Raw genomic sequence first — 57,291 nt, forward strand, 5'->3', positions numbered from 1 at the left:
TCCCGAAAAAGAGGCAGATTTTTTTATGACGGACTTATTATTCAACTTAAAATCGTATTTTTGCAAAACATTTTGAAAGGGTAAAACAATGATAGAAAAGATAGAAGAACTACTGATCGAAGTAAACGGCTTCAATGCTACCTCTAAGGAAGAGATCGAAAACTTCCGAATCAAGTACAATGGTAAAAAAGGAGTTCTGAATGATTTTTTTGAAAAATTTAAAGAAGTTCCTAATGACCAGAAGAAAGAATTCGGGCAGAAGATCAATACTTTGAAGCAGGCGGTAGCTGTAAAACTGGAGGATTTGAAAAATGCTTCAGCGTCTTCTGTTATAGTGGAAAAAGAAGATCTTACAAGACCTGCTTTTCCATTGGATCTGGGTTCCAGACATCCGATCAATCTGGTTAAAAACAGGATTATTGAAATCTTCAAATCTATCGGTTTTGCAGTAGCAGACGGTCCTGAAATTGAAGATGACTGGCATAACTTTACAGCGCTTAATCTTCCGGAATATCACCCGGCAAGAGATATGCAGGATACGTTCTTCATTGAGCAGAATCCGGATATTCTTTTAAGAACGCATACTTCTTCCGTACAAACCCGTTATATGGAAGAAAACCAGCCTCCGATCAGAATTTTATCTCCGGGAAGAGTATTCAGAAATGAAGCAATTTCTTCACGTTCTCACTGTATTTTCCACCAGATTGAAGGATTGTATATTGATGAGAATGTAAGCTTTGCAGACCTGAAGCAAACCATTCAGTTTTTTACTACTGAGCTTTTCGGAAAGTCTAAAATCAGAATGAGACCGTCTTTCTTCCCGTTCACAGAGCCTAGTGCTGAAATTGATGTGTATTGGGGATTAAACTCTGAAACTGATTACAGAATTACGAAGGGAACAGGATGGCTGGAAATCATGGGATGCGGAATGGTAGATCCTGCCGTGCTGAAAAATGTAAATATCGATGCTGAGAAATATTCAGGGTATGCATTCGGAATGGGAATTGAAAGAATTACGATGCTTCTTTACCAGATGAGTGATATCAGAATGTTTTTTGAAAATGATATCAGAACACTTGAACAATTCAAAACACTATAAAAAATCAAACCTCCGGAGCTCCGGAGGTTTTTGTTTTTAATTACTGACCTAAGAAACAAAACGTAACTAAAAACTGATCTTATTGAAAAATTTACACGTGTCTGTTTCTTATGTCCATACTTAGGATGATCCCTCAGTATTGACATGCTGCAGCTCTTTGACTGCCTCTATAATTAAGACAATCAATGTTTAGAATATATTACATTACAAATAAAAAAGCCTGCAAAATTACAGGCTTTGTATTGAAACGAATGATTATTATTTGCTGAACTTTAAAGGATACTTCACATTTTTATAATCATCAATGCTGGCTTTCAGTGCTCCTACGGCAAGTTCCGCTTTCAGCAGCATAGGAATATGGTTAGCATCGTTGGAGACCCACATGGTAACTCCTTCTTTTTCCTTAAATACTCTTCCGCTTTTTACAGATGGGATAATTTTCAGACAATTGATAGTCCCGAACTTTGTCTTTAAGTTTTCTGTTCCAATCACTTTTAGCTGGAAAGGAAACATTTCATCATCAATCCATACGTTCATATTGATCACAGTTCCTACTTTCAGTTCATCCGGGCTTTTACTTCTCAAATAATAAAAGCATGAAAGCATATCCTGTACCCCTTTCACTGATTTTAAAACTTTAGACCCATTGGCCGGTGTCTTTTTATCTGTTAGAATCAAAGTGTTATTATCGTGATTGAAAGCGGTCTCAAAATGTTGGCGGTAGCTTCCCTCACGTACATTTCTTACATAAAAGCTTGGTAATCCTGTCTGGGTATTGATGAAGCTTTCATATAAATCTTCTACCTTGAAGAATGCTTTTACAGCACCGGTTGTCTGCCCTGTTCCTTTTACATAGAGATGAGGAACCCCTTTGTAGTAGGTCTTTTTTGTAGTAAGATTCGCAGTTCCTGCATTCAGGAAACCGTAGTGAATTCTAAGAGTAATAGACTCGCCGTCTGCGATGTTATCAATTTGGGCCGAGCCTAAAAAGAATAGTAATACTGCAAAAAAGGTTAATATTTTCTTCATAACAAGACATTTACAAAAACATTGCCAAATTTAAAATCTTAATTGATAGATATTTGACAAATCTCAGGTTTTTATTTAGAATCAATTAAATATGCTTCGCATTAAAATTAGTAAATTTGCAGTTACATGTATAATTAAATTATCTTAAAGATTATGATAACCACTGATATATTGATCATAGGTGCGGGACCTACAGGACTATTTGCAGTTTTTGAAGCTGGTTTATTAAAAATGAAGTGCCATATTATTGATGCACTTCCACAGCCGGGAGGGCAATTGGCGGAACTTTATCCCAAGAAACCTATCTTCGATATCCCAGGTTATCCTTCAGTAAATGCCGGAGAATTGGTAGATAATTTGATGGAGCAGATCAAGCAGTTTCAGCCTGGGTTTACTCTGGGAGAGACCGCTGTTTCTTATACAAAGATTGATGATGAGTGGTTTGAGGTGATTACCAACAAAGGTACTGTTCACAGATGTAAAGCTATTGCTATTGCAGGAGGACTGGGAACTTTTGAACCGAGAAAGCCTACTTTCGAAAATATCGCTGATTATGAAGAAAAAGGTCTTGAATATTTCGTTAAAGAACCTGAGCATTTCAGAAACAAAAAAGTAGTTATTGCCGGAGGAGGTGATTCTGCCCTTGACTGGAGTATCTTCCTTTCTAATGTAGCCAGCGAAGTAACTTTGATCCACAGAAGAAATGAGTTCAGGGGTGCTTTGGATTCTGTAGAGAAAGTTCAGGATCTTAAAAACCAGGGGAAAATCAAATTAATTACTCCTGCAGAAGTTACCGGTATTAAAGGCGACGGGAAAGTGGAAGCGATCACCGTAGAAGTGGAAGGCCAGGAAGCTTACGATATTGAAACAGATTATTTTATTCCTTTATTCGGATTGACACCAAAATTAGGAGAGATCGGGAACTGGGGATTAAATATCGAGAAAAATGCAATCGTTGTAAACAATGCTCTTGACTATCAGACCAATATTGATGGTATTTATGCTATTGGAGATATCAACACTTATCCTGGAAAGCTGAAGCTGATCCTTTGCGGTTTCCACGAGGCTACTTTAATGTGTCAGAGTGTTTATAACAGGCTGAATCCGGGTAAAAAATTCGTTTTAAAGTATACAACGGTAAGTGGAGTAGACGGATTCGACGGAAGCCGTAAAGAAGCTGAGAAGGCTGTTGTGAAAAAAATTGACTAATTTTGCAGAATTATGTCAGATATTAATATTAAAATCACCGACAGAGAAGGGGTAACCCACGATGTCGTAGCTCCTACGGATATGTCCATGAACCTGATGGAAATTATCCGTTCCTATGAATTGGCAGAAGAAGGTACTATTGGTGTATGCGGAGGAATGGCGATGTGTGCTTCGTGCCAGGTTTATGTAATCAATGATCCTGGTCTGGAACCAATGGGAGATGAAGAAGATGCCATGCTGGCTGAAGCTTTTCATGTGAAAGACAACAGCAGATTAGGATGCCAGCTGCATATTGTGGATGAAATGGAAGGACTTGAAGTGGAGATTGCTCCTTATCCTTAGAAAATATTTTTTAATCTTAATAAGAAACCCGTCCGAGTTTTTCGGACGGGTTTTGTTTTATTTTTATTTCTGAGAGCATATATACTCGTGTCTGATTAGAGTGTCTTCTTTAATGATTTCTAAGTAACTTTCACCTTCATTCTTTATAAAGTAATCTCCCGGTTCTATTTCATCTTTATAGGAAACCCACCATTGGCCGTTGTCATAACATTCACAAGGCTGAATGCTTTCAGGAATAGTTCCCTTTAATTTAAGAGATTTTATACCTTCAATACTTTCAACTCTAATTTTACATTTTTGCTTCTTAACTCTTTCCATCGCAGTCTTACAATCTTCCATAAAATAGGAAGAAAGAGCAGGAACAATAACGAATATAGTTACAAATACTGTGGCAACTCCGAGCATTTCTTTATTAACGTTGTAGTTATTCATGTGAAAGACTATAAAACTTTAAATTTCTTCCTTAGAAATCCATTTCCCAACCGTAGGAGCTTCGTAACTGTTCATTTTTTGTAACAGATCTTCAATATTGTTACTGATCAACAGCATATCTCTGTTCACCTGTTTTAAAAATCCCTTGTCTACCATGGTTTGAACCAACCTGATCAGATCATCGTAAAAGCCGTCAATATTCAGCACTCCGATGGGTTTTTTGTGAAGTCCCAGCTGCGCCCAGGTGATCATTTCGAAAAACTCTTCCAGTGTTCCATAGCCGCCCGGAAGAACGATAACACCATCACACAGTTCATTCATTTTGGTTTTTCTTTCATGCATGGTTTCTACGATAATCAGTTCGGTCAGATTTTTATGAGCAATTTCTTTGGATTGCAGGAAATAGGGAAGGACTCCAATTACCTTGCCTTTTTCGCTCAGCGCTCCATCAGCAATTGTTCCCATCAGGCCTACGTCTGCACCGCCGTAGATGAGCTGTATATCTTGTTTAGCCAGAGTTTGTCCAAGCAGGAATGCCTGTTCTTTATAAATGTCGTGCGAACCAAAACTTGAGCCGCAGAATACGGTGATACTTTTCATTGTTTTTAATTTTTTGAACCATTAAGGCTTTTAGGTGATTAAGAAGTGTTAAGGAAATATCTATTGCTATTTTTTAAGTGATAGGCTTCATTAATCCGCTTACGGATGTTCTTAACTATCCTTTACTTCTTAAATAACTCTTCATGGTTTAAGTTTAAATAAAATATCCAAAATCATAAGACCTTGGATATTCAATATAGTAATTTTAATGTTTTATTTCTGAGGAATATTGGCTAAAATATCTTTCAGGAAACTCCAGAATTTCTGAGCTGAAGGAATATTGGCTCTTTCATCAGGAGAGTGTGCCCCTCTGATAGTAGGTCCAAAGCTTACCATTTCCATCTCAGGGTAGTTTGCACCGATGATCCCACATTCAAGGCCTGCGTGGCAGGCTACTACATGAGGCTTCTCATTGAACTTTTCTGTGTAAAGTTTCTCCATCAGCTGTACAATTTCTGAACCTGGTTTTGGCTTCCATCCCGGGTATGAACCGCTGAACTCAACTTTCATCCCTGCCAGTTCTGCTACAGATTTTAATTGTTCTGCTACTGAATATTTTGAAGAGTCTACAGAAGATCTCGTAAGGTTTAAGATCTTAAGTTCTCCACCTTTCAGTTCTACTCTTGCCACATTGTTGGAAGCTTCCACAAGATCTTTCACATCCGGGCTCATTCTGTATACTCCATTGTGAAGCGCTTTTAAAGTAAGGATCACTTTTCTGGAATCTTCTTCAGAAATAGCCTTGTCAGAAGATGTAGAGCTCTCAATATTAATCTGAATTCCAGGTTCTACTGTTGCGAATTCTTCTAAAATATCTTTCTTAAGAACCGTTACATTTTCGATAAACTCCTGAGCATTTCTCACCGAAATAACGGCAACCCCTTCTCTTGGAATCGCATTTCTCAAGCCACCGCTGTCGATAGAAACCAGTTCAATGTTCTGGTTTTCCAATCCGCTGTAAAGAAGCCTGCCAAGAATAATATTGGCATTTCCGAACCCTTTGTGGATGTCCATTCCGGAGTGTCCTCCCTGAAGACCTTTTACTTCAATTCTTACAATTTGACCCTTTGAAGCTTCTGCAGTGTAAGTTTGAGTGATTGTTACATCAACACCACCGGCACATCCTATATCAATTTCATCATCTTCTTCAGTGTCAAGATTCAATAGAATATCACCTGTTAACTGCCCTGGTTTTAATCCCAAAGCACCTGTCATTCCTGTCTCTTCATCAATGGTGAAAAGCGCTTCCAATGCAGGGTGAGGAATATCTGAACTTTCAAGAATAGACATAATAGTTGCTACTCCCAAGCCATTATCAGCTCCTAAAGTTGTTCCTTTTGCTTTTACCCAATCACCGTCAATTTCCATTTTGATTCCTTCTGTTTCAAAATCGAAATTAACATCATTGTTTTTCTGGCAAACCATATCAAGGTGAGACTGAAGCACAACAGATTTACGGTTTTCCATTCCTGCAGTGGCAGGTTTTTTAATAATAACGTTTCCTACTTCATCTACCGTAGTTTCCAGTCCTAAACTCTCACCAAATCCTTTGATGAAAGCAATTACTTTTTCTTCTTTTTTCGAAGGTCTTGGAACAGCATTTAATCTGGAGAAGTTTTTCCAGATAATCTGCGGCTCTATATTAGATAATTCCATTGAAATTTATTTTTCTCAAATTTACAAAATAAAAAATGCTTCTGTGGGATACAGAAGCACTTTTGTATGATTTATAAGGGTAAAATTATAAACAGTAAATATGCTGATCTGCTTTTTTACCTTTTGCCTTTTTGCGATTTCGTCCTGTTAACATCCACACTCTCCATAAATAGGAGTCGTGAAAGTGGTGCCGTCTGGTTTCTCAATAGTCAAACTACCTTCAAACAGCAGCGCTTCTTCGCCTTTTATTTTTTTACCTTTTACAGAAATCTTATAATCATCATTTTCTATTTCTTTGGTAAGCAATTCATCTACTTCCATATCGCTTGATGAGATCAGATTCATGGCCAGTCTTTTACCGTCCAGCATCATATAAGCGGTCTTTCCGGCGTCATCTGCGTAGATGTATCTTTCATTTTCAAAATCAGTTTTGCTTACAGCAAAATAGCAGGAACATTCTTTGATTTCTTTTGGAAACGGAATTGTCCCCACCAGGATATTTCCGGAAGAAGGACCCGTGGAAGCAGAATCTTTAGTAATATGTAAAGAATCAGCAGGAGCAGAACCTGAAACAGTTTCTTTTTCCTTTTTACAGGCTACCAGCAGAAATGCAGAAAATAAAATGATTAAATATTTCATGTGTTTGTGGTTTTATAATTGGTTTATCCTCTTGCTCTTTCAAGAAGTGTCATCATTAGTAAAGAAAGGATTACCAGGCTTTCTTCCTCATCATCAATGTCTATCAGTCTGTCCAGCTGAAATCTTCTTCCAAAGAATGAAGGCATTTTTTTAAGCTTAAAATAAGCCTTACCATCAATACCTGTTACTGTATAGGATGGATTAAGGAAATAGCCGGTGAACATTCCGATGATAGGGATTTCTCCTACAAAGCTGTCCCAGAATCTTACCCATGCGCTGTCTTCCTGAATCTTAAACCTAGGCTGATCATGTGCATCAAGGATATCATAACTGGCTTTCCAGAGAGAACGCATCCCTTTTCTTGCCAGTCTGCCGTAGTTTTTGTTATCAATAAGATCATTCAGAGAATACGAAGCGTTGAAATCAATCCATTGATTTGCTTTGATCCTGAAAAGCTCTTTAGACTTGCTTTCATCATTAAAAACAATAACATCTTCTTTCAGCTTAAACATTTTCTGACGAACATACGCTACATAATTTCCGTTTTTGTCAGTAATGTTGAAGTCACTTGCTAAAGTAGTGATTTTGAATTTGAAATCCAGTGGATAATTAAGATTGTTAAGTACCATGTCAGTTTATTTTTTTCATATTTAATTTAAGCCGCAAATATAAAGGTTTTTTTAGAGTTCTCAGTCAGGAGAGAAATATAAAATATCATAATGGGACATTAGTCAGTGGGCAATGGTCAATTTTTGCTGTGCAAAGTCAATCGTTAATAGTCATTTTATATAAATTCAAAGGCAAAGCGGATTGACGATCATGATCCTCTATCAATTATCAACTTTAATCCTTATTTTTGTACTTATGGATTACCCTAGTAAAGTATTGGCAAAGGCGGTGGATGAGATTTCCGGACTGCCTGGAATTGGTAGAAAAACAGCTTTAAGATTAGCATTGCATTTGTTGAAGCAGCCCAGTTCCAGAGCCGTAAGTCTTGGCAACTCCCTGATCAATCTCGTTAACGAAATCAAATACTGCAAAGAATGTCATAATTTTTCAGATTTTGACGTTTGTGAAATATGCAGCAATGAAAAAAGAAATGGCGAACTGATCTGTATTGTTGAAGATGTGCGTGATGTAATTGCTATTGAAAATACAGGGAAATACGCCGGTAAATACTTGATCCTTGGCGGAAAGATTTCTCCAATGGAAGGAGTAGGACCAGGTCAGTTGAACATCCCGAGCATTGAAAAAAAGCTGAATGAAGGAAAGGTAAAGGAATTTATTTTTGCATTGAGTGCTACGATGGAAGGAGATACGACAGCTTATTATATTTATAAGAAATTTAAAAACTTCAATGTCAGTTTTTCAAGCATTGCAAGAGGAATTTCAGTAGGAGACGAACTGGAATATGCCGATGAAATTTCTTTAGGAAGATCTATTATCAACAGATTGCCATACAACGAGAAAGATTAATATGAAGCTGTCTGTCATTATTGTTAATTACAATGTCACCCAACTGCTCAGAAGGTGTCTCCTGTCACTTCAAAAATATATCCGGGAAGTAGAATATGAAATCATTGTCATTGATAATGCTTCTACAGACCCTTCATGGCAAGAGCTTATTACTGAGTTTCCAGATATACATTTTATCTCTTCTGAAACAAATGGCGGTTTTTCAAAAGCTAATAATCAGGCAATACAGACCGCAAAAGGAGAATATATTTTACTTTTAAATCCTGATACCGAGTTTGAAGGGTTTTATATGAAAGAATTGTTGGATTTTGCAGATGCACAGCCTTCTTTCGGATGTCTTGGAGTGAGGATGCATGATGCTGAAGGAAATTTTTTGCCTGAAAGTAAGCGCTCAGTTCCGGATATGTTCAATTCGTTTGAAAAACTGTTTACCAATTTTAAAAAGAACAATTCAAAATCCTATTACAGAAACGATATAGAGGAAAATAAGGTTGCGGAAGTTGATGTGGTCACAGGAGCCTTTTTATTGGCTAAAAAAGCAGTATATGAAGAAATAGGCGGGCTGGATGAAGCTTATTTTATGTATGGAGAAGATATAGATCTTTGCTATACTTTTTTAAGAAACGGATATAAAAACTTCTATTACGGAAAGGTTTCAATCCTGCATCATAAAGGAGAAAGCACGATTAAAGATGAAGTATATCTCAACAGATTTTATGGAGCGATGCAGATCTTTATTGATAAGTATTACAAGGAATCGAAACCTGTACAATATTCATTTTTGAAAGCAGGATTGAAGCTCCGGCATCAGATTGAAAAGATCAGGTTAAAATAAAAAAGCAACTCAATCCGAGTTGCTTTTTTATTTTATGTAAGATAATATTCTTCTTATTTTACCGGTGCAGGAGTCTGTGCCGGAGTCGTTGTAGAAGAAGCAGGAGCTGACTGTTTTGCAGGAGCTTCTTTCTTCGCTGGCTGTTGCTGTGCAGGAAGTGCCTGAGACGGCTTACCTGTAATAACAACGCTTAAAAGGATAAGAACGATGATAGTTCCGCCCAGAGTCCATGTTGCTTTTTCCATGAAATCATTGGTTCTCTGTACGCCGAACTGTGCAGATGATGCACCTCCGAATGTACTGGAAAGGCCTCCTCCTTTTGGATTTTGCGCCATAACGATAATTACCAATAAAACACTGGCAATCATAACAAGAACCATCAATAGTGTAAATATAGTATCCATTAATTCTGATATCTTTTTGAATGGGCAAATTTAATCTTTTTTTACTGAATGGCAAAAAAAGATGTCGCCAAATGTTGATAAAAATAAAAACGGCAACAATTGTTACCGTTTTTTTTATAAAAATAAGGTGTTTTTATTTGAAATCAGCATCCGTTGCCTTATTGATTTCATAAGACTTTACCGTCATGGTCATATCCATTCCCATCTGGCTTACAGAGATGGTGTAAGGCATTTTTACCCCTTCTACATCTTTGTAATTGGAGAATGTTGTTGGGATGGTCATTTCCTGACCCTTAGCTTTTACTTTTTTAGTTTCTCCGGTTTTTAATCCTGTTGCAACACTGTAGTAATACGTTGTATCTCCACCTTTAATTGCATAAGAATCTTCGCCTCCGATTTTCTCAATTCCGCCTAATTTATAATCAGCAGATTTTGCGAATCCTAGTTCTTCGAAAAGCTCAGGGTTCTTTTGTTTTTCGGCAATTTCTTCCGGTGTGATGGCAACTTTTTGTCCCATTTGCTCAGAATAGCCTGTTTTTCCGTCAAATACCTGCTTCTGCACCACCTGTCCCATTGCTGTTACAGTGGTCAGCTCTTTTCCGCCTTGTGCCTTAATGATTTTAAAATCGATGTTTTGCCCCTGCATAGACATTGAAGCATTTGTGGTGTAAGAAGTAATTTTCGCCAGATTAGCTTTTCCTCCGATGGCATTGATGTATTTATCAACAACAGATGCAACAGTTACACCGGCATCCACTTTCTGTACCGTTGGTTTTGCTACAGGATTGGCATCTTTATCGAAATATTTTACAGGATACCCCAGCTTTTCCAATCCTTCAGAAATATCAGAGGCTTTACCTGCGATGAAAATTCTGCTCTGGTTGGGTAAGATGGTAGCTTTTACAGCATTGGCAACATCTGCAGCAGTTACTTTATCAATAGATTTTAAGTAATTGGTGTAGAAATCAGCAGGCAGATCCTGAACCTTTTGATTCAAGGCAAATCTTGCGATCGTTGCAGGCTGCTCTAAAGACATAATGAAAGCTCCTTTCAGTTTTGCTTTTGCATTGGCCAGTTCTTCCGGTTTTACTGTAGAAATAGCATTAAGTTCATTCATGAATTCCTTAACTGCTTTGTCTGTAACTTCATTTCTTACGCTTGCACTTGCAGAGAACTGTGGTGAATACTTACTTGCAACCATGCTTGAATAAGCACCATAAGTGAATCCGTTTTTCTCACGAAGATTCATGAAAAGCCTGGCTTCACCACCACCTCCAAGAATGTAGTTGGCAATTGTTGCAGGGAAGTAGTTGGCATCCTTCATCTTCAGGGTATTCAGGTTGTTTAAGGAAACAACAGACTGTACTGCGGAAGGAACATCCACTATGTTGATTTCTGTTTTAGTAACATTAGAAGCCGGTTCTAATGGAGTAACAGGTGTATTTGCCTTTTTCCAGCTGCTGAAAGCTTTCTCGATCAGCGGTTTTACCTGGTCAAACTTTACATCTCCTACGATGACTAAATAAGCATTGTCCGGAGCGTAGTATTTTTTGTATATATTCTGTACGTCAGCAAGCTGGATTTTGTTGATAGATTCTACCGTTTCAAACTCACCTCTCGAAGTATTTTTTCCATACATCAAAGCGTTGGAAACTCTTGCAGCGATGGAAGATGCATTTTTTTCGTCGGATTTTAATCCTTCGATAGCTCTTTCCTTAGAACTTTGAATTTCTTCTGCAGAGAATTTTGGATTGATGATGGCATCAGCCATTAAGTTTAATACTTCAGGGAAGTATTTGGAAAGTGAATTGGCAGAAGCACCTCCTGAAGAGAAATTAAGGTTAGCCCCAAGATAATCCACTTTTTTGTTGAAATCATCTTTGCTGATGTTGGTTGTACCGTTTTCGAACTGTTCAGCCATAATTTCGCTTACCCCGGTTACAGCGCCTTCGTTGTATGGAGGTCTGTCCATAGAAAGGCTTGCGCTTACTCTTGGCAGCTTGTTGTTCTCAACCACCATTACTGTAAGGCCGTTGTTTAGCTGGAATGTTTTTGGTTTGGCAATGTTGATCGCTGGAGTAGGCCCTGGCTTTGGCATTGCATTAAGATCTATTTTTTGTGCTGAAACCATTCCTGTAAAGAAAAATGCCGCAGCTATATATGTTAATTGCTTTTTCATTTGTAAAAATTTAATTTTTAATAATCATAGGTTAACCTGAAAAGTTGGAATGATTACTTTTTCTCCGGTACGTAGTTGATGATTATTCTTTGGTTGGAATTAAGATACTTTTTAGCCGCATTCTGAAGATCCTGTCTTGTGATGGATCTGTAAATGTCAATTTCTTTGTTGATCAGATTCGTGTCACCCATCAATACATGGTTGGTTGCCAGTGAAGCAGCAATGCCCTGAATGCTTGAGTTGGCATTTACAAACTGATTTTCATACTGGTTTTGAAGCTTTTGATAATCTTCTTCTGAAATTAAAGTAGTCTGAAGCTTTTTGATTTCAGCATCAATATCTGCCTGTAGAACCTGTTTGGTAGTCTGTCCCATCGGAATAGCGAAGAATGCGAAGATACTGTAATCCTCAAGACCCTGATTGAAAGCAGCTACCTGGAGTGCTTTTTTATCCTGGTCAACCAATTTTTTATATAAAACGGAAGATTTACCATTACTTAAATAAGAAGAAAGCATATCTAAAACATAAGCATCTTTCTCTTTGTTAGCCGGAGTTCTGTATGCGAAAATATAAGCCGGAAGCTGGATATTCGGGTCAGTAGCAGTAACTTCTTTTTCCTGAGTGATAGGAGTTTCTTTCGGGAAATCTTTCGGATATACTGTTCCTTTTGGAATTCCTCCGTAATACGTTTCAATCCATTTTTTTGTCTGCTCAGGTTTGATGTCTCCTGCAACAACCAAAGTAGCATTGTTCGGAACGTAATATTTTTTATAAAACGCCTGGAATTCTTCTAATTTTGCAGAATTCAGATCTTCCATAGAACCGATTGTCGGCCAGTTGTACGGGTGATTGGTAAATAAATTTTTCTGAATGGTTGTGAAAAGATTTCCATAAGGCTGGTTATCCATTCTTAATCTTTTTTCTTCTTTTACCACCTCTCTCTGCGTATCCACACCAATCTGGTTGATGACGGCGTGACGCATTCTTTCAGCTTCCATCCAAAGTCCAAGCTGTTCATTGTTGGAAGGGAATGTTTCATAATAATAGGTTCTGTCATTGGTGGTGTTGGCGTTGTTTTGCCCTCCGTTTGAAGAAACGATTTTGAACCATTCTCCTCTTTTGATATTAGGAGTTCCTTCGAATAAAAGGTGTTCGAAGAAATGAGCAAAACCTGTTCTGCCTTTTACTTCATCTTTTGCACCTACATGGTACATTACACCCGTTGTCACCACCGGTGCGGAGTTATCCTGATGAAGAATTACATGAAGACCATTAGGAAGGTCATATTCTTCGAATTTAATTTGCTGTGCATTAAGCATTAGTCCGAAGAAAGCTACGGCAGCAGCAGAAAGAAGTCGCTTTTTCATAAAATTTAGAAATTGTTTACCAATTAGTATGAAAAGTGAATTAAATGTTACAGAATGTGTAGAAACAGATAGGTAAATGTGAATAGTGAATGGTGAATTCGCTCCATTTGTCAATTTGTTATGCGATTCGGGTTGCGGAATTTGAGGCTATGAATAATCATTCACGATTCACTTATGAAGCAAAATTGCCCATTGACAAACACGATCAATACAATCTTAATCCCAACTTCTCTATGAGAGTTTGAATTCTCCTCCGAATACCTTAATTTTGTGTTCCCAAATTTTTTGCTGTATGGACTATTTGAAAGGACTCAACGAATCACAATATGAAGCCGTTACCTCTTTACAGGGGCCTCTGATGGTGCTTGCCGGAGCTGGTTCCGGTAAAACGCGTGTACTTACTATGCGTATTGCCCATTTAATACACAACGGAATAGACCCTTTCAATATCCTTGCGCTCACCTTTACCAATAAAGCGGCACGTGAAATGAAAGACCGTATCGCAAAAGTTGTGGGGGAAAGCAATGCAAGAAGTCTCTGGATGGGAACCTTTCACTCGGTTTTTGCAAGGATTTTAAGAATTGAAGCCCATTACCTTGGATATCCATCCAACTTTACGATTTATGATCAGCAGGATGCTTTGAACGTGATCAAAAAGGTTCTGAAGGATATGAATATTGATGCAGACCTTTATAAACCTAAAAAAGTTCAGGCAAGAATATCAACCTACAAGAATAATCTGATTACGGTAAAAGCTTATTTTAATAATCCGGAACTGATGGAGGCTGATGAAAAAGCAAATATGAAGTTCATCGGGCAGATTTATCAGCGATATGTTGAGCAGTGTTTCAGAAACGGATCTATGGATTTTGATGATCTTCTGCTAAAGACCAATGAATTATTGACCCGTTTTCCGGAAGTACTGGCAAAGTACCAGGACAGATTCAGATACATTATGGTGGATGAGTATCAGGATACGAACCACTCTCAATACCTTATTGTAAAAGCATTGGCTTCAAAATTTGAAAATATCTGCGTGGTAGGGGATGATGCACAGTCTATCTACTCTTTCCGTGGAGCCAATATCTACAATATCTTAAACTTTAAAAAAGATTATCCGGATGCTAAAACGGTATCGCTGGAGCAGAATTACCGTTCTACACAGAATATTGTAAATGCCGCCAATGTAGTCATCGCAAAAAACCTGCAGCAATTCAAGAAGAATGTGTTCAGTGATAATGAAGAAGGGGATAAGATCAAAATATACAGATCTCTTTCCGATGCCGATGAAGCCAATTTTGTTGCAGGAAATATCTGGGAGCTTCGTAACCGTGACCAGAGAAAGTACAGCGATTTTGCTATTTTATACAGAACCAATTCTCAGACGCGTGCCTTTGAAGATGCACTGAGGCGTAAAAATATTCCTTACAAAGTTTACGGGGGACTTTCATTCTACCAAAGAAAAGAAGTAAAAGACCTTATCGGGTACCTTCGTCTCCTGATCAATGAGAACGATTCTGAAGCATTGATGAGGATTATCAATTATCCGGCAAGAGGAATCGGGGAAACAACACAGAATAAGCTGATTGTTTTTGCAGATGCTCACAATATTGCGGTTTCAAAAGTATTGGATAATCTTCCGATGTATGCCCCACAGCTAGGGCTTAACAATGGAGTTTTAAACAAACTGAATGACTTCTGGTCCATGATCAAGGCCTTCCAGGTACTATTGAAAACAGAAACAGCCTACAGTGTTGCTATGGAAGTGGCAAAACGAAGCGGTTTAATCAAATTTCTGAAAGATGATCAGACTCCTGAAGGAATTTCCAGAGTAGAAAACGTTCAGGAATTGATGAACTCTATGCAGGGATTCATTGAAGAACAGATGCAGCTTGAAGACGGTGATCCGAGTCTTTCCAATTTCCTTGAAAATATTGCCCTTTCTGCAGATACTCAGGATAAAGAACTGGAAGATGATATGGTTTCACTGATGACCATTCACCTTTCAAAAGGACTGGAATTCCCGGTGGTTCACTTAGTGGGCCTTGAAGAAAACCTTTTCCCCAGCTTTATGAGTTCTGCCACCAGAGAAGATCTGGAAGAAGAGAGAAGATTGTTCTATGTAGCATTGACAAGAGCTGAAAAGCAGGCCTTCTTCTCCTATGCTGTTTCCCGTTTCCAGTGGGGAAAAATCACCGATGCTGAACCTTCAAGATTCTTAAGTGAAATTGATGATGAGTATATTGAGTTTCTTAATCCAGCCATGGAAAAGAGGTTCATCAATAATTCAGGGGTAAAGTCCAATATTTTTGATGAGCATCCTTCAGAAATGAGATCTTTCAAAAAGGTTGAAAAAAAGACAATCGACAGAGGAGAGAATTCAAAACCGGCACCGGAAGTTAGAAAACTGAAACCTGTAAGCACAGCTAAAATTATCAATCCAAGCGGAGCCTCATCTCAGGATATTGAAGTAGGGGACAAAGTAAGACATGACCGTTTCGGAATAGGAGAAGTTACTTTTCTGGACGGAACAGATCCACAGAATATCAAAGCAAAAGTAGTTTTCATGCATGAAGGAGAGAAAAACCTGATCCTGAAATACGCGAAACTGACTAAGATTTAATTTTATCATAAATAATATAAAACGGATTCAATTTTTGGATCCGTTTTTTTATTTAATGCGAAGTTCACAGAGTTTCTATTTGAACTCTTTCATTTTTTCGTCCGCAAAGCGTTTCCAGCAGCTAAGAGAAGTCCTATGCTTAACGAAGTGCCATTGCGAACGAAAGACTAATCAGCCAAGGATGTCTTTGCGTTCGTAGCATTTTTATAAAATTCATTTTAACCTGCTATAAAACAATGTTTTTTATGAATGTTTCCTTAATTTATCTTAACTTTAAGTGAGGAATAGAAAGAAACGATAACTATTTTTTATAAAAACAAAGTCTAGTTGTTTTGTGGACTAATAAATAAATTTTACATTTGCACCCTGTAAAAACATAAATGTTATCAAATCTAAACTATATGAGAAATAAAAAAAATATTCTTTCGGCCTCTGTTTTATTTTTCCTTGGTGTATTTACTTACGGACAGGAAAAAGACAGCATAAAAACAAACAAAGACAGTATAAAAACGAATAATGTAGAAGAAGTAGTCATATTGGGTTCAAGGGCCGGTGCCAGGTCAAAGATAGAAAGTGCGGTTCCTGTAGATGTCTTCAATGTAAAAGAATCTTCAATTATTCTTCCGCAGACGAATATAGGGCAGATCCTTAACGCCGTAGCACCTTCATTTACTTCCACCATTCAGACTAATTCTGATGGTACAGATCACCTGGATCCAGCACAGCTCAGAGGGTTGGGACCAGATCAGGTTTTGGTTCTGGTGAATGGAAAAAGAAGACATACTTCAGCATTGGTGAATGTAAACGGAACGCCGGGAAGAGGTACCGTTGGAACCGATTTGAATGCCATTCCGTCTTTCGCTTTAAACAGAATTGAAGTACTAAGAGACGGCGCTGCCGCACAATACGGATCCGATGCTATTGCAGGTGTTATCAACCTTGATCTGAAAAGAGATACAGGGAAGCTGGCAGGTCAGATCAGCTACGGAGGAAATTTAACACCAACTGCTAATGACCATACCGGAGATTTTGACGGACAGAATATTCAGCTGGACTTGAACTATGGAAATAAAATCGGAACCAAAGGAGGATTCTTTAATATTACCTGGTCTTCACAGTTCAGAAATCCAACGTACAGGGCAGGAACAGAAAGCGGAAAAATTTATAACGCTTATAATGCCATAGAGCAACGTGCGTTAAATGACGGCGTGAACCTTTCTTCTTTGTTTACCAATATAAATAATACGCCCAATTCACAGCAAATTATTAATTATGTACATCAGTATGCTCAGGGGGTAAACTACTTTAGTGCCACTCAACTCTCAGATATACAAAATGCAAATACATTTAAAGATATCACGGACGCTTCAGGCAATGTTGTTCAGAAAGGACTTTGGTCTTTACTCAGTGCTGATGTGACAGATCAGGAGCTTGCTTACAGAGGTCAGACCAGAAAAGATTTTAACATGCAGGTAGGACAGTCTAAACTGAATAACCATCAGCTTTTTGTGAATGCTGAAATCCCTGTCAGTGACAACTGGAAAGTATACACTTTTGGAGGATACAGCTTAAGGCACGGAACTTCCGGAGGATTTTACAGAAGACCAAGAGAGAGCAGAACATTTACTGGTTTATATCCGAATGGTTATCTCCCACAGATCAGAACAGATATTCAGGATATTTCATTAGCTGCAGGAATTAAAGGGAAATGGGACGGATGGAATATTGATTTCAGTAATACTTTCGGACAAAATTCTTTTACATATAACATCGGAAATACAGGAAACACCTCAATGCGTTTTGCTTCACCCAATGAATTCGATGCAGGTGGTTTAAGGTTTTCTCAAAATACCATCAATTTAGATTTCTCTAAAAAATATGATGTATGGGAAGGTATCAATGTAGCCTTTGGAGGTGAGCACCGTTATGAAAATTTTAAAATTACCCAGGGAGAGGAAGCTTCTTATGCAACATATGACATTTCAGGAAATGTTTGGAACGGAAATTCTGTAAGACCTACAGATTTTTTCGGAGCATTGCTTCCGGGAGGTTCCCAGGTATTCAACGGATTTAAGCCTGGTAATGCGGTAGATAAAAACAGACAGTCTGTTGCTGCCTATGCGGATGTGGAATTTAACTTTACCAACTGGTTATTGGTAGATGCAGCGGCGAGATATGAAAACTATTCAGATTTCGGGTCGACATTCAATTATAAATTAGCATCAAGAATCAAGGTTGCTCCGGATTTCAATGTGAGATTTGCGGGTTCTACAGGATTCAGAGCTCCGTCTATCCACCAGATTTACTATAATGTAACCTCTACATTGTTTACGAATAATCAGCTTTTGGAAGTAGGAACTTTCAGTAATGATTCTCAGCTCGCAGGGCTTTTGGACATGCCAAAGCTGAAACAGGAAACTTCCAAGTCAGCAAGTGTAGGGTTTACTTACAGAATTCCTTCGGCGGGGCTTAGCTTTACAGCAGACGGGTATTTCACGAGAATTGATAACCGTATTATTCTTACAGACCAGTTCTTAAGAGCAAGCGTTCCACAGAAAGCACAGGAAGCTTATGACCAATTAGGAATCAATGCTGCACAATTCTTTACCAATGCCATCGATACAGAAACAAAAGGAGTAGATGTTGTGATTTCACATAATGCAAGATTTTCAGGATTTAAACTGGATAACAACTTTGCGATTAACCTGAACCAGACCAAACAGGTTGGAGAAATTCATTCGGCCGGGCTGCTGCAGTCTCCTTCCCTTGAAAAGATTTATTTTTCTGAAAAATCAAGAGTGTATCTTGAAGAAGCTGTGCCAAGAGTGAAAGCCAGCCTTTCGCATACCCTTTCATGGAAAAATGCCAGCTTCTACCTGAGAAATACCTACTTCGGAAAAGTAACAGGTGCGGATGTTATTGATGTGAATGGAGACGGAATCATTGATTTTAATGAACATCAGCAGATCGGAGATAAAATCATTACCGATATCTCTGCTGCCTATCAGTTTACCAAAAATGTAGGGCTTACTTTGGGGGTCAATAACCTATTTGATATTTATCCAACGAAAAACCTTCCTGCTTCTACAAATAATGATCAGTTCGTTTACTCACGGTCAACATCACAGTTTGGACAGAACGGAAGATATGTTTTTACAAGACTTAATTTCAACTTTTAATATAATAACAGATAATGCTTATAAAAAAACAGTTCAGAAATTCTGAACTGTTTTTTTCTGAACTTTTATTTTTAAACCATTAAGATGTAATAAGAGTTTAAGAGTATTAAGATAAGCTTAAAAATCAGAATCATTCATCTTAGCTATCCTTTAAATCCTTCTTAATGGTTTTAAATTTATAGAATATGGATCTATCTTTCTACAAGTTCCTTCACAGGTTCCCCATAATGATCAATCTCTGTTTTATTGATCTGAAGCAGCTGATACCATTTCCTGAAAGCTCCGATAAGCACAACAAGCATCAGAACCATTGCCGTTACCGCTAAAGCTGCCAGCAAATATTGTCCTTTGGGGATGTAAATGGCGGTTACCTGTATATAACCGGCCCAAAAAGTAATTCCAGCCATGAAAACTCCGGGAACTGCAGAACATAAGGCATATTTACCCCGGTTCATCCTGATCAGCATAGTTGTACAGACAATGAGCCCACAGGCAGCCAACAGTTGGTTACTGATCCCGAATAACGGCCATATGCTGTTTACATTTCCTGTGTATACCAGATAGCCCCAGGCAAACGTGAAAAGAAGACTGCTGATAATGATTCCGGGAATCCAGTTTTTATCATTGAATTTCGGAACAACAGAACCCAGCATTTCCTGTAAAAAGAAGCGTCCTACCCTTGTTCCTGCATCAATGGCAGTCAGAATAAATACGGCTTCAAACATGATCGCGAAATTATACCAATACGCGGTAAGCTGATCCATATATGGAATTTTATTGAAGATATGAGCCATTCCTACAGCGAGAGATACAGCACCTCCTGTCCTGCCGTAGAGGTCAATACCTATTTTCTGCGAATAATAATCAATATCTACTCCATGAAGAGAAGGGTGCGCAGCAAGGAATGAGTCATAAGCTTCTTTAGGGGTATTGATCGCAAAATAATCGCCCGGCATCAATGTGCAGGCTGCAATAAGTGCCATTAATGCAACAAATCCTTCTACCAGCATGGCTCCGTATCCTACAAAAAGAATCTCCCTTTCTTTATTAAGCATTTTTGGAGTCGTTCCCGTAGCAATCACCGCATGGAATCCGGAAATCGCACCACAGGCAATCACAATAAAAATAAAAGGAAGTACAGGTCCGCCTATAATAGGACCTCCGCCATTAATGAAAGCTGTGATAGCCGGCATCTGTATGGTAGGGTGAATAACGATTACGCCGATGGCCAGCATGATAATAGTTCCGATCTTTAAATAGGTCGACAGATAATCCCTTGGAACCAAAAGAAGCCATACCGGAAGTACAGAAGCAATAAAGCCATACAAAGGAATCGCTATAGAGATCGTTTTAATGTCCCATGAAAATAAATTATTCATCGTAGGATTCTGCATGAGGCTGTGCCCTCCGATAATTCCTGCAACTAAAAGAATACCTCCCAAAATACTTGCAAACAGGACACTGTTCTTTTTGTATCGCATGATGAGACCCATAATGATTGCAATGGGCATAGTAATGACTACCGTAAACAGAGACCATGAAGCTTCGTGCATTGCATTGATACAAGCTAATGATAATCCTGCCAGTGTAAGGATAAGAATGAAAAGAATGGCAAATCCTGCAACGGTTCCCGTTGCTTTGCCGATTTCTTTGGAAGCAATGGTGGCAAGGCTCTGGCCTTTATGTCTTACGGAAGCAAAAAGTACGATCATATCATGCACTCCTCCTCCCAGAACACACCCAATAAGGATCCATAATGCTCCGGGAAGATATCCGAACTGTGCTGCAAGAACAGGTCCTACCAACGGCCCGGCGGCAGCAATAGCGGCAAAATGATGCCCGAAAAGCACATTTTTATTGGTAGCAACATAATCTTTACCATCTGCAAATTCGACGGCCGGGGTTATATTCTGATCGTTTAAACGGAGCACTTTGTTTGCAATAAAAATACCATAGAACCGGTAAGCGATCGCGAAAATAAGAACAGATGCAAATATGAGGGTAAGCGCATTGATATTGTTTAGTGAATCCATATTGCTTATTTTTATTGATGAATGATTAAATTATTGTTGTTTTTATTATAAATAATTTAATCATTAGCCAAGGTAATTAATTCCCGAATAAAAAATACCAATATGTATATCAATCTAGCATATTTGTGGTTTATTATGGTTTATTGTATTGATTTTAAGCATTTTAAATATAAGTCAGATAGGCGTATGTATATTATTTTTTCTGTGAAAGAATAAAGTCTACCATCCCATCTGTTATTTTATCAAGATAGTCTTTATCTGTGGTACCAAAACCATGGACTCCGCCATCAACGATGATGAGAGTGTTCTCTATTTTGGCTCTGTTTAATTTTCTGTGAAGCTTTTTAGATTGGCTTAAGGGAACAATTTTATCATTATTTCCCTGGACAATTAAAGTAGGAACACCATCTGAAACAAAATGAACCGGGGATATCGTCTTAAGATAATCTATTGCGCTGTCCTGATCTTTCCTGATATCATATCCGGAAATCCCTTTCACCAGATTTTCCTGTAAGCCGACAATTTTTTTGGACATTAATCCGATCATTCCCACCGGGATCGTCCCTAATCTTGTGTGGAAAAGTTTGTTGAGGTCTGCAGGGCCATAGTGATCAATTACATAATTTACCTTAGCAGAATACGATGAAAGTTCAGGATTACCCAGATAGGTATTGTCTGGTGTATAGGCTGCCATCAGGGAAAGATGAGCCCCCGCTGAGGCCCCGAAAAGACCGATGTTGCTGGTGTCAAAATGATATTTTTCTGCATTTTTTCTGACCCATCTGACTGCATCTTTAGTATCTTCCAAAGGCAGCGGGAAATGAATACTGTCACTTAGCAGCGTATAGTTGATACTGATGACCGCATATTGTTTGGCCACTAGCTTTTTAATGGTCGTTTCAAGATAATTCCCGGCATTTACCACTTTGTCACCTTCTACCCATCCGCCTCCATGAACGTAGATCAATACCGGAAGTTTTTCTGTGGTGCTGTTCTTAGGAGTATAGAGATCGAGATCTAGAGGTTTGCCTTTTCTGTCGGTTTTATAAACAATATCCTCGGAAACTGTTGCTATTTCAGGAAGTAATGTGCTTTTTACAGCAGGAGCTTTGGCTGGTCTTAATGGAAGGTCTTGTGAAAAAGATAAATTGGAAAAACTTAAAAATGAAATAAAAAACAGGTTTTTGAAAAACCTGTAGATTGATATGTTGTTTATCGATAAATTCATATTAAATTTTTTAAGGGTGTAGTTATTTTACTAACTCCTCAAAAAGCTTACCAAAAGTGGCATTCAGATCTTTTGATTTTCCCGGATGGGGCCGGGAGGTTTGAACGACAGCACTTCTTACGGCTGTCAGCCATCGGAAACGTTCCGGGATATCAAGCAGTGCAATAGGGCCGCCGTCTTTATCACCATTGGCAATTTTCTGAAAGCTCTCCAGATTATGGATGATATCTTCGTAATCCAGCTTGCTGTGCATCAGCTTAAACTTGTCGGGGCACAAATAAAATTCTACCCTGATGAATTTTTCCTTTTTTGAAAACATCACCAGTCCGATATTGAAAAATTCCTCTCTTTCAACTTTAGGTACAAGGCGTATTACCGCATATTCATATATTTTATCCTCTTGCATTTTTGGCTTCGTTTACAAAGATTTGAGAATTTTCTAATCTGGTTTTCAAAAACTGAAAATAGATCTCACGGATTTCTTCAGGAGTTTCATCAGCATCATTCCAATGTAACCAGTCTTCAGGAATCATATTGACAATTTCCCTGAATAGTGTTTCGTTCAGAACTTCATGGGCAAACCTGTCTGCTTCATCAAGCATTTTTGCTTTTGGAAGAAGCACATGATCTTTTACGTATTTGAACGGTGTTTTGGCAGCTGTATCAAAATTCTGCCATGAGTGGTGGAAGTAGAACGAGGCGCCATTATCAATGATCCAGAGTTCTTTATGCCACATCAGCATATTCGTATTTTTAAAAGTACGGTCAATATTGGTGATGAATGCGTCCAGCCATACAATTTTCGAAGCCAGAAGCGGATCCACACTTACTCCGGGATCATAAGTGATAGAGCCGGAAAGATAATGCAGTCCAAGGTTCAGACCTTCGGAAAACTTCAGCAGATCCTGTATTTCCTCATCGGCTTCCGTTCTTCCGAAATCAGCATCAAGATTGACAAAAACAAGCTCAGGAATTTTAAGTCCCAATGCTTCGGTAATCTTTCCGCCCAACAGTTCGGAGATCAGCATTTTTACTCCATGGCCTGCACCACGGAATTTTAATACATATTTGAAATCATCATCAGCTTCTGCCAGAGCCGGAAGAGATCCTCCTTCTCTCAGTGGCAGAATGTAACGCATCACGGTTACAGTTCTTAAATTCTGCATACAGCAAAAATAAGCTTATTTTTTAATAATTTTTTTAGTGAATTCCTTTTCACCTGTTTTATATTTCAGGAAGTAAACTCCGCTCGTCAAATGTTGAAGTGAAATACTGTAGCTATTCTCCGTTTTATTCAAATGATAAGGAATGATTTTTCCAGATGCTTCTGTCAGTGAAACGACTTCAAATTTCTTTTTAGAAATAATGTTAATAAGGTTTTGAACCGGATTTGGATATATTTGAATTCCGTTTTCTATAGTTGTTTCAGCAGTATTTAATGTATTTATAACCACCAGTTTTGTTTTGTTAGTTGTTGCTCCACAGGCATCAGTTGTCAGTTTAACATTATAATTTCCTCCTGCAGTATAAGTATGCGTCGGATTTTCCAAAGTAGATGTTGTACCATCACCAAAATCCCATAAATAAGAAGCTGCATTCTGGGTTGTGTTGGTAAACTGAACCGTTCCTGTTCCGGTAAGCTGATACGTGAATCTGCTGTGAACATCATTGTTGGTTACATACCATTTACCAGGCTGGTTATATACTTCTGTTTTCACTATTTCTTTGATCAGCTGAGCCTGTGCAGGAGTAAGATTTCCATTAAAAGGAATCTGGGTAGGATCTTTCTTGAATATAATCGTATAAAATGTATACGCAGCCGCCATAGAACCTATATAACTGGGATGTGATTCATCCTGATCATACAATTCAATGGCTGGATTTTGCTCTCTGATCGTTCTCCAGACTTTGCCTACCGGAGAGACAATACCTTCATTGTTCATTGCCATTTCCATGTAACGGTTATAAATTTGAGTATCCATTCCCTGATAGGTACAGACAGTAGGAAGCCCGGGACAGTTCGTAGCATCTCCGTTTTTACGGCCCCAGGTCATATAAAAAATAACATTTCCACAGGGATTTGATGTTTTAATTAAATTAGAAAGCTGAAGTGCATAAGGATACACCTGGTTTTGAACCTGTGAATCCGGGAATGACGGAAGCTGGCTCTGTTCCTGTAATACTACATAATCCCAGTTTCCCTGATTGATGTCTGAAATGACATTCGGGTTATTGGAGTGATTCTGAAGTGTAGCACCTCCCGGAGTTTGGCTGTGATGCTCGAATACATCGCCATTAGCTGTAGCAATACTTTGAATAAGACCAGGTAAATTATTAACGTAAGTATAGCTGTTCCCGATGAAGAAGACTCTTTTAGTCGTCTGACAGACCACTAAAGAAAAAGTAATTAAAAATAAAAAAAGTAGAGTTTTTTTCATAAATTTCAGTTTGAATTGATCCCATAAATATAAATAATATTGAATAAAACCCGTTTATTTTATGAATTTGATTGTCAAAAAGAATATATATTTAGAGAATAAAGAAACAAGAGGTTTTCTTGCCGATGCTTTTTACCAAAACACAGAACAAAAACTTCCCTTAGTCATATTTGTTCACGGATATAAAGGTTATAAAGATTGGGGAGCCTGGAACCTGATGGCTGAAAAATTTGCCGAAGCCGGGTTTTTCTTTGTCAAATTTAATTTTTCACATAACGGAACGACAACGGATGATCCGTTCAGTTTTGGAGATCTTGAAGCTTTCGGACATAATAATTATTCCAGGGAACTTTCTGACCTTGGAGTAGTAATTGACCACTTCAGTAAAAACCCTCATGTGGATGACGAAAAGATTGTTCTGATGGGACACAGCAGAGGAGGAGGTATTTCTATTATTAAAACTTTTGAAGATGAAAGAATCAATGGGTTGATAACATTGGCCAGTGTTGATACTCTGGACCGGTTTCCAAAAGGAGAGGCTTTTGAAAACTGGAAAAATAATGGAGTGTATTATGCGGTTAACGGACGTACCAAACAGGAAATGCCGCATTATTACCAGTTTTATGAGGACTATGAACAGAATATTCACCGTTTTGATGTGGAAAGAGCTACAGAAATGGCAAAAGCACATATGCTCATTATTCATGGAACAGAAGATGAGGCTGTAGAAGTAAAACAGGCAGAGCATCTTCATATTCTCCACCCGAATTCCGAACTGTTTCTGATTGAAAATGCCAATCATACTTTCGGGGCAAAAGAACCATGGACGGAAATAGATTTACCTAAAGATCTGAATACTGTAACCGAAAAATGTATTGATTTTATCAAAGAAAAATTGAAATAAAGATTTTAAAATTACGTTAACATATTAATCACCATATCAATATCACTATGAAAAAAGTTATTGCGGGCGCATTCGCGCTGTCATTATTTGTTGTTTCATGTAAAAAAGAAACTAAAACAGAATCTTCTGCAAGCAGCACGGATACTCTTACTACGGCGATGCCTCAGGACACTGTCTCAACTCCAAAAAACGATTCTGTTGCATCACCATCACCTTCTGCTCCGGCTCCTGATAATATGATCACCAGGAATGTAGGTAAATATCCACATGATATTAAATTCTTTGAAGATAAAGGTATATCAGAAAGACTGAAAAAACTGGCAGGATCCCAATACGATGAAATGGTAAAAAATTTCAACGTGGAAAGTCCCATCGCATCAGAGAATGGGATTTATAAACTGACAGGCTGTAAGCAGCACGACTGTCCGGGGTATTCTACAAGTATTTACTATGATGCCAAAAATGACAACCTGAATGTTACCATTGATAAAAACGGTAAGGTAACAGATTTTGCTGAAAAAGGAAAAATTACTGTTTCAGAATCGCTTAAATCCAAATAATAAAAAAGGAGTGAAACTTTCACTCCTTTTTTATTGATTGTCAATAGATATTTTCAGTTTTTAACAGCGTTCTTTTTTACAGCCTTTAAAAGACTCCTGAAGTTTTTCATGGTCATCATTTCAGTTGTAGGAGTGAAAATGGTTGCTTTCTGATCTTTACCTACAGAAACTTCCGAATATGCTTTTAAAGAATATATCTTTTTGATGGTTGTCATATCATAAACATCCATCATTGCAAAAGTTTCATTTTTTTCATATTCATACCGGATCCCAATGGAATTGTCTAAACCGTTACGCATATTCATGGTGTAGATGTTTACCAGAAAATTAAAATCAGAATTATTTTTCAGTGTTTCAAGATCTTCACTTTCCGGCTCAAATGGAATATTATGTTGAATAAGGTTCTCCGCTTTTGCCATTTTTAAATCATACGCATGACCATTGCTTAAATTTTGAAATAACTGAAGAGTTTCTTTACCCATCATTTCTCTGTGGTGCGAATCTACCCCTGTTCTGATATCATTAATCAACCATTTTTTGTCTTTAGAAAACACTAATGTTTTACTGTACATGCCATAATCTTTCCTTACCGGATAATAGCATGACTGTAAAACTATGAATAGAAAAAACATAAAGAAAATATATTTTTTCATGAATGCAGCTCAATTATTTGATTAATAATTTCCAGGCCTCTTCAATTTTACTTTCCAGAAGTAACTTCTGAGCCTCAAGATGAATATTTTCATCGGAATGGAAGTCATCGGCAGGTAATACTTCAGTGTTGGCAAGCATTCCAAGGTCGTTTCCTGTAAATACTTTGCTGTATTTAATAGAATCCGGCAGCAGATCAAAACCGATTCCTTTTGTTACCAGGGGCTTTGGCACTTCAAAAAGGCTGTTTTCATTGCTTCTGGAATACCAGTTGCTTCCCAGGCGCGCTACCATATCCAGTTTTTTCTGATCCAGATTTCCGTCTTCATTCAGATATTCTTCTCTGATGTGGATTTTCTGAACTTCACAGATTACCAGATTTCCTGCGCCGCCCTGATCACCCAATGGTTTTATCTCTAATACTTTACATTCAAAATTGACGGGGCATTCTTCAATCAGTTTAGGCTGTACAAGATCTGCATCTTTCATTGTAAGACCGGATTTGATAAACTCATTGACTCCGGTTTCATATTCTGTGGAAGCTAAAGAAATCTGTTGTACTATCGGAAAATTGACGGTTCCGATTACCACTTCCGGTACTTCAAGAACATTTTCCAGGGTATGCTTGGTGGTATTGTCACGTACTCTCCTCGAAGGTGAAAAAATCAGAATCGGAGGAACCGTACTGAACATATTAAAAAAACTGAATGGAGATAAGTTATTATGACCGTCTTTGTCCACAGTGGAAGCCAATGCAATCGGGCGCGGTGAAACAGCTGTCTGCATAATGGTCTGCAGCTGTACGGAGGTTATCTCGGAGGGGATTACTGTTTTCATATTCTATTTAACCACAAAAGGCACAAAAGTTTTAAGTGAAATAGCTCTAATCTTTAAAGTTTAAAAAAGCATATCGTAATATTGATTCACAAAAGTTTGCTGTCCTTCGTGATATAAATTTTTTACGTTAAAATTGATTAAAATACCTTTAGGTTTCTTCATTAAATTAATATAGTTAAGAAGTTGAGCTCTATGAATATCATTAAGCTTCATAACTGACTTTAATTCTAACACAATTAAGTCTTCAATTAAAAGTCACAAAAGAAATCACAATTAATTTCTTTTCCTTTATAGTGTACTGGAACTTTCAATTCAGATTTAAAATTAATATTTCTTAATCTGAATTCTTCTTCCAGACATTTATGGTATACGCTTTCCAATAAGCCCGGCCCTAAAATTTTGTGAACTTCTATACAAGCACCATTTATTTTATAGGTAAGATCTGTTAAATATGACTGCGTAATCATCAATTCTTTTGTGACTTTTGTGGTAAAAGAAATTAAAGTGTTGGAATAATTTTACCGGAAACTTCCCCGAAGCCTACTCTCACACCATCTTTTTCAGCCCATGCTTTCATGGTAACCGTATCATTGTCTTCGATGAATTTCCTCTCTTCTCCGTTGCTTAATGATAAAGGATTTTGCCCTCTCCATGTAAGCTCAAGCATAGAACCGAAAGATTTCGGGTCACTTCCTGAAATGGTTCCGCTCGCATACATATCACCTACTTCTACATTGCATCCGTTTACGGTGTGGTGTGCCAGCTGCTGGGTCATATTCCAGTACATGTGTTTGTAGTTGCTTTTGCAGATCAGGTTTTGTTCACCGTTTTCAGGCTGGATGTATACTTCAAGGTTGATATCGTAGTTTTTATCACCTTCAAATTTTAAATAATCCAAGACTTCAGGATCCTGTACCGGAGAAGCGGTTCTGAATGGTTCCAGCGCTTCAAGGGTAACGACCCATGGAGAAATGGATGAACCGAAGTTTTTTGCAAGGAATGGTCCCAGCGGAACATATTCCCATGACTGAATATCTCTTGCAGACCAGTCGTTGAAAATAACCATACCGAAGATGGCATCTTCCGCGTCTTTGGTAGAAATACTTTCTCCCATCTCAGTATTTTTATTGATGATGAAAGCCATTTCCAGTTCAAAGTCCAGCTGCTTGCATGGACCGAAAACAGGCTTATCTGCATCTGCAGGTTTCATCTGACCTTTCGGACGGTTGATTTCTGTACCTGAAACAACAATTGAGGAGGCCCTTCCGTGGTAACCCACTGGCAAATGTTTCCAGTTGGGTAATAAAGCGTTTGCCGGATCGCGGAACATTTTTCCAACGTTGGTAGCGTGCTCAATACTGCTGTAGAAATCCGTATAATTCGGAATGTGAACAGGCATCATCATTTTTACCTTATCCAGATCATAAAATGCTTCTTCAATGGTTTTCTGATCTTTTGATAAAATGGACCCTTCCTGCAATAAAGTCTGGATTCTGGTACGAACAGCATTGGTAACAGGTTTTCCAAGTTCAATAAATTCGTTGATGGTATAGGCTTCAAAAACATTGTCGTCCAACCCTTCAATATCTTCAAAATAACCGAGGTCATACAAAGTGGCAAGATCAATTACCTGGTCTCCGATTCTTGTACAACATCCGATATATTCTTTGTTAAAAACTGCGACTCCGAAAGGAATATTATGTATAGAAAAATCCGAATTTGAGGAATAGTCTACAAATGATTTCATAAGTTTAGATTTTAGTTAGATTAAATATCATCCGGAGAATTCCCCGGAACATTTATTGGGTCTTTTTTGAATAAGAGGCTTCATCTATCCATCTGTCTCTGGTATTGACATCGATGAGGTAGAGGATATTATCCTGCTGGGTCAGCAATAAAGTTTTGGTGACCGGCATTGGGATTTTTTTATTTTCAAGCATATCTGCTCTTAAGGAAATAATATTTTTTTTCCTGATGACATCACCGGTGAAAACATTGGAACTGCTTTCTCCTGTTGCTTTATCATCAAAAACTTCTACATAGGTGGCATTATTTCCTTTAATGATAATAAAGTCCCGTTCCGTATGATCGGCCTCATCTTTAATAAAAATGAACTTCTTATTGTCAATATTTACATTCTCAAGATGCTGATTGATGCCTTTTCTTTGTTCAAGCCGGTTAAGGATTTCGTTCAGAGTTCCATATTGAGCCTTAAGTCCCAATGTTCCCAAAAGAAAAATCCCGATTAAAAATTTTCTCATATACTGTGTTTTATAAAAAAGTTTTGCCAGAATACAGTATCCTGACAAAACTTATATTTTCTAATGTAAAATTAAAGATTACCTCTTCTTTCCTGTTCTCTCTCCAATGCCTCGAACAAAGCCTTGAAATTCCCGGCGCCAAAACTCTGTGCACCGTGTCTTTCAATAATTTCGAAGAATAGAGTAGGACGGTCTTCTACAGGCTTCGTAAAGATCTGTAATAAGTATCCTTCTTCATCATGATCAATAAGTATACCTAACTCCTGAAGTTTCTTAAGATCTTCATCAATATGGCCCACTCTTTCAGGAACCATATCATAATAAGCTTCCGGCGGAGCAGATAAAAACTCTACACCACGCTTTTTAAGCTCAGTTACAGTGTGGATAATGTCTTTTGTAGCCACAGCAATGTGCTGTACACCTTCTCCTTCATAGAAATCAAGATATTCTTCTACCTGAGATTTCTTTTTACCTTCTGCAGGTTCGTTGATAGGGAATTTTGCATATCCGTTTCCATTGGACATTACTTTAGACATCAGTGCAGAATATTCTGTATTGATCTGCTTGTCGTCAAAAGAAAGGATGTTTACAAATCCCATTACTTTTTCATACCATTCTACTGTAGGGATCATTCTGTTCCAGTCAACATTCCCTACACAGTGGTCTACATATAATAAACCAGTTTCTTCAGGATTATAATCACTTTCCCACTTTTCATAGCCAGGCATGAAAGCTCCGTTATAATTTTTTCTTTCCACAAACATGTGAACGGTTTCTCCATAGGTGTAGATACCGGACATTCTTACTTCACCATGCTCATCAGTTAACGTTACAGGCTCTAAATATGGCTTTCCGCCTCTTTTAGTTGTTTCTTCGAAAGCTGCATAAGCGTCATCTACCCAAAGTGCCAAAATTTTTACTCCGTCACCATGTTTTTTTACGTGTTCGTTGATAGGAGAATCAGACTTAAGCCCTGTTGTTAATACCAATCTGATTTTTCCCTGTTGAAGTACATAAGATGCACGGTCTCTTACTCCTGTTTCAGGACCCGCGTAAGCTACAGACTGAAAACCGAAAGCGGTTTTGTAATAATGGGCAGCCTGTTTTGCATTTCCTACATAAAACTCAATGTAATCCGTACCGTTAATCGGCAGGAAATTTTCTGCTTGAGCTATTTTCTCGGCAAATGTAAGTGTTGACATATTTTCTCTTTTACTTTTATTTTATTGGTATGCAAATTACAAAAAACTTGGACATTGCGAAAATATTCCCGCGGATTCATTGAATATATTTAACATAACATTAAAGAAGAGTTTACTTAAGTATATTTAAGTTTAATAAGTTTAAAATCGTCTGACTACATTTGTTATACAAAATACAAGTGAAAAAAAAATATTTCGAAACATGAAAGCCGTAGAGAGTATCTACGGCTTTCTTATTTTAGATGGTTTCAATTTTTCTGTTCAGCATCCCGGCATCCGGATTGTAATTATCCCATATCTTCCAGGTATCATTTATTTTCCGGATAAAGTAGATCTGGGTACTCAGCTGATTCACAAAATGTTCTTCACCGGTTTCTCCTACCTTGAACAGCAGATTCCAGAATTCCTGGGATTCCAGGATTTTCTTGTCCGGCTCATCGGTAACGATATGAATATCAAAAACTTCATAATTGGACCGGTTGTTTTTTGTTACCAGGTGAAAATCTTTATCGCACAGCTCTTTGCTGAATTGTGATGCTCTTTCGAGGAAAGGGGAATCATCGAAAACGAGGCCTTTTAAAAGTTCGGTATTGTGAGACGGAAACTGCTTATAGAATTCAAAAGCTGCGGCACAATAATCGTACACCATCTGTGTAAGATGGGACTGATCATCATTTTCCTCTTCGTTCTGTTTTCTGTATCTGATTGCAAGGATATAATCGTTAAGATCTTTGTATCCTAAGAAAATACAGATTTTATCAAGGGTTTTCAGAAATCTGAGATCACTGTGGGTTTTATCCTGGTAATCATTCTCAAAGAACCGCTGGAGGGTAACATGGGAAATGGTATTTCCGATTTCAAATTTTTTTCCTCCTTTCAGTTCCTCAGCTCCGGAAAGTTCGTCTTTAATAATTTCAGAAAGAATAATGTAATGGCTTCTTTTCCATTCATTCACATTCCCTAAAACAGAATTCCTCACTTTGGGATGCTTTATAACTTCTTCCCGTATCGAATTATATATAGTTTTCAATTTCCTTGTTTTTGAATGAATTTTATCAAATATACTGCCAAAATATTAATGTTTTTTTGTGTTTTAGGGATGTTGATTTCAAAATTTGTTTTAAGTAATCAGTTTTGAAAATAGTTTTTGTGTGCTTTATGATTTGATTATCAGTGTTTAAATCTTTCAAAAGCCGCTCTCTCCAGCATCTCTCTGTCATCAGGATGGGCAATGCTGATCAGCTCCTGTGCTCTCTGGCGAAGATTTTTTCCATACAGATAAGCAGTACCGTATTCAGTAACGACGTAGTGAATGTGACCTCTTGTTGTTACTACTCCGGCTCCCTGTTTAAGGAAAGGAACAATTCTTGAAACTCCCTTTTTGGTTCTGGCCGTAATGGCAATGATAGGTTTTCCGTCATCACTTAAAGCCGCGCCACGCATAAAATCCATTTGTCCTCCGATCCCGCTGTACTGAAGAGTTCCGATAGAGTCGGCACATACCTGTCCTGTAAGGTCTATTTCAATGGCAGAGTTGATGGCGACCATTTTTTTGTTTCTCATGATATTAATCGGGAAATTGACTTCACTTACATCTCTGAAAGCAAACACGGTGTTATCATCTACATAATCATAGAGTTTTCTGGTTCCGAAGCAGAAGCTTGTAATGGTTTTATTGTCGTTGTACCCTTTATATTTGTTATTGATCACATCATTCTGAATTAGATCGATAACACCGTCACTCAGCATTTCTGTATGAATTCCGAGGTCTTTATGATTGGTAAGGCATTTCAAAACCGCATCAGGAATGGTTCCGATACCCATCTGAAGGGTAGATTTGTCTTCGATAAGTTCAGCCACATTTTTCCCAACGAGCATTTCTTCAGGACCTACTTTTGAACCGTAATCTACCGTTGGAAGTTCCTCTTCATGCCATACCAGTCTGTGGATTCTGCTGATGTGGATCATACCGTCACCATGGGTTCTCGGCATTCTTGGATTAACGATGGCTACAATGATTTTTGCCGTATCTACTGCTGCTCTGGCAATATCTACAGAAGTTCCCAGTGTGCAGAAGCCATGTCTGTCCGGAGGTGAAACAGTGACCAGGGCTACATCCAGAGGTAAGATATTTTTTCTGAACAGAATAGGAATTTCACTTAAGAATACCGGAACGAAGTCACCTCTGTCGGAATTTACAGCATCACGCACAGGGGTGGAAACAAATAAAGAGTTGATGAAAAAGCTGTCTTTGTATTGAGGCTTTGCAATTTCCACATTTCCCTGCTGGGTAATGGAAACCATTTCCACATTTTGTAACCTGCCGGACTGTCTTGCCAGCTCATCAATCAGATAATTCGGGGTACATGCACTGCCGTGAAAGAATACACGGTTTCCACTTTTTATTGTATATATTGCTTCTTCCGCACTGATGTAATTATTCATATTTTGTCTTTTTAAAAGGGTGTTCAACGTATTTTTACATCTCATAAAAATACCGCTCTTCTTTCAAAGATAATCTTTATAATTTTATATTCATATAAATATTTTAAGGATATGGTACAGACTTTTGTCATATGAATCAACCGGATATGAATGTAACAGAAAAAAGGACCAAATGCATTGGCATTCAGTCCTTTTTTCTTATTTATTTCTTGGTGAAAATATTTAATTAGCGGCTTCTGCAGCTGTTTTCTGCTTCATGCTTCCGGTTTCTGCAAATCGCAAATGCCAGCTGAAGGCTTCCTGTAATAAATGAGGAGTATGTCCCCCTTTTTCACAGGCCCTGTCGAAGTAAGATTGTAATTCTTCTTTATAATCCGGGTGAACACAATTGTCTATGATCTTCTGTGCTCTTTCTCTTGGAGCTAAACCTCTTAAATCAGCCAATCCAACATCTGTTACCAGAATATCTACATCATGTTCAGTATGATCAGTATGCGAAACCATTGGAAGGACGTGGGAAATATTGTTTCCTTTTGAAGCTGCCTGCGTTACAAAAATACTCAGATAAGCATTTCTTGCAAAGTCTCCGGAACCTCCGATTCCGTTCATAATTTTTGTTCCACCGATATGGGTAGAGTTTACATTTCCATAGATATCAAATTCAATAGCAGTGTTGATGGCAATTACTCCCAATCTTCTGATTAATCCGGGAGTATTGGAAATGTTCTGAGGTCTTAAAACAAACTTTTCCTTATATTTTGAGAGGTTTCCTAAAACTCTTTCGTAGCATTCCTGGGAAACGGTAATGGAAGATGCTGAGGCAAAGCTTAGCTTACCGGAATCGATCAGATCAAAGGTACTGTCCTGAAGTACTTCGGAAAACATGGTAAGATCATAAAAATTACTGTCTTTGAAACCTGTGAGAACAGCATTGGCTACTTTACCAATACCTGCCTGAAGGGGAAGTAATCTGTCTGTAAGACGCCCCAAACGTACTTCATTTTCAAAGAATGCAAGAAGATGTTTAGCGATAGCGGTAGTTTTTTCATCCGGTTCTGCAATATCTGCCGGGCTGTCTTTGCGGTTAGTAAAAACAATGGCTTCAATTTTATTGGGGTCAACGGGAATGCTTTTTCTTCCGATTTTATTCCATGGAGCTACAATAGGAATGACATTTCTGTAAGGATAATCTTCTGCCTGGTAAATGTCATGGATTCCGTAGACTTCTTCCGGAACTTCTGTATTGATTTCAATGATGATTTTTTTAGCCAAAGCCCCAAAGGTTACCGAATTTCCTACCGATGTAGTAGGGACAATACTTCCGTCTCTTTCAATATAGGCCGCTTCAATAATCGCCACGTCAATACTTTGAAGATTTTTAGTGTGAAGAAGTTCGGCACTTTCGCTCAAATGCTGGTCGATGAAGAGAATTTCACCATTGTTGATTTTGTTTCTTAATACAGGATCTACCTGGAAGGGCATTCTTTTTTTCAGGACGTTGGCTTCTGCCAGTTTTCCGTCGGTACCGTGGCCTAGTGAAGCTCCTGTCATTAAAGTAACTTTAAGGCCTTCGGTTTTTCCTCTTTCCGCCAGTGCCGGCAAAACGGCTTTGCTGTCACCTGCTTTTGTAAAGCCGCTGGACCCAATGGTCATGCCGTCTTTGATAATCTTTACTGCATTTTCCGCGGTGGTTACTTTGTCGCGTAGACTTTCTAATCTGATTCTTTCTAACATGTAATATTGATTTTGTTTTAAACCACCATTACTTAGGATGCGTCATGAAAAATAATGATGGTCAATATGTTAACCATACCTCACAAATTTACGAAAAAAGACGCTTTAAATAAAGGATTTAAAGCGTCTTTTGTATGTATTCAGCAATACTTTTCTGATGATTGTACTGTTTTATTCCAGCCAAGAAGTTTTATAAGAAGGATCTTCCACTTTTAAAGCTTCTTCTGTAATTTTCAAAGGACGGAAAGGGTCAACCATAACAGCATATTCTTCCGTGAACTTTTTACCGATACTTCTTTCCATAGCACCTGGGTGTGGTCCGTGTACAATTCCTCCGGGGTGAAGCGTAAAATCCATCAAATCAATATGATTACGGCTCATGAAATCACCTTCCGTGTAGAATAATACCTCATCAGAGTCAATATTGGAGTGGTTATAAGGTGCCGGGATCGCCTGTGGATGGTAATCATACATTCTTGCACAGAATGAGCAGACTACGAAATTGTGTCCCTCGAAATTCTGGTGAACCGGCGGCGGTTGATGAATTCTTCCTGTAATCGGTTCAAAGTTTTTAATATTGAATTTATAAGGATAAAAATATCCGTCCCAGCCCACAACATCAAACGGGTGTGTTGCGTAGATGAAATCTGTAATCTGGTTTTCTTTTTTTACTTTAATCAGGAATTCTCCTTTTTCATCAACGGGTTCTTTGAAAACAGGAGCCATCATATCTCTCTCACAGAATGGAGAATGCTCCAGAAGCTGCCCGAATTCATTTCTGTATCTTTTCGGAGTATAAATAGGAGAGTGGCTTTCCAGTACGAAAAATACAGTATCGTCAGATGTTAATTCTACCTGATAAATGGTTCCTCTCGGAACAATAAGATAATCTCCGGTTACGAATTCAAGGTCTCCTACAAATGTTTTCAGAATTCCGGCTCCCTGATGAACGTACAAAAGCTCATCACATTCTGCATTTTTGTAGAAATAATCCATCGAATTTCTTGGTTTTGCCAATCCCATTTTCAGGTCGTTGTTCATCAAGAGTATTTTACGGCTGTCCAGGAAATCGTTTTCAGGAGTAACATTCATCCCCTTAAACATTCTGGGAGTAATGTTTTTTTCCACAGCTATCTTAGGAGTGACATCTTTCGGCTCACCGATCGATTTGATCTGTGTGGGGCGGTGGATATGATATAACAGAGAAGAAATACCATGGAAGCCTTCCGTACCGAAAAGCTGTTCATAGTAAAATTTATCTTCAGGAGACTTAAAGATCGTATGCCTTTTTGGTGGGATATTTCCCGATTGATGATATCTCATTTTACTTTCGTATGTAGTTTCTCAAATTTAATCATTTTTCATGAATTGACTCAATCTATATTTTTAAGCAAAGTTTTGTATTTGAAAAATAATTGTTAGATTTGTCTAACAATTTTAATTTCATGAAGCGAATATTATTTTCTATTACTTTTTTATCAACTTACTGTTTTGCACAGGAGGCAGATAGTTTGAGTCTCCAACAATTTAAAGATCCTGACTCTGCAGGCGTTACAAAAAGTGGAATCAAAACAAGTAATATAGAAGATGTAGTGGTTACAGGAACCATAAAACCAATGAGCAGATCGAAAAGTCCTGTGGCAGTAGAGATCTACAGTCAGAAATTTTTCCAGAAAAATCCTACGCCCAGCATTTTTGAGGCCATTGCCATGGTGAATGGAGTAAAACCTCAGCTGAACTGTTCGGTATGCAATACGGGAGACATCCACATCAACGGGCTGGAAGGACCTTACACGATGATTTTGATTGACGGAATGCCGATTGTAAGCTCACTTTCCACCGTATACGGATTAAGCGGAATCCCTAATAGCCTGGTGGATAGAATAGAGGTGGTAAAAGGTCCTGCGTCTTCTATATATGGTTCTGAAGCGATGGGAGGAGTGATCAATATTATTACCAAAAATGCTTTGACTGCCCCTAAACTGAGTGTTGATATGATGACCAGTACCTGGAGTGAAAATAATCTGGATCTTTCCACAAAATTCAATGTTGGAAAAAAGGCCGCTTCATTATTAAGTTTAAATTATTTCAGCTTTCAGGAAAGGATAGATCAGAATAAAGATAATTTTACGGACGCTACGCTGCAAAGCAGGATTTCGGTTTTCAACAAATGGAATTTTAAAAGAAAGGAAAACAGACAGGCAAGTTTTGCGATGAGGTACCTGTATGAAGACCGTTTTGGGGGTGAAATGCAATGGAATAAGTCTTTCCGTGGCAGTGATAACGTATACGGAGAAAGTATTTATACCAACAGGGCAGAGATTTTCGGTTTATATGAATGGCCCATGAAAGAGCATATTGTGACTCAGTTTTCTTATAACTATCATGACCAGAATTCATTTTACGGATCCAATCCGTTCAATGCCACGCAAAAGGTAGCTTTTGTGCAGACGTATTGGGACAGAAGCCTCGGGAAACATGATATTACTGCCGGACTTACATTTAAAAGAACATTTTATGATGATAATACTCCGGGAACATTAGCCGCAGACGGGATCACCAATGCACCGATGAAATCCCCGATCTGGGGTGCCTTTATCCAGGATCAGTGGGAGATCAATGATAAAAATACTTTGCTGCTTGGGTACAGATATGATTATGATAAAGTTCACCATTCGGTACATTCACCGAGATTTGCATGGAAATTCAATCCTAATCCATATCACACATTGCGTTTCAATTTTGGAACAGGGTTCAGAGTGGTTAATTTGTTTACGGAAGATCATGCAGCTTTGACAGGCTCAAGAGAAGTCGTGGTAAAATCAGACCTGAAGCCGGAAAGATCTGTTAACGGGAACCTGAATTATATCTGGAAAATTCCGGTAGGAAACCGTTTGCTGAATCTTGATGCTTCTGCATTTTATACCTATTTCAGCAATAAAATTGTAGGGGATTTTGATTCTGATCCGAATAAAATTATTTACGATAATCTTCACGGTTATGGAATTTCAAGAGGAGCTTCCCTGAATGTGGATTTTAGCTTTAATTTTCCTCTGAGTGTCAATCTGGGAGTAACGTATCTTGATGTTTATCAGAAATTTGATAATGAAAACCAGAAAACACAGCAGCTTCATGCTCCAAAATGGAGTGGTACTTATAACCTGACTTATAAGTTTCCAGGCAATCTGACCATCGATTTTACAGGACAGTTCTATGGACCTATGAGGCTTCCTGTTCTGATAAACGATTACCGCCCTGAATATTCACCGTTTTATTCTCTGGCTAATATTCAGGTGTCTAAGAGCTTTACATCCGGATTTGAAGTGTATTGCGGAATAAAAAACCTATTCAATTTCAGACCCAAAGACCCTTTGATGAGACCGTTTGACCCGTTTGATAAATATGTTGATGATCCTGTTAACAATCCTAATCATTATACTTTTGATACGGCATACGGCTATGCACCGATGCAGGGAATCAGAGGTTTCCTGGGTGTAAAATATACTTTAAAATGAAAAAATTAGCTTTATTTTTAATGTTAGTGCCCTGTTTTTATCTGTCTCAGATGAAGGCAGGCACTTTTTCTGATCTTGAGATACGGCAGAAAGAAAATCCTAGACCAATTGTGATCCATCTATATACAGATTGGTGTGCGGTCTGTAAGATTGAGTCTTATCGTTTGAGCCAGGATAAAGAGCTGGTTCATTTGATGAATGATCATTTTTATTTTGTTAATTTTGAAGCAGAGAAGACGAAGGAAAAGATTTATTTCCAGAATCAGACATTTGAATATCTGCAGAATGGAAATTCCGGAATTCATGAATTGGCACTGGCATTATCAAAGAATAAAAATCAGCCGGTTTATCCTTTGTGGATATTTCTGGATAAACATCAGAATCTGGTGTATTATCAGGAAGGGCAGATGACGTCTGAAAAAATGAAGGACAAACTGAAGGAGGTTTCTGGTTTGTAAGTTGAGAAGTTTTTGTTGGAAAACGCAAAGGCGCTAAGGCATTTCTTTTTAATCTGTTTATAAGACGCAAGGGATTTTAACTGCGATAAAATTGTATGTTCCTAATACTATTAATCTTTGCTGAAAATCTTTGATTTTCTTGCACCACAAAACAACTTATTGTTTGTTTTTCTTGCGCCTTTGCGTTTTCCCAACTTTAAAAATCTTTTTATTTCCCACAGATCGCACAGATTACGCAGATCTCTGTAAAATTTGCTGCATCTACATGAATTTTTATCTGTGGGATTTGTGGGAAATTCTTTACTATTAAATTTTTGCATCAATCAAAACCGCCAGCTGAACACACGGCTTATCAGAACGGTTGCTCCATGCATGATTAGTTCCTCTCTGAATGACGATGTCTCCCGGTTTCAGAAGCGTTTCACCATCTTCCATGACGAGATAGAGCTCACCGGAAAGGATGATGATGTAATCCAGCGTAGGAGTCTGGTGCATCATCGGATGAGGTTCGTTCTTTTTCCATTCTATGCCTAAATTTTTATCCGGCGGAACTACTACATATCTGAAATAAGTACCGTTTTTAGGCGTTTGCGGAAATCCTGTATTGGGAATTCCGGTTTCAAAATCCAGACTTGCCGGCATTGTTTGCGTATTCCATACATCAGAAATAATAAGCCCCGGAAAATGTTCCACAGCGTTTTCTACTTGCTGATCCTCTATAATAACAGACTTTCCGTCTTTCAATCCTGTAACAATTCGCCTTGGTATTTTATTCATCATTTCTCATGATAAGTTTATGACCCTGGGTCTGATTATTTTTTAACATAGAGTGAGCTTTCATAACAGTTTCCAGAGAAAGATTTCCTATAATTTTGTGCTGAGGAGGAAGGATTGTTCCGTTTTCAATAAGTTTTTTTATTTCCAGTAAACTGTTTTTATAATAGTCATATTTTTTAGTCATACCATAAGTGTAATTGGAGATATTCATGATCAAAGTTCCTTTGTTGAACAATGTTTCATGGGCATCTTTTGTTACCAAAGCAGTAACATCTACATAGGTACCGTTGATTGTTAAAACTTCAGCCGTTACTTCTGACATATAGTTTCCTACGAGATCAATTCCATATTCGAAAGGCTGGTCATTATTGGCTTTCAGAATATTTTCAATAAGATTTTCCTCTCTGTAATTAACGATCTGATGACTTTTTAATCCTAAACTGAGAAGCATCTGCCTGTTTTCTTCACTGCCAGCGGTTGCTGTGATCTGCCGGATATTATAGGCTAATAAAAGTTTAATCAGGAATGAACCCACCCCTCCGGCAGCGCCTGTCACAAGGACAGTATTTTCCGGATTTAATTTCAAACGGTTAAAGATCTGCAAAGAGGTAAGCCCTGCAGAAGGAATAGCAGCCGCCTGCTCAAATGAAATATTCTCAGGCTTAAAAGAAACAATGGCTTCAGGAACGCTTATGTATTCTGCATACGTGCCGTTGCTTCCCATAGAACCGCTGCCGCAGTACACTTCATCACCAATGTTGAATGCTGTAACTTCGGAGCCTTTATCCACAACAATTCCGGATAATTCTCTTCCTAATATCGGGGAACTGATCAGTTTTCGCTCCAGTTCATTTTCCAGCATCTGATGGTCGATGGGATTGAAACCGCTTGCTTTAATCTGAATCAAAACTTCATTACTTTGGGGCTGGAGCTGTTCTGCGAATCCGTCTTCCAGCTTTCCGTTTTTATTTAAAATAACTGCTTTCATATGATTAATTTGATATACAAATGTAAAGAGGGAATAGTTTATATTTGCTACCAGTTAACCAATGGTAACTAGTTACCTTCACGAAACTATTATGGCAAAAATTATTGAAAACGGCATCGAAAGAGAAGCGAGCTGTACAGAAGAATTGTTCGCGATGCGGGACAGTCTGGATGTTTTAGGAGGAAAATGGAAACTGATGATCCTGCGTTACCTTACGAACAGACCGGATCAGATGATTCATTTTAAAAAGCTGGAACGCAGTATTGAAGGAATCTCGGCCAAAATGCTGAGTAAAGAATTGAAAGAACTGGAAATGAATCTTCTGATCACCAGAACCATTCAGGATACAAAACCGATTACGGTGACCTATGCTGTGACAGAATATGGAAAATCTGTATTTCCGGTGACCGAAACGTTGGTGAATTGGGGAATCCTTCATCGTGAAAAAATCAAAGAATCAATGAGTTCTTCTGCATAATAGATCAAAAAAATCCTCAGGCCCATATAGAGTTGAGGATTTTTAAATAATACCAAATTGATTATTAATTTTTGTTTAACCACGACCGTACCAGTTCCGGGTGATCTTTCACCCACGCTTTGGCAGTGGCTTCTTTGTTTTTAGTCTGTTCCATTTTCATTAAAAGATCAGACATGTTTTCATCATCAAAATGAAGCTTTGAAAAGAATCTGGCCAGCTCCGGATGATCTTTTGAAAAGCTTTTCCTGGAATAAGTCTTAATCTGTTCCGCTTCACCATAAATCTTTTTGGGATCATCCAGAAACTTAAGTTTCATCTTACCAAACATCCAGTGGGGCTGCCATCCCGTTACCACAATCCATTGTTTGTGCTGTATGGCATTCTGTAATTCGGTGATCATGGCAATGGTAGAGGAGTTGATCTGCTGATAATCCAGTTTATACTCTATGATTGCTTTGTCTGTTCCGGTGGTTAATCCGGCTCCTTTTTCAATTCCTATAATTCTGTGATTGAATTGATTTTTATGCTGATTGAGTTCTTTAATGGAGTTCACAGGAACATATTCCGGAACGACCAAACCTATACGGCCGTTGTCATAATTGGTTCCAAGATGCATTAATCCCGGAAATTTAGCCAGCTTTTTTGCGTGGGTGTAAGGAAGCCATACTCCCATGAAAAGATCCGTATCTTCATTATTCATAGAAGCCAGAATCATATCCGTAGAGGCTTTTTGAATAATAACATGATATCCCTGCTCGTCCAGAATGGCTTTAGCCACGTGCGTCATCGCAACATCTTCTGCCCAGCCATCTACCATTCCGATGGTAATATACTTAGAGTTTTTTATGTTTTCGCACGAATGTAATGTGGAAAATACCAACATTAAAACGGGGAAAAACAGATATTTTAATTGTTTCATCTTATTGCTTTTTCTTTACAAATCCCTGGGTAATCCTGTCGAGGATAACGGCTAAAATCACCACGGATAATCCACTTTCAAATCCTAAACCGATATCCAGATTATTAATTCCTTCCAGTACTTTTTCCCCCAAACCGCCTGCAGCAATCATTCCTGCAATCACAACCATGGATAAGGATAACAATATAGTTTGATTAATCCCTGTTAAAATTGTTTTCATCGCTAAAGGAAGCTCTACTTTGAACAAAATCTGCCGGCCGGTAGCTCCAAAAGCCCTGGCTGCTTCTACAATATCTTTCGGAACAGCTTCAATTCCTAATGACGTTAACCGTACTGCAGGAGGCATGGCAAAAATAATGGTGGCAAAAGCACCGGGTACTTTACCGATACTGAAAAACAGCACCGCAGGAATCAGGTAGACAAACGCCGGCATAGTCTGCATCAGATCCAGTAAAGGGCGGATGATTTTGTCCGCTATTTTGCTTTTCGCAGCCAGAATTCCCAGAGGAATAGAAAGTACAAGGGCTGTAATAGTAGAAACAAAAATAAGGGCCAGCGTTTCCATGGTTTCTGTCCATAATCCCATTAAAAATATTAAGCTTAATCCGGCTGCGGTTACTACAGCGATGGCTTTTCCGGCTTTCCACAGTGCCAAAAGGGTAAAAAAGAGAATGATTACATAAAAAGGAGTGTTTGTTAATACCCATTCAATCCCCATAATAGAGGCATTTCCTAAGTGTTTGATAACATCGAATACAGGTTTTCCGTTTTCTGTGAGCCAATTGATTGCAGTTTCTACATATTGACCTATATCTATAGTTTTATTCATCTTATTGGTTGTTTGCGATTTCTTTTAATTCAATAATTTCTTCTTCGTTAAACTTTGTGGCTTCTATGACAAGAGATAACTGGGTAACAAGACCTAAAAATTTATTGTCTTCATCAATCACGGCAATGGACGATTTATTTTCGGAGATCAACGGCAGCATTTCCTCTACCGTCACTTCAGGATATACCGAAGGAACATTACTGTTGATAATGGATTCCACCGTAGGTTCTTTCTTTTTGGCAATTCGGACCACATCGTTAAGGGTAACAAATCCCAGGAATTTATTTTGAAAATCGACCACAGGTAAGTTTTCCAGACCTGTAGCTCTCATTTTTCTTAAAGCACCCTCGGGACCATCTTTTCTGAACCTTACCACTGTGGCTTTATCAAACATTAAAGATCTGGCGGTAATAATGGTTTTACGATCTACTTTTTCCACAAACGCTTTTACATAGTCGCTTGCAGGATTGGTTAAAATTTCTTCGGCTGTTCCTATCTGTTCTATGACACCATCTTTCATGATGACGATACGGTCTCCGATTTTAATGGCTTCGTCCAGGTCATGGGTAATAAAGACGATGGTTTTCTGTAAGGTATTCTGCAGTTCAAGCATCTGATCCTGCATTTCAGACTTTATCAGTGGATCCAGAGCTGAGAAAGCTTCGTCCATCAGCAATACTTCGGGATCATTGGCCAAAGCCCTTGCCAATCCTACTCTCTGCTGCATTCCTCCTGAAAGTTGCGAAGGATATTGGTTTTCGAAACCCGTTAATCCTACGATATCCAGTGCTTTCTGCGCTTTTTTATCCCGGGAAGCCTTGCGTTCTCCTCTGATTTCCAGCCCGAATCCCGCATTGTCTAAAACGGTGTGATGTGGAAGCAATCCGAATTTCTGGAATACCATGCTCATTTCCGTTCTTCTTACTTCTAAAAGCTCCTTGTTGTTTTTACCAGTAATATCATCGTCATTGATATATACTTTTCCTGAAGTGGGTTCATTTAATCTGTTTAGGCAGCGCAGCAAAGTAGATTTTCCGCTTCCGGAAAGCCCCATGATCACAAAGAATTCCCCTTCATAGATTTCAAAACTGGCCTTGTTGATTCCTATGGTACAGCCTGTTTTTTCAAGAATTTCCTTTTTGGAAAAACCTTTGTCTAAAAGTTCCTGTGCTTTTTCTTTGTTTTTGCCAAAGATGATGGTCAGGTCTTCAACCTTAAGTTTTACTTTTCGAGTGTTTTCATTTTTTTCCATATTCAGAATTTTTCAATTAATAATTTGATATAAAAACTGTACACCGGTTTATATATACATTTAGCTTTAGTTGTTCTGCTGATGACGATAGAATAAAATAACTTGCCGGGCCTTTAGTGATAAAAGCTTCAAACAAAAAAATAACAGCATAAAGACCTGAAGGCCTTATGTTTATTTTAAATATTTCAATAGATTATACTCTAGAAAAAGAGTGTATTATGCAAAAGAAATTAATCTTTTACATAGATTCTACAATTAAATTACTGATGAGGTAATTACAGATATGTGTACTGAACAACTTGAATGGCTACATTTAATCAAAATGCCTGCCAGCATCAAAAAACTGTATATCAATTTTTTATGACGGTGCAAATTTACGAAATTTATATTAAATCGATTTCGTGTTGTATAAGCTGTTGATTTTCAAAAGTTTTTAAAGAAGTGTTTTTATGACGAATTTTCTCTTATCATTAATGTTAAGAGAATTGATTTGAAAGGTTTAGGAATAGTTTATAAAATTATTTCAGTAAAACGGCAATAATTGCAAGGATAGCGGGTAATGCCTGAACGAAAAATATTTTTTTAGTAGCAGAAACAGCTCCATAGATTCCGGCTACGGCAACACATCCTAAGAAGAATAAAGCTACATTTGTCTGCCACTGAGGATCTTTAATTAAAAATGACCAGATCAGCCCGGCAGACAGAAAGCCGTTGTAAAGCCCCTGATTGGCAGCAAGTCCCTTGGTAGGCTTAAACATTTCCGGAGGCAGGGCTGCTTTAAACACTTCTTTCCCTTTGGTTTCCCAGGCAAACATTTCCATCCAGAGAATATAAAGGTGTTCCAGTGCAACGACAGCGATCAGAATTTTAGCAACGATTTCCATGATTCAATATTTTTCTCATTGTAAAACTAAAAAAATAAAGTTAAGTTTGAGCATTAATTCTTACAATGGACCCGTTCAAAGCACATTTAAATAAATTCATTACCGTAACCGATGAGGAATATCCTTCTATTGTATCATTTTTCAGGGTGATGGAGGTAAGGAAGAAGCAGAATCTGATGCTTGAAGGGGAGATATGCCGGAATATGTTTTTTGTGATAAAAGGCTGTCTGAGGAAGTTTTTTATCAATGAAAAAGGAGTGGAGAATACTACTCAGTTCGCCATAGAAAACTGGTGGATTACAGATACTTTTGCCTATGAAAGGCAGCTGCAGACGGATTTTAATATTCAGGCGGTGGAGCATTCTACTATTTTGGTGATTGATTTTAAAAGTCTGGAATTATTGTTTGCAAAACATCCTGTAATGGAGCGTTATTTCCGGATTATTTATCAAAGGGCTTATGCTGCTTCAGAAAGAAAACTCCGCTACTTGTCTGAATTTTCAAGAGAAGAGCTGTACATCCATTTCAGCACGATGTACCCATGGTTTATTCAAAGGATTCCCCAATATCTTGTTGCTTCATTTCTAGGATTTACACCGGAATATTTAAGTGAAATTAAAGCAAAATTACGATCTTAAACCAGTTTAAGTTTTTTACGGATCATAAGCCGGAAATTTGTCATGTAATTAAAAGCCAATGCAATGACTGATACAAAAGATCAATTTCCGCAGCTATTTTTAAGACTGGCTCTTGCCGTGACGATGCTTTCTGCTGTTGCAGACCGGTTCGGCTGGTGGAGCAAAGAAAATTCATCATGGGGAAATATGGAAAGTTTCAAAGAATATACAAGACAGCTTACCTATTTCCTTCCGGAATCTCTGAGTACATTCTCAGCGTATGCCGCTACTTTTTTAGAAATTCTTTTCCCTCTGATGCTGATTCTTGGATTTAAAACCAGAATTGCAGCGTATGGAAGCAGTATTCTGCTGCTGATTTTTGCGGTAACCATGACCGTTGCATCAGGACCAAAAGCCCCACTCAATTACTCGGTATGGGTAGGAAGTGCCGCCGCTCTTTTACTGGCGGTTCAGCAACATTATTCTTTAAGTATAGATCAATTAACCAAAAAATAATACATATTATGAGCGCAAGATTAAATATTGCAACAGTAGATTCAGCAGCTTACAAAGCGATGATGGGATTGGAAGGATATTTACAAACTATTTCCTTGACACCCATTCAGAAAGAATTAATTAAAATCAGAGCTTCACAGATCAATAAATGTGCTTTCTGCCTTGATATGCACACCAAAGATGCCATCAAATACGGTGAAACCCCTCAGAGAATTTTTATTCTGAACGGATGGACGGAAGCAAAAGAATTCTTTACAGAAGAAGAGCAGGTACTTTTGGCAATGACAGAGGAAATTACACTGATCAGCCAAAACGGATTAACAGAAGAAACCTTCCAAAAGGCGAAAAAATTCTTTGATGATAACCAGATCGCTCAGATCATCATGGCGATCATAACCATCAATGCCTGGAACAGAATTGCAGTAAGTACTCATCTTCCGATTGCAAAATAGTGAAGTCCGGGAGCGGGGGATGGAAGATGGAAGTTGATGAAGACGGTATCATTTACGGATGTTTACTTTATTTAAAACACGGCCTTTCAATTTGAAAGGCCGTGTTTTAATATATAAGATTCAAAGTGACAATGTAGCACCGTTTGGGTATTAATTCTAAAATAAATTCTAAGGTTAATTTTATTTTTTTAACGGAATTACATTGTCACTTTATTTCCCAGATATAAAAGCCGGTTAAACTTTACCAATCCCAAAGTCACAAAAGGGTTCAATTTAAAACACTTGCGTTCACTTAAGTAAGTTTAAAATGATACCGCAGACAAGTTCACACAAGATGAAAATCAAAGATTTTCACAAAAGTTAGGAGTACTTATTACGCATAAAGCCTTGTTCTGAAAACACTTAAGTGTTTAAAACTTTTGTTCCTCTTGTGGTTAAAATAATGAATATAAAAGTTTAAACAATCTCATTCTGTAAATATTTAAATTAATAAATCGCCACAGGATTTACATTCACCTGGGTAGAGCCTACATATAAAGGCTGTCCCAATACAAATAAAAATTCCCAGATTTTTTGCTTCACCAATGGGCGGCTGTCGATCAGTTCCAGGTTATAAATTCCTTTTTTGGCCAGCATAAACTGATTGATGGGAAATTCTTCTTTACTTTTTGGATTTGGATATACTTCAGAAGCCCAGGTGTCCCCGCCAAAAGCTACGATTCCCTGATCGGCAAGCCATTTTGCGGCATCCATTCCGATTCCAGGCTCTGTTTCAAGGAATTGCTGGTTGTTTTTACCAATCAATTCAAGCCATCCGGTATTGAAAAGTATGATATCTCCTTTTCTCAGAGTAAGCCCCTGCTTCTTTAAAACAGATTTAATGTCTTCTACCGTAAATTCTGTTCCTCCCGGCACCATTGATTTTCCATAATGAGCAGTCATATCAAGCACTACACCACGGGTTACAAAAGGTGGTACTTTTTCAACACCCAGCTTTTTTACCCCTTCTACCGTTACAAAGTCTGTTGCTTTATTTCCGTTGTAGTATCTATTATCAATTCCGATGTGCCCGATTCCATTCAGCTGTGTTCCCACTCCGGTCCATCCGTTGACCAATTCATCATTGAAGGTAAATTTATTCGGACCAATACTTTTTCCACCCTGTTCTCCGGGCTGGATATTATATAAATTAAAACTTCTGTGTCTGAAAGCAGGAAGGTTTTTATCAATGGGAACAGCAAGTGCTAACGTTTTACCTTGTTTCACCAGTCCTAATGCCTGTTTTACAACTTCAGGAGTTAAAAGATTGGCTGCTCCGATCTCATCTTTTGAACCATAGGCAGAAGGATACCATGATTGATCTTCCGGATTAACTAATGTTTGAGCCTTTAAGCTAATGCTGTTGATAGCCAATAGTGTCACTAACCCGAACACTTTGATCAGATTATTTTTCATTTTTATAAGGATTGAGGTTAAAAGAAAGGAAGCCGGAAGCTGGGAGAGGGAAGTTATTGTTGCCGGATAATCAATGCAATCTCTTTGTTCCATACAGAATAGGGCAATAGAGGCCACCTGATTATCAGTATACTAATAGAATTTCCATCTTCCAGCCTCCTTCTTCCGGCTTTATATTATAGCTCGCTCAGTGCTGAATTGATGAAGTTCAATTCTTGCTGGGAAAGGTTAATAGACATTGCTTTTGCATTTTCGATGGCTTGCTGAGCATTTCTTGCTCCTGCCAATACTACGGTAATTGCCGGCTGTAAAGTTGTCCATCTTAGTACCAGTTGAGAAAGGCTGGCTCCTTTTTCCTGAGCAATAGGTTCGATTTTTTCTAGGAAAGTTTTTACCTTATTCAAATCAAACTGAGAGAAATATCCGTTTCTGTGGTCGTTATCTTTCAATTGGGTTTCTTTGAAATATTTACCGGTTAAAAGACCTCTTTCCATCGGACTGTACACGATAATTCCCGAATTGTTTTCCAAAGAATAAGGAACAAGATCGTTTTCAATGGCACGGTTCAGCATACTGTAAGAAACCTGGTTGCTGGCAAGTTTTAAAGTCCTGTTAGCTTCTTCCATTTGAGCCACACTGTAGTTGCTTACCCCTGCAGCACGGATTTTTCCCTGTTGGATCAATAGTTCCATAGCTTCCATAGTTTCACAGATTGGCGTAGTGCTGTCCGGCCAGTGAAGCTGTAACAGGTCGATATAATCTGTCCCTAATCTTTTTAAACTTTCTTCCACTTCCTTGATGATGTTCTCTTTTGAAGCCAGTTTATAAACCGGAAGCGTTTTTCCTTCGTCTTCAGCATCAAAGAAAAATTCTCCTTTGCCATTATTGCTTCCGTCCCATACCAATCCGAATTTTGTTAAAAGCTGGATTTTTGAACGGTCCTTTCCTTTGATAGCTTCACCGATCATTTCTTCGCTCAGCCCGAAACCATAGAATGGTGCGGTATCTATAGACGTTACACCATGATCCAATGATGCGTGAATAGAGTTGATAGAATCCTGCTTTTCATTACCGCCCCACATGTTTCCACCAATGGCAAAAGCTCCGTGTGTGATTGCTGATAATTCTAGATCTGTGTTTCCTAATTTTCTGTATTCCATTTTGTTTTAATTGTTATGTGTAAACCACCCCGTCAAAAATTCTTTGAATTTTCGCCACCCCTCCGGAGGAGGGGAATTCTCGCCGTCTCAATGGTGACACTTTTAAGAAATTTTCGATTTAAAAAGACCTTAAGTGTTCTTCTTCTCTGTATTCTGATTAGAAACTTCTTTTTATTTAAGTGTCTGAAACTTTGGTGACTTTTGTGGTTAAAATTATTTGTTATTTAATTCCTTTAAAATTGCTTCTCCCACGCTCTTTGCAGATTGTGGATTTTGTCCTGTAATCACTCTCTGATCTGTTACCACATGATTCTGCCAGAGTCCTGATTTTTCAAATTTTGCTCCTCTTTCTTTCAGCTTATCTTCCAGTAAGAAAGGAACAACATCTGTTAATTTTACTTCAGATTCCTCTTCATTGGTGAAAGCATTGACTTTCTTTCCGTCTACAAGATATTTTCCATTATTGAGCTTGATATTTACCAAACCTGCAGGACCATGGCATACGCCGGCTACAATACCTCCGTTTTCATAGATTTTGGAAGCGATGTTTGCCAGTTCTTGGTTATCTGCAAAATCCCACATCGCTCCATGTCCTCCTGCATAAAAAATGGTTGAATATTCTTTCGGATTTACCTGTGATGGCGTCATAGAATGATCAATCTTGTTTTTGTATTCTGTGTTTTCCCAGAATTCTTTGTTTACAGGATCTTTCAAATCGAAACCATCTACCGGAGGAGTTCCGCCTTTAGGGCTTACAAAGTCGATTTCATATCCTGCCTTGTGAAGAACTTCCCACGGGTGAGAAACTTCTCCCAGATAATATCCTGTATCTTCTCCGGTATTGCCTTTTTTATCATGGCTGGTTACGACGAATAAAATTTTCTTTTTCACATTCTTTGATTTTTTGGTTTGTGCCTGTACGAAGCCTATGGTAAAGACTGCAAGCATTAAAAACGCTAATCTTTTCATAATTATATGATATAGGTGGTATAAATCTGTGGTTTTTCCTGAAGCTTTTCATCCACCAAAGCTCCGAAAGCCTGGATATAAGGCTGCTGGTTGTGCTGATCCAGTCCTTCTTTGTTTTTCCAGATTTCGTAGAAAACAAACTCATTTTTGTCTTCAATTCCCTGATGTAAGCTGTAAAGCTCACATGCTTCTTCTTTTCTTGTTTCTTTTACCATATTCTGAAGAACTTCCAATACTTCTGGCTGATGTTCTTCTTTGGCTTTTATAATGGCTGTTAAATGAATTTTCATAATCAAATATAATTTTCAATTGAAGTATAGATGGGTTTCCAGCCCAGTTCTGTTCTGGCTTTATCTGCACTGCATATGCTGCTGGATGCAAAACCGAAATAGCCGCCTGCAGGCCCGAAATTGTCAACAGCATCCTGTACGCTTAAAGATATGGCGGGTTCCAGGTGATATTTTTTACTGATGATTTCTGCAATGTTTTTCAAAGAAGATGAACCATTTTCTGCATAATACATAGAGCCTTCTTTTGCTTTTTCCAAAGCCAGCACATACAGGTCTGCCAGATCTTCAATGTGTAAATTGGACCAGACATTTTCACCTTCACCGAAATAAACACCGTGCCCCTTTTTCCGGGAAAAATTAATCAGGGCGGGAATCTGGATGCTGTCTTTTTTTATTCCCAGACCTTCTCCATACACCATCGTAGGAACAATAACGATACTTCTTATACTTTTTTTAACAGATTGAAGTACATAATTATTGATCAGTACTCTTGAAGCCATTTCCAGTCTTGGAGTCAAAGGAAAATCTTCCGTATACACAAAATCACTCCTTTTACCATCTTCTTTACCTCCAAAAATGGCAGAACCTGAAGTAAAAATAAAGGTTTTATGGCTTCCTTCCAGAGCTTTGATAAAGTTGTCCACAGCATAAGCATCATCAGCAGAATCAGCATTGTGAATGACCGCATCAACATCGGCAACGGCTGCTTTGATAAGGTCTTCATTGTGGATGTTACCAATAATTGTTCGGATTCCCGATGATTCCAGTTCCTGTAGGTGAGCTTCATTACGAACCAGGCCTGTCACTTCATAATTCCTCTCAAGGAGCTTTTGGGCAATACTACCGCCAATATAGCCGGTAATCCCTGTGATCAGTATTTTTTTCATGATACCAGTTCAGATGTTAATTCTTTTTCAAAAACATTTCTTACATGTTCTCTGTAAAGCTTCATATCGCGCTCTATATTGGCGTTTTTCTCCACATCGTGGAAGTGGAAGCTTTCCATTTTTTCCATAGAAACAAAAGCATTCATTCTGTGGAATCCAAATAATGGTCCTTCATCCACGCTTTTTTCATTAAAGAACTCTCCGGGCAGCGTGAAAGCGGTTGCAGGAGCATTCCAGCTTGTAGTAAGCATGTATTTTCTGCCGCCAAGCATTCCTCCTGTACCATAATTGATTTCAGGGTTCTCAGCCTTTCTTCCGTCACTCATGTAAATTCCTTTTGCATGACCTGCGGTGAATACTTCATCGATATATTTTTTCAATCCGTTCGGAAGCTGGAACCACCAGATCGGAGTGTGGTAAATAATATAATCTGCCCATACAAACTTTTGAACTTCTTCGTGTTTGTCATAATTTTCGCTTACATTGGTGATCTTTACCTCTACGTTGTCAAATTCTTTAAGAACTGCCAATGTATTTTCTGCGATAGTCTGATTATATTTTCCTCCGGAATGTCCGAAATTCTGTCCTCCGTTGATGATTAATACTTTTTTCATTTTTTTATGATTGTTTAAATTTTACTCTGCAAAGTTAGGATGGATGTTTGTATAATAAAAATAATATAAATTATAGGAAAGTATTATTTAAATTATACTATTTAATATTCAAGGTTTTGGGTTTAAAGTTTAAAGTTGGGAGTGAATGGCCAATCCGCTTCATTTGTGAATTTTTAAGGTTACGAGATTCGGCTCACAAGATTCCGGATCCCGAACAATTGATGCTATGTGGAAGTTTTCTAACCTGCAGTTCATCATTCACTATTCACTTTGCGAGGCAAAAATTTACCATTAACCATTTCCTTTTCATGGTTAAATGTCATACTATATCCGGACTGAAATTTCTTTTCGTCATGTAAATTTGTAACAAATTGAAGGACAATGATACAGATAGCTGTTTTTAGCGATGTGCATGGAAATCTTCCTGCATTGGAAGTAGTGTTGAAGGATATTGAACAGAGAGGAATCAGGCAGAAATTCTGCTTAGGAGATCTGGTAGATTTTGCACCCTGGGGAAATGAAGTGATTGAAAAAATAAGAAGTTTGAACATTCCTTGTCTGATGGGAAATCATGATGAAAGAATTGCTTTTGATATTCCTGTTGTCCCTTTGTCCAAACACTCAGAAGAAGAGACAAATGCCCGCTTCATTGCGATAGAACATTCTAAAAAACATATTACAATACAGAATAAAAAATTTCTCGCTGAACTTCCTTTTCACTTAAAACTGAATTATAAGACAGGAAAAAGGCACTGGAATATTCAGCTGGTTCACTCGAGCCTTGAGAGTAACGATACTTACCTGTACGAATCAGAAAATGATCAGGTTTTCAGAACGATGCTGGAAAGTGCGGATGCTGATCTGGTTGTGATGGGACATACTCATTTATCATTTAAAAAGCTGTTTGACGACCAAACGTGGGCTGTCAACTGCGGCTCTGTAGGCCGCTCCAAAGAAGAAAACAGACTGGCTTCTTATCTGGTATTGACTTTGGACGAAGAAAAGATTACCCCTGAAATTGTACAGTTACCTTATCCGGTTGATGAAACGGTCCGTCAGATACAGGAAAGCGGGATTCCTGATTATTATGCTTCCTTTCTGGAGAATAAACATGTATTAATATTATAATTATTTTGTAAATTTGCATCAGAATATTAATAATTAAGTCATGGTTAATTTAGAATGGTATCGTACTTTTAAGGCGATCTACAAAACCGGGACGTTGACAGGTGCAGCAGATGCTTTATTCATATCACAGCCGGGAGTTAGCTTGCATTTAAGCTCTTTGGAAGCTTATGTAGGATATAAACTGTTTGACAGAACCGGTAGAAAAATGATTCCAACAGAGCGAGGGAAGGTGCTGTTCAATGCGGTTGCCGAACCTCTTACCAAACTGGAAGATGTAGAGAAAAATTTTCAGAAATCCACAGAAAAGCTTACGCCTACAATCAGTGTGGGAATGTGTTTCGAGACTTTTCAGACTACGCTTGAACAATATGTTTCATCACTGCCTTTTAACCTGATTATCAGTTTTGGTGAATATCCCGAAATGCTGGATCAGCTGGATAAAGGAATTCTGGACCTTATCATTACTCCTAAAAAAGGCTCTTCACCCAATATAGAACATGAAGCATTCTCTTCTGAGCAGATCATTCTGGTTGGAGGGAAGGATGTAGATACTGCCGCTTTCAATAAAGTTTTAAAAACAAAAGATGCTGAACAGATAGAGGAATGGCTGAAGAACGAAAAATGGTATGGGACTACCGGAGATATGGAACATCTTTTCCAGTTCTGGACCTTAAATTTTGGGCATAAACCGAATTTCCGGCCTAATTATATCGTTCCTAACCTGAATTCAATTATCCGATGTCTGAAAGGAGGAACAGGATTGGCTGTTGTCCCTGATTTCCTATGTAAAAACGACATTGAAAGCGGTGACGTGAAAATGATCTGGGAAGGAAAGAAAAAGCTGGAAAACACACTATATTTCGGATGTCGCAAGAAAACGAATTATCAGGCCGAGATAGAGCATATTAAAGGCTTATTCCGTCAGGTAATGAGTAAGTAAAACCATATCCCGCATCTGTAAACCGTTTTCAAAAATGGGTGACGGATAATGTTCAATAAAGAAATTTTTCCGGATTCCGGTTTTTATGAAGCCGTTTTTCTCATAAAACCTGATCTGTTGGAAGCCGGTATCCGATGTTCCGACAGTCAGTGTTTTATAATGATTTTCTTTGGCAATTTCTTTTGCTTTATCCATCAGAATACTTCCGGTTCCTTTGCTTCTGTAGCTTTCAATCACAGCAACATTTTTTATTTCCAGTTCGGTCTCACTGATTTTGCATAATGCCATTACAGCAATATCTTCTATGCCGTCATGCAAAAGATAGATGTCAGATTTGAAAATATACTGATCAATGGCTTCTTTGGTTTCATCAGCCAATAATAAAAGTGGATAAGGTATTTCCGAATCGGAACTTAATTGATGAAAAATAAAATCTTCCATTTACAGACTCATATGAATAAGCGGATAATCTTTTCCAGAACCATCCTTTTCAGATCTTCCGATTTTTTTGAAACCCATCTTTTCGTAAAACCCGATGGCCTGAGGATTCTGCTCATTCACATCCACTTTAGTTAATCCGGTTTTCTCTTTCATAAACTGATAAAGTGTTTTTCCGTAGCCTTTTCCACGGGTATCATGATGAATAAAAAGCATTTCCAGGTTGCCTTCTGCCACGGATGCAAAACCTTTAGCTTCATTATTTTCGGTAATTAAATAAACATCAAGGTTAGGAAGGTAGTCTCTTGGAATCACTTCTTTAAAATAGCTGAAATCTTCTTCCGAAAGAAAATCGTGGGTTGCTTTTACGGCAGATTCCCAAATTTCCATGATTCTTGGATAATCTTCTGCATGAGCCAGTCTGATGTGTTGTGACATGATTTAAATTTTAAGCAAAAATAGGGAAAATAGAGGTGAGATGCTAGGAGAAGGTGAACTTTGGGCTGGAGGATGGAAGATGGAAGATGGAAGATGGAAGATGGAAGATGGAAGATGGAAGTTAGAAGTTAGAAGTGGACATAGTAGGTTTTATCGACTACAGAGATTCCCCTTCTCTGAAGGGGTGAATTTTTGTGAAGCAAAAAGACGGGGTAGTTTATACATCATCTTAAACCTTTTGAATAAGAATTTTTTTAACTGAAACAGTAAAAATGGTAGGCAGGATTTTCAATTTTTTATTGCAAATTTGTTTATCACTTTATATTAATCATTAAAATAAAGACTTATGCAAAAGAAAACCTATCCAGGACAGCCTGTGGTAACTTTAAATAATGGAGTGGATATTCCGGCTTTAGGCTTTGGAGTATGGCAGATGGATGATCTGAAAGAATGCGAAAATGCAGTCATCAAAGCTATCCAGACAGGATACAGAATGATTGATACTGCTGCTATTTACCAGAATGAAACTGCAGTAGGAGCAGCCGTAAAAAATAGTGGTGTCCACAGGGATGAACTGTTTATCACCTCCAAAGTATGGGTTCAGGATCACGGATATGAAAAGGCTAAAAGAGCTTTTCAGAGAACATTGGACAGACTGCAGATGGATTATCTTGATATGTATCTGATCCATTGGCCTTATGGAGATTTCCTGGGAACATGGAAAGCTTTGGAAGAACTCTATCAGGAGGGGAAAATCAAAGCTATCGGAGTATGTAATTTTACAGTTGAGAAACTGGAAGAATTGAAAGCAAATTCAACAGTTTTACCGGTAATCAACCAGATTGAACTGCACCCTGTATTTCAGCAAAAAGAACTGCAGGTATATGACAGGGAAAATAATATTATAACACAGCCATGGAGCCCGCTTGGGAATGGTAATGCGAATCTTTTAAGCAATCCTGATCTGAAAGCAATTGCAGAAAAATATGGTAAAACCGTCGCACAGGTCATTCTGAGATGGCATCTGCAGGAAGGATTTGTGGTGATTCCAAAATCTGTGACTCCGTCCAGAATTGAGGAAAATTTTAATGTATTTGATTTTGAGCTCACAGAAGATGAGATGAATGTTGTCCGTTCTTTAGATACAGGAAAAAGACTGTTCTTCGATCCTAAAGACCCGGCATGGGAACAGAAAATGTTGAATTCCGTAGCAGATATTTAATTAAAAAACAGAAGGTAAGAGTATTCCCGCAGCTTTCACTGTTTCACAGATTACAATCTGTGTTTTCTGTGCGATCTGTGGGAATTGTATTTTCATTCAGGGTGAGGAATATCATATCCTGTTGAAAATGAGCTGTTCCTATTTTTTGTACCTTTTAATTAAAATAATTTTTATGTTTTGGCCGGATACAATCAGTAAAAAACTGGGGATAAAATATCCAGTAATTCAGGCTCCGATGTTTGGAGTCAGCACGATACAAATGGCGGCAGCAGCGGCTAAGGCAGGCTGTCTGGGGTCATTGGCATTGGCTGATCTTTCTGCAGATCAGTCTTTGGAATTAATCTGGGAAATGAAAAAACTGACCGATAAGCCTTTTGCTGTCAATATTTTTGTCCATCATATTCCGGATGTGACAGATGATCTAAAAAAGGAATTTATTAAAGCCAGGCAGTTTATCGGACAGCTGGCCAGAGAAAATAATATAGAAGTAAGTCTTCCGGACTTTGATGCGATCGGTATTAACAGTTATCATGAACAGGTGGATGCTGTTATTCAGGAAGGATGTAAGATTCTGAGTTTTACATTTGGAAATCTGGATAACCAGAGTATTCAGAAATTAAAAGAAAACGATGTTGCCCTTATCGGTACGTGTACTTCCGTAAATGAAGCTTTAATTCTTGAAAAATCCGGTATTGATATTATT

The 57,291-nt window shown here is 38.1% G+C and carries 56 protein-coding genes and 1 pseudogene (1 of these 57 running past the window's edge); 19 read left to right on the forward strand and 38 right to left on the reverse strand.

The annotated features are described in order from the left end of the window. Positions 1-88: 88 nt before the first annotated feature. Complete coding sequence (gene pheS / locus ACR1PO_RS16065) at positions 89-1,099, forward strand: phenylalanine--tRNA ligase subunit alpha (protein WP_332386148.1); 1,011 nt, start codon at positions 89-91, stop codon at positions 1,097-1,099. Positions 1,100-1,357: 258 nt separating this feature from the next. Here pheS and ACR1PO_RS16070 read toward each other — a convergent pair whose 3' ends face one another. After that, a complete protein-coding gene (locus ACR1PO_RS16070; RefSeq protein WP_433987420.1) occupies positions 1,358-2,128 on the reverse strand; it encodes a DUF3108 domain-containing protein in 771 nt (256 codons plus the stop codon). Between the two features lie 153 nt (positions 2,129-2,281). On the opposite strand from ACR1PO_RS16070, the gene ACR1PO_RS16075 reads away from it, so the two are divergent. Next, positions 2,282-3,337, forward strand: coding sequence for an NAD(P)/FAD-dependent oxidoreductase (locus tag ACR1PO_RS16075; RefSeq protein WP_062675398.1), 1,056 nt, complete (start codon positions 2,282-2,284; stop codon positions 3,335-3,337). A 12-nt stretch (positions 3,338-3,349) separates the two neighbouring features. Next, positions 3,350-3,679 (forward strand): 2Fe-2S iron-sulfur cluster-binding family protein, encoded by a 330-nt coding sequence (locus ACR1PO_RS16080; protein WP_047098450.1) that lies wholly within the window; start codon positions 3,350-3,352, stop codon positions 3,677-3,679. Positions 3,680-3,742: 63 nt separating this feature from the next. Here the strand turns inward: ACR1PO_RS16080 and ACR1PO_RS16085 are convergent, their stop codons facing one another. The 5 genes from ACR1PO_RS16085 to ACR1PO_RS16105 form a co-directional block, all read right to left on the reverse strand. Next, entirely contained in the window at positions 3,743-4,111 is a 369-nt protein-coding gene (locus ACR1PO_RS16085) for a hypothetical protein (RefSeq protein WP_052186912.1), read from the reverse strand. An 18-nt stretch (positions 4,112-4,129) separates the two neighbouring features. Further along, positions 4,130-4,711: an LOG family protein gene (locus ACR1PO_RS16090; RefSeq protein ID WP_433987421.1), complete on the reverse strand. Its 582-nt coding sequence runs from the start codon at positions 4,709-4,711 to the stop codon at positions 4,130-4,132. 213 nt (positions 4,712-4,924) lie between these two features. Further along, positions 4,925-6,367, reverse strand: coding sequence for an aminoacyl-histidine dipeptidase (locus ACR1PO_RS16095; protein WP_433987422.1), 1,443 nt, complete (start codon positions 6,365-6,367; stop codon positions 4,925-4,927). Between the two features lie 147 nt (positions 6,368-6,514). Continuing rightward, positions 6,515-7,006 (reverse strand): hypothetical protein, encoded by a 492-nt coding sequence (locus ACR1PO_RS16100; RefSeq protein ID WP_332386142.1) that lies wholly within the window; start codon positions 7,004-7,006, stop codon positions 6,515-6,517. Positions 7,007-7,029: 23 nt separating this feature from the next. Then, positions 7,030-7,635 carry an LURP-one-related/scramblase family protein gene (locus tag ACR1PO_RS16105; RefSeq protein WP_332386141.1) on the reverse strand — a complete coding sequence of 202 codons (606 nt, stop codon included), beginning with the start codon at positions 7,633-7,635 and terminating at the stop codon, positions 7,030-7,032. 235 nt (positions 7,636-7,870) lie between these two features. On the opposite strand from ACR1PO_RS16105, the gene recR reads away from it, so the two are divergent. Both recR and ACR1PO_RS16115 read left to right on the forward strand, forming a co-directional pair. Then, complete coding sequence (recR, locus tag ACR1PO_RS16110; protein ID WP_433987423.1) at positions 7,871-8,482, forward strand: recombination mediator RecR; 612 nt, start codon at positions 7,871-7,873, stop codon at positions 8,480-8,482. Then, on the forward strand, positions 8,478-9,317 hold the full coding sequence (locus tag ACR1PO_RS16115; protein ID WP_433987484.1) for a glycosyltransferase family 2 protein: 840 nt from the start codon (positions 8,478-8,480) through the stop codon (positions 9,315-9,317). Before recR ends, ACR1PO_RS16115 begins: the two co-directional genes overlap by 5 nt. A gap of 53 nt (positions 9,318-9,370) precedes the next feature. Here the strand turns inward: ACR1PO_RS16115 and secG are convergent, their stop codons facing one another. From secG to ACR1PO_RS16130, 3 genes are all read right to left on the reverse strand, one after another. After that, complete coding sequence (secG, locus tag ACR1PO_RS16120) at positions 9,371-9,721, reverse strand: preprotein translocase subunit SecG (RefSeq protein WP_332386139.1); 351 nt, start codon at positions 9,719-9,721, stop codon at positions 9,371-9,373. A gap of 133 nt (positions 9,722-9,854) precedes the next feature. Next, positions 9,855-11,900 carry a M16 family metallopeptidase gene (locus ACR1PO_RS16125; protein WP_433987424.1) on the reverse strand — a complete coding sequence of 682 codons (2,046 nt, stop codon included), beginning with the start codon at positions 11,898-11,900 and terminating at the stop codon, positions 9,855-9,857. Between the two features lie 53 nt (positions 11,901-11,953). After that, on the reverse strand, positions 11,954-13,267 hold the full coding sequence (locus ACR1PO_RS16130) for a M16 family metallopeptidase (protein ID WP_332386138.1): 1,314 nt from the start codon (positions 13,265-13,267) through the stop codon (positions 11,954-11,956). A 292-nt stretch (positions 13,268-13,559) separates the two neighbouring features. On the opposite strand from ACR1PO_RS16130, the gene ACR1PO_RS16135 reads away from it, so the two are divergent. After that, entirely contained in the window at positions 13,560-15,890 is a 2,331-nt protein-coding gene (locus ACR1PO_RS16135) for an ATP-dependent helicase (protein WP_433987425.1), read from the forward strand. A 401-nt stretch (positions 15,891-16,291) separates the two neighbouring features. Continuing rightward, positions 16,292-19,069 (forward strand): TonB-dependent receptor plug domain-containing protein, encoded by a 2,778-nt coding sequence (locus ACR1PO_RS16140; protein ID WP_433987426.1) that lies wholly within the window; start codon positions 16,292-16,294, stop codon positions 19,067-19,069. Between the two features lie 191 nt (positions 19,070-19,260). Here ACR1PO_RS16140 and ACR1PO_RS16145 read toward each other — a convergent pair whose 3' ends face one another. The 5 genes from ACR1PO_RS16145 to ACR1PO_RS16165 form a co-directional block, all read right to left on the reverse strand. Beyond that, positions 19,261-21,102 carry a carbon starvation CstA family protein gene (locus tag ACR1PO_RS16145; RefSeq protein ID WP_433987427.1) on the reverse strand — a complete coding sequence of 614 codons (1,842 nt, stop codon included), beginning with the start codon at positions 21,100-21,102 and terminating at the stop codon, positions 19,261-19,263. 193 nt (positions 21,103-21,295) lie between these two features. Beyond that, positions 21,296-22,330 carry an alpha/beta hydrolase gene (locus tag ACR1PO_RS16150; protein WP_332386132.1) on the reverse strand — a complete coding sequence of 345 codons (1,035 nt, stop codon included), beginning with the start codon at positions 22,328-22,330 and terminating at the stop codon, positions 21,296-21,298. Positions 22,331-22,352: 22 nt separating this feature from the next. Further along, the gene (locus tag ACR1PO_RS16155) at positions 22,353-22,736 is read right to left on the reverse strand and encodes a DUF3037 domain-containing protein (protein ID WP_433987428.1); all 384 of its coding nucleotides are present in this window, start codon (positions 22,734-22,736) and stop codon (positions 22,353-22,355) included. After that, complete coding sequence (locus ACR1PO_RS16160; protein ID WP_332386130.1) at positions 22,723-23,496, reverse strand: HipA family kinase; 774 nt, start codon at positions 23,494-23,496, stop codon at positions 22,723-22,725. The genes ACR1PO_RS16155 and ACR1PO_RS16160 overlap by 14 nt, the downstream gene beginning before the upstream one ends. A gap of 15 nt (positions 23,497-23,511) precedes the next feature. Further along, positions 23,512-24,768: a T9SS type A sorting domain-containing protein gene (locus tag ACR1PO_RS16165; protein ID WP_433987429.1), complete on the reverse strand. Its 1,257-nt coding sequence runs from the start codon at positions 24,766-24,768 to the stop codon at positions 23,512-23,514. 61 nt (positions 24,769-24,829) lie between these two features. On the opposite strand from ACR1PO_RS16165, the gene ACR1PO_RS16170 reads away from it, so the two are divergent. Next, positions 24,830-25,672: an alpha/beta hydrolase family protein gene (locus ACR1PO_RS16170; protein ID WP_433987430.1), complete on the forward strand. Its 843-nt coding sequence runs from the start codon at positions 24,830-24,832 to the stop codon at positions 25,670-25,672. 47 nt (positions 25,673-25,719) lie between these two features. Continuing rightward, positions 25,720-26,232, forward strand: coding sequence for an Ivy family c-type lysozyme inhibitor (locus tag ACR1PO_RS16175; protein ID WP_433987431.1), 513 nt, complete (start codon positions 25,720-25,722; stop codon positions 26,230-26,232). A 53-nt stretch (positions 26,233-26,285) separates the two neighbouring features. On the opposite strand, the gene ACR1PO_RS16180 is transcribed toward ACR1PO_RS16175, so the two are convergent. The 10 genes and pseudogenes from ACR1PO_RS16180 to ACR1PO_RS16225 all read right to left on the reverse strand — a co-directional run bounded on the left by ACR1PO_RS16180 (position 26,286) and on the right by ACR1PO_RS16225 (position 36,685). Continuing rightward, complete coding sequence (locus ACR1PO_RS16180) at positions 26,286-26,885, reverse strand: hypothetical protein (protein WP_433987432.1); 600 nt, start codon at positions 26,883-26,885, stop codon at positions 26,286-26,288. Between the two features lie 13 nt (positions 26,886-26,898). Next, positions 26,899-27,720: a flavin reductase family protein gene (locus ACR1PO_RS16185; RefSeq protein ID WP_433987433.1), complete on the reverse strand. Its 822-nt coding sequence runs from the start codon at positions 27,718-27,720 to the stop codon at positions 26,899-26,901. A 60-nt stretch (positions 27,721-27,780) separates the two neighbouring features. Beyond that, positions 27,781-28,187: pseudogene (locus tag ACR1PO_RS16190) on the reverse strand (GxxExxY protein). A 32-nt stretch (positions 28,188-28,219) separates the two neighbouring features. Beyond that, complete coding sequence (gene fahA / locus ACR1PO_RS16195; RefSeq protein WP_433987434.1) at positions 28,220-29,467, reverse strand: fumarylacetoacetase; 1,248 nt, start codon at positions 29,465-29,467, stop codon at positions 28,220-28,222. A 52-nt stretch (positions 29,468-29,519) separates the two neighbouring features. Next, positions 29,520-29,981: a hypothetical protein gene (locus ACR1PO_RS16200; RefSeq protein WP_433987435.1), complete on the reverse strand. Its 462-nt coding sequence runs from the start codon at positions 29,979-29,981 to the stop codon at positions 29,520-29,522. 71 nt (positions 29,982-30,052) lie between these two features. Beyond that, complete coding sequence (gene hppD, locus ACR1PO_RS16205; RefSeq protein WP_433987436.1) at positions 30,053-31,183, reverse strand: 4-hydroxyphenylpyruvate dioxygenase; 1,131 nt, start codon at positions 31,181-31,183, stop codon at positions 30,053-30,055. 238 nt (positions 31,184-31,421) lie between these two features. Continuing rightward, positions 31,422-32,213: a hypothetical protein gene (locus tag ACR1PO_RS16210; RefSeq protein ID WP_433987437.1), complete on the reverse strand. Its 792-nt coding sequence runs from the start codon at positions 32,211-32,213 to the stop codon at positions 31,422-31,424. Positions 32,214-32,353: 140 nt separating this feature from the next. Continuing rightward, the gene (locus ACR1PO_RS16215) at positions 32,354-33,628 is read right to left on the reverse strand and encodes an acetyl-CoA hydrolase/transferase family protein (protein ID WP_433987438.1); all 1,275 of its coding nucleotides are present in this window, start codon (positions 33,626-33,628) and stop codon (positions 32,354-32,356) included. A 222-nt stretch (positions 33,629-33,850) separates the two neighbouring features. Next, positions 33,851-35,362 (reverse strand): succinyl-CoA:acetate CoA-transferase ScpC, encoded by a 1,512-nt coding sequence (gene scpC, locus ACR1PO_RS16220; RefSeq protein ID WP_433987439.1) that lies wholly within the window; start codon positions 35,360-35,362, stop codon positions 33,851-33,853. 171 nt (positions 35,363-35,533) lie between these two features. After that, positions 35,534-36,685, reverse strand: a complete 1,152-nt coding sequence (locus ACR1PO_RS16225) for a homogentisate 1,2-dioxygenase (RefSeq protein ID WP_433987440.1) — start codon at positions 36,683-36,685, stop codon at positions 35,534-35,536. A 122-nt stretch (positions 36,686-36,807) separates the two neighbouring features. Here ACR1PO_RS16225 and ACR1PO_RS16230 point away from each other — a divergent pair, with 122 nt between their 5' ends. Next, positions 36,808-38,877 carry a TonB-dependent receptor plug domain-containing protein gene (locus ACR1PO_RS16230; protein WP_433987441.1) on the forward strand — a complete coding sequence of 690 codons (2,070 nt, stop codon included), beginning with the start codon at positions 36,808-36,810 and terminating at the stop codon, positions 38,875-38,877. Further along, on the forward strand, positions 38,874-39,335 hold the full coding sequence (locus ACR1PO_RS16235) for a thioredoxin fold domain-containing protein (RefSeq protein ID WP_332386118.1): 462 nt from the start codon (positions 38,874-38,876) through the stop codon (positions 39,333-39,335). The genes ACR1PO_RS16230 and ACR1PO_RS16235 overlap by 4 nt, the downstream gene beginning before the upstream one ends. Positions 39,336-39,641: 306 nt before the next feature. Here the strand turns inward: ACR1PO_RS16235 and ACR1PO_RS16240 are convergent, their stop codons facing one another. Further along, positions 39,642-40,115, reverse strand: coding sequence for a cupin domain-containing protein (locus ACR1PO_RS16240; protein ID WP_433987442.1), 474 nt, complete (start codon positions 40,113-40,115; stop codon positions 39,642-39,644). Beyond that, positions 40,105-41,100 (reverse strand): NADP-dependent oxidoreductase, encoded by a 996-nt coding sequence (locus ACR1PO_RS16245; RefSeq protein ID WP_433987443.1) that lies wholly within the window; start codon positions 41,098-41,100, stop codon positions 40,105-40,107. The genes ACR1PO_RS16240 and ACR1PO_RS16245 overlap by 11 nt, the downstream gene beginning before the upstream one ends. 91 nt (positions 41,101-41,191) lie before the next feature. Here ACR1PO_RS16245 and ACR1PO_RS16250 point away from each other — a divergent pair, with 91 nt between their 5' ends. Further along, entirely contained in the window at positions 41,192-41,578 is a 387-nt protein-coding gene (locus ACR1PO_RS16250) for a winged helix-turn-helix transcriptional regulator (RefSeq protein ID WP_332386351.1), read from the forward strand. A gap of 64 nt (positions 41,579-41,642) precedes the next feature. Here ACR1PO_RS16250 and ACR1PO_RS16255 read toward each other — a convergent pair whose 3' ends face one another. From ACR1PO_RS16255 to ACR1PO_RS16270, 4 genes are all read right to left on the reverse strand, one after another. Further along, on the reverse strand, positions 41,643-42,497 hold the full coding sequence (locus ACR1PO_RS16255; RefSeq protein ID WP_433987444.1) for a glycine betaine ABC transporter substrate-binding protein: 855 nt from the start codon (positions 42,495-42,497) through the stop codon (positions 41,643-41,645). Between the two features lies 1 nt (position 42,498). Continuing rightward, the gene (locus tag ACR1PO_RS16260; protein WP_433987445.1) at positions 42,499-43,326 is read right to left on the reverse strand and encodes an ABC transporter permease; all 828 of its coding nucleotides are present in this window, start codon (positions 43,324-43,326) and stop codon (positions 42,499-42,501) included. 1 nt (position 43,327) lies between these two features. Further along, entirely contained in the window at positions 43,328-44,578 is a 1,251-nt protein-coding gene (locus ACR1PO_RS16265; RefSeq protein WP_433987446.1) for a quaternary amine ABC transporter ATP-binding protein, read from the reverse strand. Between the two features lie 518 nt (positions 44,579-45,096). Further along, on the reverse strand, positions 45,097-45,462 hold the full coding sequence (locus tag ACR1PO_RS16270; protein WP_433987447.1) for a DUF1304 domain-containing protein: 366 nt from the start codon (positions 45,460-45,462) through the stop codon (positions 45,097-45,099). A 65-nt stretch (positions 45,463-45,527) separates the two neighbouring features. On the opposite strand from ACR1PO_RS16270, the gene ACR1PO_RS16275 reads away from it, so the two are divergent. From ACR1PO_RS16275 to ACR1PO_RS16285, 3 genes are all read left to right on the forward strand, one after another. Then, positions 45,528-46,100, forward strand: a complete 573-nt coding sequence (locus ACR1PO_RS16275; RefSeq protein ID WP_433987448.1) for a Crp/Fnr family transcriptional regulator — start codon at positions 45,528-45,530, stop codon at positions 46,098-46,100. Positions 46,101-46,163: 63 nt separating this feature from the next. After that, positions 46,164-46,595: a DoxX family protein gene (locus ACR1PO_RS16280; RefSeq protein ID WP_433987449.1), complete on the forward strand. Its 432-nt coding sequence runs from the start codon at positions 46,164-46,166 to the stop codon at positions 46,593-46,595. 8 nt (positions 46,596-46,603) lie between these two features. Continuing rightward, positions 46,604-47,047, forward strand: a complete 444-nt coding sequence (locus ACR1PO_RS16285) for a carboxymuconolactone decarboxylase family protein (protein WP_332386109.1) — start codon at positions 46,604-46,606, stop codon at positions 47,045-47,047. A gap of 486 nt (positions 47,048-47,533) precedes the next feature. Here ACR1PO_RS16285 and ACR1PO_RS16290 read toward each other — a convergent pair whose 3' ends face one another. The 6 genes from ACR1PO_RS16290 to ACR1PO_RS16315 all read right to left on the reverse strand — a co-directional run bounded on the left by ACR1PO_RS16290 (position 47,534) and on the right by ACR1PO_RS16315 (position 52,422). Beyond that, complete coding sequence (locus tag ACR1PO_RS16290) at positions 47,534-48,502, reverse strand: cyclase family protein (RefSeq protein ID WP_433987450.1); 969 nt, start codon at positions 48,500-48,502, stop codon at positions 47,534-47,536. Positions 48,503-48,678: 176 nt separating this feature from the next. Further along, positions 48,679-49,662, reverse strand: a complete 984-nt coding sequence (locus ACR1PO_RS16295) for an aldo/keto reductase (protein ID WP_433987451.1) — start codon at positions 49,660-49,662, stop codon at positions 48,679-48,681. A gap of 213 nt (positions 49,663-49,875) precedes the next feature. Next, complete coding sequence (locus ACR1PO_RS16300; protein ID WP_433987452.1) at positions 49,876-50,631, reverse strand: type 1 glutamine amidotransferase domain-containing protein; 756 nt, start codon at positions 50,629-50,631, stop codon at positions 49,876-49,878. A gap of 2 nt (positions 50,632-50,633) precedes the next feature. Beyond that, positions 50,634-50,921, reverse strand: coding sequence for a putative quinol monooxygenase (locus ACR1PO_RS16305; RefSeq protein ID WP_332386105.1), 288 nt, complete (start codon positions 50,919-50,921; stop codon positions 50,634-50,636). Positions 50,922-50,923: 2 nt separating this feature from the next. Continuing rightward, positions 50,924-51,808, reverse strand: a complete 885-nt coding sequence (locus ACR1PO_RS16310) for an NAD-dependent epimerase/dehydratase family protein (protein ID WP_332386104.1) — start codon at positions 51,806-51,808, stop codon at positions 50,924-50,926. Next, complete coding sequence (locus ACR1PO_RS16315) at positions 51,805-52,422, reverse strand: NAD(P)H-dependent oxidoreductase (protein WP_332386103.1); 618 nt, start codon at positions 52,420-52,422, stop codon at positions 51,805-51,807. The genes ACR1PO_RS16310 and ACR1PO_RS16315 overlap by 4 nt, the downstream gene beginning before the upstream one ends. 381 nt (positions 52,423-52,803) lie before the next feature. Here ACR1PO_RS16315 and ACR1PO_RS16320 point away from each other — a divergent pair, with 381 nt between their 5' ends. Then, positions 52,804-53,550 (forward strand): metallophosphoesterase family protein, encoded by a 747-nt coding sequence (locus ACR1PO_RS16320; RefSeq protein WP_433987453.1) that lies wholly within the window; start codon positions 52,804-52,806, stop codon positions 53,548-53,550. Positions 53,551-53,590: 40 nt separating this feature from the next. Beyond that, a complete protein-coding gene (locus ACR1PO_RS16325; RefSeq protein WP_332386101.1) occupies positions 53,591-54,490 on the forward strand; it encodes a LysR family transcriptional regulator in 900 nt (299 codons plus the stop codon). Here ACR1PO_RS16325 and ACR1PO_RS16330 read toward each other — a convergent pair. Both ACR1PO_RS16330 and ACR1PO_RS16335 read right to left on the reverse strand, forming a co-directional pair. Beyond that, positions 54,464-54,931 carry a GNAT family N-acetyltransferase gene (locus tag ACR1PO_RS16330; protein ID WP_332386100.1) on the reverse strand — a complete coding sequence of 156 codons (468 nt, stop codon included), beginning with the start codon at positions 54,929-54,931 and terminating at the stop codon, positions 54,464-54,466. The genes ACR1PO_RS16325 and ACR1PO_RS16330 overlap by 27 nt on opposite strands. Next, a complete protein-coding gene (locus ACR1PO_RS16335; protein WP_332386099.1) occupies positions 54,932-55,366 on the reverse strand; it encodes a GNAT family N-acetyltransferase in 435 nt (144 codons plus the stop codon). Between the two features lie 346 nt (positions 55,367-55,712). On the opposite strand from ACR1PO_RS16335, the gene ACR1PO_RS16340 reads away from it, so the two are divergent. Both ACR1PO_RS16340 and ACR1PO_RS16345 read left to right on the forward strand, forming a co-directional pair. Beyond that, positions 55,713-56,588 (forward strand): aldo/keto reductase, encoded by an 876-nt coding sequence (locus ACR1PO_RS16340; protein WP_332386098.1) that lies wholly within the window; start codon positions 55,713-55,715, stop codon positions 56,586-56,588. A 172-nt stretch (positions 56,589-56,760) separates the two neighbouring features. Then, positions 56,761-57,291, forward strand: the 5' portion of a protein-coding gene (locus tag ACR1PO_RS16345; RefSeq protein WP_433987454.1) for an NAD(P)H-dependent flavin oxidoreductase. It continues 528 nt past the right edge of the window; 531 of the gene's 1,059 nt are visible here — the first part of the coding sequence; its start codon is at positions 56,761-56,763; its stop codon lies off the right edge, out of view.

The sequence above is a fragment of the Chryseobacterium amylolyticum genome (assembly GCF_051011775.1).
Taxonomy (GTDB): domain Bacteria; phylum Bacteroidota; class Bacteroidia; order Flavobacteriales; family Weeksellaceae; genus Chryseobacterium.

What these genes read in the sequence shown, in the direction of transcription:
- pheS (WP_332386148.1), top strand. Translation starts at nt 89, where the DNA reads ATGATAGAAAAGATAGAAGAACTACTGATCGAAGTAAACGGCTTCAAT.
- ACR1PO_RS16070 (WP_433987420.1), bottom strand. Translation starts at nt 2,128, where the DNA reads ATGAAGAAAATATTAACCTTTTTTGCAGTATTACTATTCTTTTTAGGC.
- ACR1PO_RS16075 (WP_062675398.1), top strand. Translation starts at nt 2,282, where the DNA reads ATGATAACCACTGATATATTGATCATAGGTGCGGGACCTACAGGACTA.
- ACR1PO_RS16080 (WP_047098450.1), top strand. Translation starts at nt 3,350, where the DNA reads ATGTCAGATATTAATATTAAAATCACCGACAGAGAAGGGGTAACCCAC.
- ACR1PO_RS16085 (WP_052186912.1), bottom strand. Translation starts at nt 4,111, where the DNA reads ATGAATAACTACAACGTTAATAAAGAAATGCTCGGAGTTGCCACAGTA.
- ACR1PO_RS16090 (WP_433987421.1), bottom strand. Translation starts at nt 4,711, where the DNA reads ATGAAAAGTATCACCGTATTCTGCGGCTCAAGTTTTGGTTCGCACGAC.
- ACR1PO_RS16095 (WP_433987422.1), bottom strand. Translation starts at nt 6,367, where the DNA reads ATGGAATTATCTAATATAGAGCCGCAGATTATCTGGAAAAACTTCTCC.
- ACR1PO_RS16100 (WP_332386142.1), bottom strand. Translation starts at nt 7,006, where the DNA reads ATGAAATATTTAATCATTTTATTTTCTGCATTTCTGCTGGTAGCCTGT.
- ACR1PO_RS16105 (WP_332386141.1), bottom strand. Translation starts at nt 7,635, where the DNA reads ATGGTACTTAACAATCTTAATTATCCACTGGATTTCAAATTCAAAATC.
- recR (WP_433987423.1), top strand. Translation starts at nt 7,871, where the DNA reads ATGGATTACCCTAGTAAAGTATTGGCAAAGGCGGTGGATGAGATTTCC.
- secG (WP_332386139.1), bottom strand. Translation starts at nt 9,721, where the DNA reads ATGGATACTATATTTACACTATTGATGGTTCTTGTTATGATTGCCAGT.
- ACR1PO_RS16125 (WP_433987424.1), bottom strand. Translation starts at nt 11,900, where the DNA reads ATGAAAAAGCAATTAACATATATAGCTGCGGCATTTTTCTTTACAGGA.
- ACR1PO_RS16130 (WP_332386138.1), bottom strand. Translation starts at nt 13,267, where the DNA reads ATGAAAAAGCGACTTCTTTCTGCTGCTGCCGTAGCTTTCTTCGGACTA.
- ACR1PO_RS16135 (WP_433987425.1), top strand. Translation starts at nt 13,560, where the DNA reads ATGGACTATTTGAAAGGACTCAACGAATCACAATATGAAGCCGTTACC.
- ACR1PO_RS16140 (WP_433987426.1), top strand. Translation starts at nt 16,292, where the DNA reads ATGAGAAATAAAAAAAATATTCTTTCGGCCTCTGTTTTATTTTTCCTT.
- ACR1PO_RS16145 (WP_433987427.1), bottom strand. Translation starts at nt 21,102, where the DNA reads ATGGATTCACTAAACAATATCAATGCGCTTACCCTCATATTTGCATCT.
- ACR1PO_RS16150 (WP_332386132.1), bottom strand. Translation starts at nt 22,330, where the DNA reads ATGAATTTATCGATAAACAACATATCAATCTACAGGTTTTTCAAAAAC.
- ACR1PO_RS16155 (WP_433987428.1), bottom strand. Translation starts at nt 22,736, where the DNA reads ATGCAAGAGGATAAAATATATGAATATGCGGTAATACGCCTTGTACCT.
- ACR1PO_RS16160 (WP_332386130.1), bottom strand. Translation starts at nt 23,496, where the DNA reads ATGCAGAATTTAAGAACTGTAACCGTGATGCGTTACATTCTGCCACTG.
- ACR1PO_RS16165 (WP_433987429.1), bottom strand. Translation starts at nt 24,768, where the DNA reads ATGAAAAAAACTCTACTTTTTTTATTTTTAATTACTTTTTCTTTAGTG.
- ACR1PO_RS16170 (WP_433987430.1), top strand. Translation starts at nt 24,830, where the DNA reads ATGAATTTGATTGTCAAAAAGAATATATATTTAGAGAATAAAGAAACA.
- ACR1PO_RS16175 (WP_433987431.1), top strand. Translation starts at nt 25,720, where the DNA reads ATGAAAAAAGTTATTGCGGGCGCATTCGCGCTGTCATTATTTGTTGTT.
- ACR1PO_RS16180 (WP_433987432.1), bottom strand. Translation starts at nt 26,885, where the DNA reads ATGAAAAAATATATTTTCTTTATGTTTTTTCTATTCATAGTTTTACAG.
- ACR1PO_RS16185 (WP_433987433.1), bottom strand. Translation starts at nt 27,720, where the DNA reads ATGAAAACAGTAATCCCCTCCGAGATAACCTCCGTACAGCTGCAGACC.
- fahA (WP_433987434.1), bottom strand. Translation starts at nt 29,467, where the DNA reads ATGAAATCATTTGTAGACTATTCCTCAAATTCGGATTTTTCTATACAT.
- ACR1PO_RS16200 (WP_433987435.1), bottom strand. Translation starts at nt 29,981, where the DNA reads ATGAGAAAATTTTTAATCGGGATTTTTCTTTTGGGAACATTGGGACTT.
- hppD (WP_433987436.1), bottom strand. Translation starts at nt 31,183, where the DNA reads ATGTCAACACTTACATTTGCCGAGAAAATAGCTCAAGCAGAAAATTTC.
- ACR1PO_RS16215 (WP_433987438.1), bottom strand. Translation starts at nt 33,628, where the DNA reads ATGAATAATTACATCAGTGCGGAAGAAGCAATATATACAATAAAAAGT.
- scpC (WP_433987439.1), bottom strand. Translation starts at nt 35,362, where the DNA reads ATGTTAGAAAGAATCAGATTAGAAAGTCTACGCGACAAAGTAACCACC.
- ACR1PO_RS16225 (WP_433987440.1), bottom strand. Translation starts at nt 36,685, where the DNA reads ATGAGATATCATCAATCGGGAAATATCCCACCAAAAAGGCATACGATC.
- ACR1PO_RS16230 (WP_433987441.1), top strand. Translation starts at nt 36,808, where the DNA reads ATGAAGCGAATATTATTTTCTATTACTTTTTTATCAACTTACTGTTTT.
- ACR1PO_RS16235 (WP_332386118.1), top strand. Translation starts at nt 38,874, where the DNA reads ATGAAAAAATTAGCTTTATTTTTAATGTTAGTGCCCTGTTTTTATCTG.
- ACR1PO_RS16240 (WP_433987442.1), bottom strand. Translation starts at nt 40,115, where the DNA reads ATGATGAATAAAATACCAAGGCGAATTGTTACAGGATTGAAAGACGGA.
- ACR1PO_RS16245 (WP_433987443.1), bottom strand. Translation starts at nt 41,100, where the DNA reads ATGAAAGCAGTTATTTTAAATAAAAACGGAAAGCTGGAAGACGGATTC.
- ACR1PO_RS16250 (WP_332386351.1), top strand. Translation starts at nt 41,192, where the DNA reads ATGGCAAAAATTATTGAAAACGGCATCGAAAGAGAAGCGAGCTGTACA.
- ACR1PO_RS16255 (WP_433987444.1), bottom strand. Translation starts at nt 42,497, where the DNA reads ATGAAACAATTAAAATATCTGTTTTTCCCCGTTTTAATGTTGGTATTT.
- ACR1PO_RS16260 (WP_433987445.1), bottom strand. Translation starts at nt 43,326, where the DNA reads ATGAATAAAACTATAGATATAGGTCAATATGTAGAAACTGCAATCAAT.
- ACR1PO_RS16265 (WP_433987446.1), bottom strand. Translation starts at nt 44,578, where the DNA reads ATGGAAAAAAATGAAAACACTCGAAAAGTAAAACTTAAGGTTGAAGAC.
- ACR1PO_RS16270 (WP_433987447.1), bottom strand. Translation starts at nt 45,462, where the DNA reads ATGGAAATCGTTGCTAAAATTCTGATCGCTGTCGTTGCACTGGAACAC.
- ACR1PO_RS16275 (WP_433987448.1), top strand. Translation starts at nt 45,528, where the DNA reads ATGGACCCGTTCAAAGCACATTTAAATAAATTCATTACCGTAACCGAT.
- ACR1PO_RS16280 (WP_433987449.1), top strand. Translation starts at nt 46,164, where the DNA reads ATGACTGATACAAAAGATCAATTTCCGCAGCTATTTTTAAGACTGGCT.
- ACR1PO_RS16285 (WP_332386109.1), top strand. Translation starts at nt 46,604, where the DNA reads ATGAGCGCAAGATTAAATATTGCAACAGTAGATTCAGCAGCTTACAAA.
- ACR1PO_RS16290 (WP_433987450.1), bottom strand. Translation starts at nt 48,502, where the DNA reads ATGAAAAATAATCTGATCAAAGTGTTCGGGTTAGTGACACTATTGGCT.
- ACR1PO_RS16295 (WP_433987451.1), bottom strand. Translation starts at nt 49,662, where the DNA reads ATGGAATACAGAAAATTAGGAAACACAGATCTAGAATTATCAGCAATC.
- ACR1PO_RS16300 (WP_433987452.1), bottom strand. Translation starts at nt 50,631, where the DNA reads ATGAAAAGATTAGCGTTTTTAATGCTTGCAGTCTTTACCATAGGCTTC.
- ACR1PO_RS16305 (WP_332386105.1), bottom strand. Translation starts at nt 50,921, where the DNA reads ATGAAAATTCATTTAACAGCCATTATAAAAGCCAAAGAAGAACATCAG.
- ACR1PO_RS16310 (WP_332386104.1), bottom strand. Translation starts at nt 51,808, where the DNA reads ATGAAAAAAATACTGATCACAGGGATTACCGGCTATATTGGCGGTAGT.
- ACR1PO_RS16315 (WP_332386103.1), bottom strand. Translation starts at nt 52,422, where the DNA reads ATGAAAAAAGTATTAATCATCAACGGAGGACAGAATTTCGGACATTCC.
- ACR1PO_RS16320 (WP_433987453.1), top strand. Translation starts at nt 52,804, where the DNA reads ATGATACAGATAGCTGTTTTTAGCGATGTGCATGGAAATCTTCCTGCA.
- ACR1PO_RS16325 (WP_332386101.1), top strand. Translation starts at nt 53,591, where the DNA reads ATGGTTAATTTAGAATGGTATCGTACTTTTAAGGCGATCTACAAAACC.
- ACR1PO_RS16330 (WP_332386100.1), bottom strand. Translation starts at nt 54,931, where the DNA reads ATGGAAGATTTTATTTTTCATCAATTAAGTTCCGATTCGGAAATACCT.
- ACR1PO_RS16335 (WP_332386099.1), bottom strand. Translation starts at nt 55,366, where the DNA reads ATGTCACAACACATCAGACTGGCTCATGCAGAAGATTATCCAAGAATC.
- ACR1PO_RS16340 (WP_332386098.1), top strand. Translation starts at nt 55,713, where the DNA reads ATGCAAAAGAAAACCTATCCAGGACAGCCTGTGGTAACTTTAAATAAT.